The organism is Nocardioides sp. WJ219 (assembly GCF_058559815.1).
This window is the reverse complement of the sequence record NZ_JBZUJV010000012.1, coordinates 56,772-113,474: the sequence shown is the minus strand read 5'-3', so window position 1 is coordinate 113,474 and position 56,703 is coordinate 56,772. Positions and strand designations below refer to the sequence as shown.

The window sequence follows — 56,703 nt, the reverse complement described above, 5'->3', positions numbered from 1 at the left end:
CGACACGCTCGGCTCGCGCCTGGTTGTCGCCGCCGGCGGGGGTGGGGCCGGCTTCACGCAGGACGACGCGTTCGCCGGCGGCGACGCCGGAGCCGACGGCGCGGGCTTCGACGGCATCCGCGGCCCCGTGGCGGGCGGCGCGGCCGGCACGACGACGTCCGGCGGTGCCGGCGGAGCGGCCGGCGACGAGGGCGACCGGATCTCGGAGGGCGGCGACGGTACGGCGGGCGTCGGCGGCGTCGGGGGTGGGCGCACCGGCCCCGACTTCCAGCCCAGCCCGACCGGGCCGGCCGAGTACCGCGGCGCCGGCGGCGGGGGCGGCGGCCTCTACGGCGGTGGCGGTGGCGGCGACAACCGCTTCTACGGCGCCGCGGGGGGCGGCGGGTCGAGCCTGGTGCCCGACGGTGGCACGCTGACGCTCGCCGAGCGCAGCCTCCCGGCGCACGTGGTGATCACCTACGACGTCGGTCCGGTCACCACGGTCGAGGTCGTGCCCGCGGACGATGCCCTGCCTGCGAGCGGGATGGCCACGACCGTCGTCACCGCCACGCCCAGGACGGCCGGCGGGCAGACGCTGACCGGGCTCCGCGTGACGATGACCAGCACCGACCCCAACCAGACCTTCGGGGCGGTGACCGACGAGGGCGACGGCACCTACACGGCCGTGCTCCGCGGCTCGACGACCGTCGGGACCGCCTCCGTCCGCGCGACCGTCGCGGGCATCACCGTCAGCCCGGTCGGTGAGACATTCATCGACACCGTCGCCTACGAGGCACCCGGCATCACCGCAGCGGTCAGCAGCGCGCAGCCGAGCCGCGGCGGCTGGTTCCGGACGCCCGTCACCGTGACGTTCGCCTGCACCGGCTCGCGCCTCGCCGAGCCGTGCCCGGCGAGCACGCTCCGTTCCGCCAGCGGGCGCAACCAGGTCGTGACCGGCACCGTCGCTGACGACCAGGGGGGCACCGCCACGGCGACCGTCGCCGTCAGCATCGACCGGACGCGCCCCCGGGTGACCGTGGGCGGCGCCCGCAAGGGCGCGACGTACCCCACCAAGCGCAAGCTGACCTGCAAGGCCACCGACACCTTCTCCGGCGTCGCGTCGTGCCAGGTCACCACCAAGCAGCGCAAGGTCGGCAGGTCGACCGTCGTGACGTGGACCGGCACCGCGCTCGACCGGGCCGGCAACCGGTCGACCACGACCGGGCGCTACACGGTGCGTCCCCGGCGGTGACGTCGCGCACGCGAGGGGAGCCTGGCGAACCCAGCGGTGCTGAGCCGCCCGAGCTGCTCGTCGCTCAGCCGCACGCGGCCGGCGCCGAGGTTGTCCTCGAGGTGCTCAGGCCCACGAGGCACTGATACACCGGCTCGACGCCGAGCAGACCGCCGACCTGGTGACGCCGCTCGACCCGGCGCTCGCCGCCGACGGCGTGGCCGAGCTCCTCGAGGTGATGTACGGCGGCACGCCGCCGCCGTGGGCGACCTTCACGCCCGCCGGCCGCGCTGTGCGCGGCGCTCGACCCGCCGCTCGACTGAGGGTCCTCCCCGGCGCTGGTGAAACCGCGGTGAGGGCGGGGTGAAACCGCCGCGCCCCAGGCTCCGGGACATGAACTCACTCCCTGTCCCGGACGGCGACCTCGCCGTCCACGCCACCGGTCTGGTCAGGTCCTTCGGCGCCTTCCGCGCCGTCGACGGCATCGACCTCGCGGTGCGCCGCGGCGAGGTCTTCGGCGTGCTCGGCCCCAACGGGGCCGGCAAGACCACGATGCTGCGGATGCTCGCCACCCTGCTCCCGATCGACGGCGGCCGCGCCGAGCTGTTCGGCGTCGACGTCGCCACCCGTGCCCACGAGGTGCGCCAGCTCGTGGGCGTGACCGGGCAGTACGCCTCGGTCGACGAGAACCTCACCGCCCGCGAGAACCTCTGGCTCTTCGGCCGGCTCCAGGGCCTGGGCTCGCGGCGGTCGCGGGCGACCGCGGAGGAGCTGCTGGCGAGCTTCGACCTCGGAGACGCGGCCGACCGGCCGATCTCGCAGTTCTCCGGCGGCATGCGACGCCGCCTCGACCTGGCCGCGAGCCTGATCACCCGGCCACCGCTGATCTTCCTCGACGAGCCGACCACGGGCCTCGACCCACGCACCCGGGGCCAGATGTGGGACACCATCCGCGGCCTGGTCGCCGACGGCTGCACGGTCCTGCTGACCACCCAGTACCTCGACGAGGCCGACCAGCTGGCCGGGCGGGTCGCGGTCATCGACCACGGCCGCACGGTGGCCGAGGGCACCCCCGACGAGCTCAAGTCGTCGGTCGGCAGCTCGACCCTGCAGCTGCGACTGCACGACCGCGAGCGCACCGCCGACGCCGCCGACGTCGTCCGGCGCCTCCTCGGCGAGGAGCCGCTGCTCACCCCCGAGTCGGGCGGCCTGCACGTGCCGCTGCCCGACGCCGACCGGGCGGCCGACGTGCTCATCGCGCTGCGCGAGACCGGGCTCTCGATCGCCTCGGTCAACGTCGCCAAGCCGACCCTCGACGAGGTGTTCCTGGCCCTCACCGGCCACGGCACCGACGACGCAAACCCCGACACCCACGTGAAGGAGGCGTCATGACGACGCTGCTCGAGTCCCGTCCCGTCGTGCCCGCCGAGGCGCGCGACCTGGTCCCCCGGGTGTTGCTGCGCGACACCGTCAGCCAGACCCTGGCGATGGCCTGGCGGGCCACCAAGAAGATGCGCCGCAACCCCGAGCAGTTCTTCGACGTCACCATCCAGCCGCTGCTGTTCACGGCGATGTTCGCCTACATCTTCGGCGGGGCGGTCTCCGGCGACGTCGCCAGCTACCTGCCGATCATCATCCCCGGCGTGCTCGCCCAGACCGCGCTCACCGCCTGCATGGCGACCGGCGTGCAGCTGCGCGAGGACATGGACAAGGGGGTCTTCGACCGGTTCAAGTCGCTGCCGGTCGCCCGGATCGCCCCGCTCGCCGGACCGATGGTCGCCGACCTCCTGCGCTACACGACCGCGGCCGTGCTCACCGTCGCGACCGGCTTCGCGATGGGCTTCCGCCCCGGGGGCGGCTTCGTCGGCACCCTCGCCGGGATCCTGCTCACCGTCGTGGCCGGCTGGTCGCTGGCCTGGATCTTCACCTGGCTCGGCACGATCGCCCGGTCGGCGCAGAGCGTGCAGGGCATCTCGATGATGATCATGTTCCCGCTGACCTTCCTGTCCAACGCCTACGTGCCGGTCGACACGCTCCCCGGCTGGCTGGAGGCGTTCGTGGAGGTCAACCCGGTCAGCCACGTGGTCTCCGCGGTCCGCGACCTGATGAACGACGGCCAGGTCACCGCCGAGGTGGGCTGGGCCCTGCTGGGCTGCGCGGTCGTCGTCGCGGTCTTCGCGCCGCTGGCGGTGCGGAGCTACTCCCGGAAGATGTGAGCGATCAGGGCGCGGGCGTCGTCGGCGACGCCCGCGCCGTGGCGTCCGTCGTACGCCGCGATGGCGCGGTCGAGCGCCCCGGGAGCGGCCGCGTCGGCGGCCGCGGCGACCGGGTCCCACCCCATCGACGGCGCGTAGCGGTTGTAGGCGAGCCGGTCGGCGAGGGCGAGCAGGGCCACGGCGTCGTCGAGGGCCCGCTCGCGGAGCAGGGCCCAGGTGCCGAGCGCGAACACGACGCAGCCGACGACCGGGAGGTCGAGGCGGGCCCGGTCGGGGTCGAGCGCGTGGGTGACCTTGGCCGCGAGCTCCCGCTGCAGGTGCTCGCCGGACGGCGCCACGCCGTAGCGCGCGTGGGCGGCCGTGGCGGAGCTCTCGCAGAACAGGGTCCACGGCTCGTAGCCCTCGTCGAGCGCCATCCCCGGGAACCGCATCGAGCGGACCCGGATGACGGCCTCGTCGTAGATCGCCAGACCGCGGACGGCGTCGCCGCGGGCCAGGGCCAGCTCGGCCTGCGTCGAGGCCGTCACGATCGTGCCGCCCCACAGCCCGGTGCTGGGACGGGCCGTCATCTCCTCCAGGAGGCGCTCGGCCTCGTCGAGGCGTCCGTCGGCGATGGCGGCGAAGGCGAGCACCGCGCGCAGCTGGACGGCGTCGTCGTCGGCCTCGAGCGCGTCGAGCACGGCGATGCCGGCGTCGGCGTGCGGGAGGGCCTCGGCGATGCGCCCGAGCTGGGTGTAGAGCCCGGCGAGCTGGGTGTGCTGCAGCGCCTGGTACCAGACGCCGTCGTCCTCGCGCCACAGCCCGAGCCCACGCTGGGAGGCGGCCGCGGCGCCCTCGAGGTCGCCGGCGTTCTCGAGCGCGTGGCTGGCCCACTGCAGGGCCAGCATCGCGAGGTGGCGGTCGGGGTCGTCGGCCAGGGAGAGCGGGAACGAGGGGTCGCCGCTCTCCATCGCCACGACCATCCGGCTCAGCGCCCGTGTGCCCGCGTCGGACGACCGGGGGCCGTGCCGGTCGAGCAGGGCCTGGGCGTGCACCGGGGGGACCATCTCGACGACCGAGGTGTTCATCACCACGATGCCGGCGGCCTGGGTCGCCACCTCGACGACGCCGGCGGGCGGGTCCCACCCGTCGAGGACCTCCTCGACGGCCGCGATCAGTGCGATCACCCGGGCGTGCTCGCCGCGGATGGTCCAGCAGCCGCCGAGCGCGGCGAGCAGACGCACCGTGGTCTCGGGGTCGTCGCTGCCGAGCGCCTCGCGGAGCACGTCGCCGAGGTTGTTCTCCTCGACCGCCACGCCCCGCACCACCGCGACCTGGTCGCGGCTGTTGAGGGCGGCCGTCGCGCGGTCGGCGAGGTCGACGGCCCACGAGCGCAGCGCGGCACGGGCGGCGTCGTGCTCGCCGGCCGCCGTCAGCCGCTGCCGGCCGAGCTCGCGCACGGTCTCGAGCATCCGGTAGCGCAGCCGGTCGCCGTCGTCGCGGACCGTCAGCAGGCTCTGCCCGACGAGGGACTCGACCGCTGCGAGCGCCCTGGCGCCCACCAGCGCCTCGGCGCCCTCGAGCGCGAAGCCGTCGTGGAAGACCGACAGCCACCGCAGGACTCGTTGGTCGCCGTCGCCGAGCAGGTTCCACGACCAGTCGATCACCGCCTCCAGCGTGCGGTGCCGGTCGGGCACGCCGCGGTCCTGACCGCGCAGCAGCGCGAACCGGTCGTCGAGGCGCCGGTCGACGTCGGCCACCGACATCGCCCGCACCTTGGCCGCGGCCAGCTCGATGGCCAGCGGCAGCCCGTCGAGCCGGGTGACCACGCGGCGCACGACGTCGTCGTCGAGACGGACGCCGGGCCGGGCGGCCTCGGCGCGCTGGCGGAAGAGCTCGACCGCGGCGTCCTCGTCGAGCTGGCCCAGGGCGAGGACGCGCTCGGCGGCGATGGCCAGCGGTGCGCGAGTGGTGGTCACGACCCGCAGCGTGCGGGTGGTGGCGACCAGGGTGGCGACCAGGTCGGCGACGGCCTCGACCACGTGCTCGCAGTTGTCGAGGACGAGCAGGGTGGGGGCCTGGTCGAGGTGCTGGGCGATCCGGCCACGGACGTCGGCGCGCTGCTCGGGCGTCAGCACGCGTCGTCCGCTCACCGAGTCGCGCACCCCCAGCGCCGAGCCGATCTCGCCCACGACGTCGTCGGGCGAGGCGACGCCGGCGAGCTCGACGAAGTGGACGACGGGCTGCTCGGCCTCGCGGGCCAGCACGTGCGCCAGCCGGGTCTTGCCGAGCCCACCGGGCCCGAGGATCGAGGTGACCCGCGACTCGCGCACCAGCGCCTGGAGGCGGCGTACGTCGTCGGCGCGACCCACCAGCGACGACGCGTCGTAGCGCACCCCGGTGCGGACGGGGTTGTCGGCGGCCAGCAGGGCGGCGTGCAGCGACTGCAGCACCGGGCCGGGGTCGACGCCGAGCGTGTCGCGCAGGTGCTCGCGGTGCTGCTGGTAGCGCTGCAGCGCCGCGGGCGCGCCGTGCACGGTGGCCTCGGCGTGGAGCAGGGCGGCCACGGTGGGCTCGTCGGTGTGGTCGGCCGCGAGCAGGAGCGGCAGCGCCTCGGCGTGGTCGCCGAGCGCGACCAGCGCCCGCCCGAGGACGGCCGAGGCGGTCTCGAGCCCCGACCGCGCGGCACGGCGGAGGTGCTCCACGGCCGGGGCTGCGTCGCCGGCCGCGGCGACCGGGACGGCGAGGGCGGCGCGGGCGTGGTCGCGCGCGCCGTGCGTGTCGCCGCGTGCCTCGGCACGCACCGCCTCGCGGACCAGGCCGACCAGCGCGGAGGCGTCGACGTCGTCGCCCACGACCCCGAGCCGGTAGCCGCCGTACCCGTGCACCACCACCTCGGGCGCGGTCTGGCCGCGGGTCCGCGACACCACGACCTGCAGCGCCTTGGCCGGGTTGGCCGGCACGTCGTCGACGCCCCAGACGCCCTCGACCAGGACGGCCTCGGCCACGGGCCGGCCCGGGGCGGCTGCCAGGGTCGCGAGGAGGGCGTGGCTGCGCGCACCGGTCACGGCGCGGCCGAGGTAGGAGACCCCGTCGAGCAGCCGGAGCACCGCTCAGCGCCCGCGGAGCCGGCCGAGCTGGTCGTCGCTCAGCCGCACGCGGCCGGCGCCGAGGTTGTCCTCGAGGTGCTCGGGACTGCTGGTGCCCGGGATCGCCAGCACGTGCTCGCCCTGGTGCAGCGTGTAGGCGATGCGCACCTGCGCGGCGCTGGCGCCGACCTCGGCCGCCACCTCGGCGACGACGTCGTCCTGCCCGTTCGACGCGTCGTGCCCCGCCTCGCGGCCGGGCCCGGCGATGGCGAAGAACGGCACGAAGGCGATGCCGAGCGCCCCGCAGCGCTCCAGGACGTCGTGACCGTGGTCGGAGTCGAGGGAGTAGCGGTTCTGGACGCAGACGACCGGCCCCACCGCGAGCGCCTCGTCGAGCTGCGCGACGGTCACGTTGGACACACCGACGTGGCGGACCAGCCCCTCGGCGACCAGGTCGTGCAGGGCGCCGACGTGCTCGGCGACCGGGCCTGGACCGTAGGTGCGGTAGTTGACGACGTCGAGGTGGTCGCGGCCGAGCTGGCGCAGGTTCTCCTCCACCTGGGCGCGCAGGTCGCCCGGCCCGGGTGCGCCGGCCCACGAGCCGTCGATGCCGCGGTGGGGTCCGACCTTGGTGACGACCACCAGGTCGTCGGGGTAGGGCGCCAGCGCGCTGTTGATCAGCTCGTTGGCCGACCGGGTCCGGGAGAAGTAGAAGGCGGCGGTGTCGATGTGGTCGACGCCGGCCTCGACCGCTCGGCGCAGCATCGCGATCGAGGTGTCGCGGCCGCTCGGCGCACCCATGTCGAACGGGCGCGACCCGGTCAGCCGCATCGCACCGAACCCGAGCCGGTCGACGTCCAGGTCGCCGAGGGCGCAGCGGCCGGCGCCCGAGCCGGTCACCGCTGCACCGCGCCGTGGCGCTCGGCCGCGACCGCGACCGCGGCGTCCCGGGCGGCGGACGTCTCCTCCTCGGTGAGCGTGCGGTCGGGGGCGCGGAAGCGCAGGGCGAAGGCCAGCGACCGCTGCCCGGCACCGACCTGCTGGCCGGTGTAGACGTCGAAGAGCCGGATCGACTCGAGCAGGTCGCCGGCCCCGGCACGCAGGGCGGCCTCGACCTCGGCGACGCTGACCGAGGCGTCGACGAGTAGGGCGACGTCCTCCTTGGCCAGCGGGTAGGACGAGAAGGCCGGTCCCCCGACCACCTCGGGCACCGCGGCCAGCAGGGCGTCGAGGTCGATCTCGACCGCCGCGCTGCGGGCCGGGAGCCCGGTCGACCGGCACACCGTGGGGTGCAGCTCGCCGGCGTGGCCGATCGACGACCCGCCGACCAGGACCTCGGCGCAGCGGCCGGGGTGCCACGGGGCGTACGTCGCGGCCCGCACCTCGACGACGACGCCGAGCTCGGAGGCGAGCCGGCGGACCAGCGCGACGGCGTCGGACCAGGCGGTCTCGCGGCCGGCGCCCCACCAGCCGGCCCGCTCGCGCTCGCCCGCCAGGACGACGGCGAGGTGCAGCGGCTGCCGCGGCAGCGTGTCGAGCAGCTTGGTCAGCTCGTCGGGCGAAGGTCGCCAGTCGACGCCGTAGATCGGCGCGGGACCACGGTCGGCCGGGAAGGCGACCGTCCCGGTCTCGAACAGCGCGACGCCGGGGGCGCCGCGTCCGAGGTTGCGCGCCGCGGCCCTGACCAGCCCCGGGAGCAGGGTGGTGGTGTAGCCGGGCTCCTCGGACGACAGGGGGTTGGCCAGCCGCACCGTGTGGCGACGGGCGTCGTCGGCGGGCAGCCCGAGCTGGTCGAGCGCGGCGTCGCCGACGAACGGGAAGCTGATCACCTCCACGCAGCCGGCGCCGGCGAGGGTGCGCCCGACCCGGCGGCGCAGCCGCTGCGAGCGGGTCAGCCCGCGACCGGCGCCGGGGGCCGGGAGCACCGAGGGCACCTGGTCGTAGCCCACGACGCGCGCGACCTCCTCGACGAGGTCGTAGGGGTCGGTGAGGTCGGGCCGCCACGGCGGCGGGGTCGCGGTGAGCGCGTCGCCGTCGACGACCACCCGGCAACCGACGGCCTCGAGGTGGGCGACCGTGGTCTCCCCGGCGATCGGGATGCCGCTGATCCGGGCGGGCAGGTCGAGGGGCATCGCGATCGGGGCCGCCTCGGGCGGGGCGCCGGCGACGGTCACGCCGGGCGAGGCGCTGCCGCCGCCGTAGGTCGTGAGCAGCTCGACGACCCGGTCGGCGGCCGCCTCGGTGACGGTCGGGTCGACGCCGCGCTCGTTGCGCTTGCCGGCCTCGGAGCCGATCTTGTGGCGCTTGCCGGTGCGGAACATCGAGGTGGCGTCCCAGTGGGCCGCCTCGACCAGCACCCGCGTCGTGGACGCGGAGATCTCGGTGGGCTCGCCACCCATCACCCCGCCGAGGCCGATGATGCCGGACCCGTCGACGACGACGAGGTCCTCCTCGGACAGCGCGCGGTCGGTGCCGTCGAGGGTGGTCAGCCGCTCCCCCGCGCGCGCCCGTCGTACGCCGATCGGGCCGGTGAGCTTGTCGGCGTCGTAGCCGTGGATCGGGCGGCCGATCTCGAGCATCACGTAGTTGGTGACGTCGACGGCCAGCGAGATCGGGCGCATCCCGGCCTGGGTGAGCCGCCGCGCCATCCAGTCGGGCGTCGGCGCGGCGGGGTCGAAGCCCTCGACGAGCCGGGCGACGAACAGCGGGCAGCCGTCGGTGTCGTGCAGCTCGACCGGGTAGCCGTCGGCGCCGGCAGCCGGGACGTCGCGCTCGGCCGGGTCGGTGAACGTCGCCCCCTCGGCGGCGTAGGCCAGCGCAGCCTCGCGAGCCACGCCGCGCAGGCTGAGCGCGTAGGCGCGGTCGGGGTTGATCTCGAACTCGATGACGTCGTCGTCGAGCCCGAGCACGGCGAACGCGTCGTCGCCCGGGCGTCCGGCGTCGGCGGGCAGCACGATGATGCCCTCGCCGTCGGCGCTGAGACCGAGCTCGGCGGCCGAGCAGATCATGCCGGCCGAGACGTGGCCGTAGGTCTTGCGCGCGCTGATCGCGAAGCCGCCCGGCAGCACGCCGCCCGGCAGCACGACGACGACCAGGTCGCCGGCGTCGAAGTTGTGGGCCCCGCAGACGATGCCCTGGGGCTCGCCGGTGCCGTTGGCGTCGCCGACGTCGACCTGGCACCAGTTGATGGTCTTGCCGTTCTTCTGCGGCTCGGGCTCCCGGCTCAGCACCTTGCCGACGACGAGCGGGCCGGTGATCTGGTCGGCGGGCCGCTCGATCGCCTCGAGCTTGAGCCCGAGCGCGGTGAGCCGCGCCGCGAGCTGCTCGGTGGTGACGTCGTCGGGCAGGGCGACGTACTCCCGGATCCAGGAGACGGGGGCCTTCATCTAGAGCTCACTTCCGAACGCGGTGGTGAAGCGGACGTCGCCCTCGAAGAGGTCGCGCAGGTCCTCGATGCCGTGGCGGAACATCAGGGTGCGGTCGATGCCCATGCCGAAGGCGAAGCCGCTGTAGCGCTCGCTGTCGACACCGCAGGCGCGCAGCACCCGCGGGTTGACGACGCCGCAGCCGCCCCACTCGATCCAGCCCTCGCCACGGCAGGTGCGGCACTCCTGGCCGTCGACCTGACCGGCACCGCGGCACACGAAGCAGACCAGGTCGACCTCGGCGCTGGGCTCGGTGAAGGGGAAGTACGACGGCCGGAACCGGGTCGTGATGCCCTCGCCGAACATGGAGCCGGCGAAGTGGTCGAGGGTGCCCTTGAGGTGGGCCATGGTGATGCCCTCGTCGATGGCCAGGCCCTCGACCTGGTGGAAGACCGGGCTGTGGGTGGCGTCGTACTCGTCGGTCCGGAAGACGCGGCCCGGGCAGACGACGTAGATCGGGGGCGTGCGGGTGAGCATGGTGCGCGCCTGGACCGGGGAGGTGTGGGTGCGCAGCACCATCGCGTCGCTGCCGGGGTCGGTCCAGAAGGTGTCCTGCATGGTGCGGGCGGGGTGGTCGGGCCCGAGGTTGAGGGCGTCGAAGTTGAGCCACTCGGCCTCGATCACCGGCCCCTCGGCGACCTCCCAGCCCATCGCGACGAAGATGTCGGCGATCAGCTCGGAGCCGGTCGTCAGCGGGTGCCGGGCGCCGGCGGGCACCCGGTCGGTGGGGAGCGTGACGTCGACGGTCTCCTCGGCCAGCATCCGCTCCTCGTGCTCGGCCTCGAGCACGGTCTGGCGCTCGGCCAGCGCCTTGCCCACCGCGCCGCGCGCCTGCCCGACCCGCCGGCCGGCGTCCTTGCGGGCCTGGGGCGGCAGCGCACCGATCTCGCGGTTGGCCAGCGCGAGCGCCGACTTGTCGCCGGTGTGGTCGATGCGCACCTGCTTGAGCGCGTCGAGGTCGGCGGCGGCTGCGATGGCGGCGAGCGCGGCGTCGCGAGCGGCCTCGACCTCGTCGGGCTTCAAGGCGTCGACCTCCACGGGGTCGTAGTCGGTGTTGGGTCCGGACACGTCGAGGAGTCTAGGTACCGGCACCGGGACCGAGCTCGTGAGGTTCCGGATCCCCAGGGTCAGGTCGAGCCGCGACCGGGCCCACCGGCGATCAGCAGCGACGACCGGCGCGCACCGGTCGCCGGCGGTCTCAGGCGGTCTCAGGCGGTCTCAGGCGGGAAGGTCCTCGTCCTTGAACTGCCGGGCCACCAGCACGTCGGTCGAGGAGTGGGCAAGGATCGACAGGCTGATGGTGAGGGCGGTGAGGTGGAAGAGCTCGTCGGCCAGACCGATGCCGGACTCCAGGACGATCAGTCCGTAGACGACCGAGGCGAAGCCCTTGGGCCCGAACCACATCGCAGCCGCCTGTTCTCGCACCGACAGTCGTGAGCCGACGAACGACACCAGCAGCGCGATCGGCCGCGCCAGGACGAGGGCGAGCACGGCGAACAGCCAGCCCGTCCAGGAGATCTCGAGGAGGAACGAGGGGGTGATCAGTGCGGCGAAGACCAGGATCGCGACCAGCTTGAGCTGCTCGGCGACCAGCTCGCCCAGCTGCTCGAACTCGTGCCGGAACTCCTGGGACATGCTGGCCACGGTGATGCCGGCGGCGAACGCACCGAGGAACAGGTTGGCGTGCGTGGTCAGGCAGAGGCCGAGGACGAGCAGTCCGATCGCTGCCGGAAGCAACGGTTGCAGGTGCTCCACCGAGGCGAGGTAGGGCAGCCGCTCCAGCCGCAGCACGACCCAGGGAACGGCCACACCGATGGCCACGCCGAGCGCGAGCTCGGTGGCCAGGTGGCCGTAGTCGGTCTCGTCGCCACTGACGACGGCCAGCAGCACCAGCACCACGGGCAGCGCGAGCCCGTCGTTGACGCCGGACTCGACGTTGAGCAGCTGGCGCAGCCGGGGTGGGACCTCCTGGCGTCCGACGATCGCGGCGGCGAAGACCGGGTCGGTGGGCGCGAGCACGGCCCCCAGCAGGAACGACTCCAGCCACGGCAGGCCGGCGACCCAGTGCGCAAGCGCGGCGGTGACCAAGAGCGTGAGGGGCAGGCCGAGGACGAGAGCACGGCCCGGCAACCGCCACGCCTGGCGTAGGTCGGCGAGCCCGACACGCATGCCGTCGCTGTAGAGCACCGCGAAGAGGGCGAGCTCGGCGAGCACCGCCACCGCGGGGTCCCCCGACTCGACGTCGAGCACGCCGAGGACGCCGGGTCCCAGCAGGAACCCGCCGACGAGGAACAGCACAGCCGTGGACAGCACGGTCCGGTTGGCGAGCTCGCTGAGCAGGACGCCCACCACGAGCAGGCCGGCGAAGCAGACCACCAGCAACGGGATGTCCACCAAGTTCCTCCGGTTGCGGTCGTGACGGGGCGGTCGGGGTCGGGTGTCGGCGCGTGATCATCTCATCGGGTCGGCGGCCGGCACGTGCGGCCTACGGTGTCAGGGTGCGCCGCTTCCTCGTCCAGCTGGTCCGTTTCGCCTGGGCCGAGGCGCAGTCGTGCGCCTTCGCGGTCGCACTGTTCGCCGGGCTGCTGGTGGCCTACGTCGTGCCCCTGCCGGTCGCCCGCTACGACGCCCTCCTGGTCTGGTGCGTGGTCGTCACCCTGGGGTGCTGGGCCGTCGGCCTGGAGACCTGGCGGGAGGTGCTGGTCATCGTGGCCTTCCACCTGCTGGGGCTGGGGCTGGAGGTCTTCAAGGTGCAGGTCGGCTCGTGGTCCTACCCCGAGGACGCGGTCACGAAGGTGGCGGGCGTGCCGCTGTTCTCGGGCTTCATGTACGCCGCGGTCGGCTCCTACGTGTGCCAGGCATGGCGCCGCCTCGAGCTGCGGGTCAGCGGCTTCGACGCCCTGCCGATGACGTTGGTGGCGGTGGCGGTCTACGCGAACTTCTTCACCCACCACTACACCGTCGACCTGCGGGTCCCGATCGCCGCCGTCGGGCTGCTCGTACTGCGCCGCACCTGGGTGCACTTCACCGTCGGCGACGCGCGCTACCGGATGCCGCTCGCGCTGTCGTTCCTGCTGATCGGCCTGTTCCTGTGGGTCGCGGAGAACCTGGCGACGTACCTCGGTGCCTGGAAGTACCCCGGACAGCTCGACGTCTGGGAGGTCGTGCACACGTCCAAGATCGGGTCGTGGGCGCTGCTGGTGACGATGAGCTTCGTGCTGGTGGCTGCCGTGAAGCGGTGGGAGGGCGTGCTCTACCAGGGCTCAGCCGAGGGTCAGCTCGTCGGGGACGCCGGGCCAGGTGCAGCTGAGGACCGCTCCCCCGCCGGGCGCGTCGGCGATGCCGACCGTCCCGCCGTGGGCGCGCACCAGGCCGTTGACGATGTAGAGACCCAGCCCTGACCCGCCGCTGACGCCGCCGGTCCAGAACTTGGTGAACACGCGCCGCCGCAGCTCGGGCGGGATGCCCCCACCCTCGTCGGACACGGTGACGCGGACGCCGTCGGGGACGTCGGCGTGGGCCTCGCGCGCGACCACCACGGTGACGACGCCGTCGCCGTGCCGCACCGCGTTCTCGACCAGGTTGGTGGCGACCTGGGTGAACTTGTCCGGGTCGGCCATCACGTCGGGAAGGTCGTCGTCGAGCTCGAGCACGATCTCGCGGTGGGTGCCCGCGCCGACGGAGTCCACGATCCGGCGCACCAGCACGCCGGCGTCGCTCGGGCGGGGGTAGAGCTGGAGGCGGCCGGTGTCGATGCGGGCGACGTCGAGCAGCTCGGCGATCAGCCGGCTGAGCCGGTCGGAGTCGGCGGCGACCGTGGTGAGCATCAGCTTCTTCTGGTCGTCGTTGAGCTTGTCCCAACGGTTGAGCAGCGCCTGGACGAAGCCCTTCACCCCGGTCAGCGGCGAGCGCAGCTCGTGGGCGACGGTCGCGACGAGGTCGGAGCGCTCGCGGTCGAGCCGGGCGCGGCCGCGCCCGGAACGGATCGTGATCGCGACCCGGGTGACCGGGCCGAGCGGGGCCGCTCGGTGCAGCCGGGCGGCCACCAGCACCTCGGTGCCGTCGGGCAGCAGCCACGACTGCTCGGGCACGGCGGTGCGGGTGCGCAGGCCGTCGTACGGCGTGTTGGTCGAGGTCCAGTCCTGGGCGTCCTGGTCCTGCAGGCGGAGCACCTCGCCGAGCGGTCGGCCGACGTCGTCGGCACCTGCTCGGCCGAGCATCCGCGCCGCGAGCGAGGACACGAGCGTGACCCGGCCCTCGGCGTCGGCGATGACGACCCCGTCGGGCAGGACGTCGGCGAGGTCCTGCGCGGTGGGCTCGGGCACCGGGTCAGACTACGGCGGTGGACCTGCACACCGGCGACGGCGACCCCGACCTCGACCAACGCCTCAGCGACGAGCTCGACGCCTGGAACCGGGCGGCGACCCGGGATGTCCAGTGGCAGCGCGAGCTCACCGTGCGCGCCGAGGACGACGCCGGCCTCGCCGGCGGCGTCAGCGGCTGGACCTGGGGCGAGGCCGCCGGGATCGGCATGACGTGGGTGCGCGAGGGCGACCGCGGCACCGGCCTGGGCGCCCGCCTGCTCGCGGCGTTCGAGGACGAGGCACGCGCCCGCGGCTGCACCCACGTCTTCGTCACCTCGTTCACCTTCCAGGCCCCGGCGTTCTACGAGCGCGCCGGCTACCGGGAGATCTTCCGCTGGGAGGGCGTCCCCCGCGCCGGCCTGGACGACGTGCACCTGCGCAAGGACCTGGGGCCCGGGCGGTAGGCGCTGCGGCGTGGGTGTCGGACGCTGGTCGAGGAAGGCGCGCTAGCGCCTGTCTCGAGACCACCCGCACGGTCCGTGCGCACCGCGGGTGCGGCACCTCGCCGGGTCTCGAGACGGCCGCGGCCGGCCTCCTCGACCCTCGTCGTCAGGACTCAGGCGCGGTGGGCGCGGGCGGACTCGTAGAGGCAGAGCGCGGCGGCGGTGGCGAGATTGAGGCTCTCGGCGCGACCGTGGATGGGGATCCGGACCCGGTGGTCGGCGAGGTCGGCGAGGTCGGCGGGCAGGCCGTGGGCCTCGTTGCCGAACAGCCAGGCGGTGGGGCCGGCGAGCAGGTCGCCGGCGTCGTGCAGCGAGACCTCGCCGTCGCCGGCGGTGGCCAGGACCGTGAGCCCGGCGTCCCGCAGCGCGCGGACGGCGTCGGCCGGGTCGGGCTCGACGGCGACGGGCAGGTGGAAGGCGCTGCCGACACTGGCGCGCAGGGTCTTGGGGTTGTAGAGGTCGACCGACGTGCCGGCGAGGACGACGGCGTCAGCGCCCGCGGCGTCGGCGGTGCGCACCACCGTGCCGGCGTTGCCGGGGTCACGGACGTCGGCGCACATCGCGACCAGGCGCGGACGGGCGTCGAGCAGGTGGGCGAGCGGGCGGTCGACGAACCGGCACAGCGCGACGACGCCGGCCGGGGTGACCGCGTCGCTGAGCGAGGCCAGCGCCCGGTCGTCGACCAGCGTGACCTCGACCTCGGCCGGGACCAGCGACCGGCCGGACGGCGTGGCGAAGACCTCGACCACGCAGCCGGGGACGCCGAGCGCCCCCTCGACGGCCTTCGGGCCGTCGGCGAGGAAGAGCCGCCGCTCGGTCCGGACCGAGCGGCGGCTCACCTTGCGGATGTCCTTGAGCCGGGCGTTGCCGGCTGCGAGCGGGACGCTCAGGCGGAGACCTGGGTGGACTCGCGGGGCGCGTTGACGTCGTCGGGCAGCGCGGCCTTGGCGGTCTCGACGAGCGCGTTGAACGCGGCGACGTCGTTGACGGCGAGCTCGGCCAGGATCTTGCGGTCGACCTCGACGCCCGCCAGGTTCAGGCCCTGGATGAAGCGGTTGTAGGTCAGGCCCTGCGCACGCGCCGCGGCGTTGATGCGCTGGATCCACAGGCGACGGAAGTTGCCCTTGTTCTTCTTGCGGTCGTTGTAGCTGTAGACCAGCGAGTGGGTGACCTGCTCCTTGGCCTTGCGGTACAGGCGGGAGCGCTGGCCGCGGTAGCCCGCGGCGCGGTCGAGGGTGGTCTTGCGCTTCTTGTGCGCGTTCACTGCGCGCTTGACGCGTGCCATGGTGTTGCTCCTTGGTGCTCAGATGCTCGGGGACGTGGTGCTGGGAAGGGTCAGATGCCGAGCATCTTCTTGGCGCGCTTGACGTCGGCCTTGGCGATCTCGACCTGGCCGGCGTTGCGACGGTGCTTCTTCCGGCTGCCCGTGGTGGGGGCCGAGGCGAACGCGGCGCCGGACTTGCGGCCGGCCTTCAGCCGCATGATCTTGCCGGAGCCGGTGACCTTGAGGCGCTTGCTGGCGCCGGAGTGTGGCCTGTTCTTGGGCATGTCTACTTCTCCTCAGATGGTGCGGTACGACGGGGCGACGGACGTGCGCCGCCGGGATCAGGCCTCGATCTCGGGATCGAGGTTCTCGGAGCGGCCACGCTCCTTCTTCTGGGCGACCGGGCCGGCGGCGTGGGCGGCGTCGCGCTCAGCCTGCTCCTCGGCCACGTTGGCGGCCCGCTCGGCTTCCTTCTCGGCCTTCTGGACGAGGTGGTCGGCCTTGGCCTCGGCCTTCTTCTTGTGCGGGCCCAGGACCATGATCATGTTGCGACCGTCCTGCTTGGGCGAGGACTCCACGAAGCCGAGCTCGGTGACGTCCTCGGCCAAGCGCTGCAGCAGCCGGAAGCCCAGCTCGGGGCGGTGCTGCTCGCGACCGCGGAACATGATCGTGATCTTGACCTTGTCGCCGGCCTTGAGGAACCGGACGACGTGGCCCTTCTTGGTCTCGTAGTCGTGGGCGTCGATCTTGGGACGAAGCTTCATCTCCTTGATGATCACGTTCGTCTGGTTCCGACGCGCCTCACGGGCCTTCTGGGCGTTCTCGTACTTGAACTTCCCGTAGTCCATGAGCTTGCACACGGGCGGACGGGCCATCGGGGCGATCTCGACGAGGTCGAGGTCGGCCTCTTGGGCAAGGCGCAGCGCATCGGCCGTCGGCACGATGCCGACGGTCTCTCCGCTGGGCCCGACGAGCCGGACTTCCGCCACGCGGATCCGGTCGTTGATGCGAAGCTCGGTGCTGATGTGTCCTCCAGGGGTCAGACGATGGGTCGTGACGGTGTGGGCCCCGAAAAACAACGGAGGCTCCCGCCGGTGTCGCAAGCGGAAGCCAGTCAGGACCACCTCACCCTGCTCCCCGTCCATGGTGTGCACGGGGTGCCAGGCCGGAGCCATCGGACCGGACCCGACGACCTGTGCCCCGTGGTGCATGGTGCGGTGGAGCGGCGGTCGGTGCGGGTGGGAGACGATCGAACTGATCTCCGCTTGCGGATCTGGACGGGCACGGTTGCGTCCATCCAGATCGGTCAACACCACACCCTAGGCCACCATTCCCCCTCCCGCCCAAATCTCGGCGCGGCTGCGGTCCACGGACACCGATCGAGGAGGTCCTGCCCGGCCGTCGGTGACCGACCCTGGTCGAGGAGGTTCCGCTAGGAACCGTCTCGAGACCACTCCCGCCGCCGGCGACGCGCGCTGCCCACGCAGCGGGGCTCAGGTGTCCTGGGGCGCGACCCAGGCGAGGTCGGGGCCGACGCGGGCCAGGCGCCAGCCGGCGGCGAGGCCGCGCAGGTGGTCGCCGGCGACCACGAGGGAGGCCGGGCCGGCGAGGTCGACGAGGAGGGCCTCGGCGCCGTCCTGGAGGGCGGCGAGGGCGGCGGTGCGGGCCGGCACCGGCACCGGGCGGGCCTCGGGGTTCCAGGCGGCGAGGGTCTCGGTGCCCGAGAACGCGAGCAGGCCGCGGCGCCCCCCGGGCCCCTCCACGAGGACGGCGGCCATGTCGCTGGTCTTGTCGTGCGCCAGGCCGCGCTCGTCGAGCTCCACCTCGCCGGCGACCGCGACCACCGGCACCAGCAGGCGGGCGTCCTGCAGCGCCGCGAGCGCGCCCGGCAGCGCGCCCGGGTCGGCGGCGTACGCCGTCAGCGCGGCGGTCAGGGCCGGGTCGGCCTCGCCCGTGTCGTCGGGGTACGCCGGGGCGAGCAGCTCACGGTCGGGCACGGCACCAGTCTGCCCGGCTCCGTGCAGCGCCGACGACCGGCCGCGTGGGACCCTGGGCTCATGGACGACGTCAGCTACGGCGTACTGGCCCTGGCCCTCACGGTGGCCGCCGGCACCTGGACCTGGTACGCCTACCGGCGCCACGGGCTCGGCGCGGGCCTCAAGGGCGCCGGCATCACGGTGCTGCCGGTGGCGGCCTACCTCACCAAGACCCTGGAGATGTTCGGTCGCATCGGCGACGCGATCGGTGACTGGGCGGTGCGGCTGGTCTTCAGCCCGGTGGTCTGGGTCGGCATCGCGCTGGCCGGGATCGGCGTGGTGCTCTACGGCGCCGGCCGGGTCGTGGAGAGCCGCACCGGCGGCCGGGCGCCCGCGCAGGAACGGGAGCGCGGGACCGGACCCGAGCAGCTGCCGCCGTCGTCGCCGCGCCGCGGCCGGCCGGCGGTCGACGACGACCTGGCCGACATCGAGGCCCTGCTCAAGAACCGGGGCATCACCTGAGCCCGGTCGACCGGGTGCTCGCGCTCCTCGACGAGCGCGAGCCCACGCTCGGGGCCGGCCGGCTGGTCTGCGTCGACGGGCCCGCCGGCTCGGGCAAGACGACGTTCGCGGCCGCCCTCGCCGGGCGTACCGGCGCGGGCGTCGTGCAGCTCGACGACCTCTACGACGGCTGGGACGGCCTGGACCAGCTCGACGGCCAGCTCGAAGCGCTGCTGGTCCCGATGTCGCTCGGACGCCCGGGGCGGTACCGCCGCTACGACTGGCACACCCGGTCACTCGCCGAGACCGTGCAGGTGGAACCGGCTCCCCTGCTCCTGCTCGAGGGAGTGGGGTCGGGATCGGCGACCTACCGCGACCTGGTCACCGTACTGGTGTGGGTGGAGGCGCCGCGCGAGCTGCGACTCCACCGCGGCTTGGAGCGCGACGGCCAGGACCTGCGTGAGCCGTGGCTGACCTGGCAGGCGGCCGAGGACCGGTGGTTCACCCGCCACGGGACCCGCGCCCGGGCCGACGTGGTGGTGGACACCACCGTCGACCCGGGCGGGTGCCGCGCGGCTGCGGTCCAGCCTCCCGGCTAGGGAGTGAGGGCCGAGGTCGCCTTCTCCGTGCAGTCGGCGACCTCCTCGGCCTCGTCGGCGGAGATGCCGGTCAGGTCGGCGGCCTTCGCCGACAGCTCCTGGGCCTCGGAGGCCAGCTCGGCGGCCTTGGCGGGGTCGTCGCCCACGTCCTCGACCTTGGCGACGTAGGCGTCGACGGCGTCGCAGTAGGCCTGGACGTCGGCGTTGCCCGAGTCGCTGCTGCCTCCGCCCCCGCCTCCGCCCCCGTCGCCGTCGCTGTCGTCACCGCAGGCGACACCTCCGAAGAGGAGGGCGACGGCGAACACGGTCCCAAGTACACGATTCATGAGAATCCTTCCGATCACTCCGCGCCGGCCGGTGCCGGCGGCTCACCCGAAGGTAGGAGATGCCGCTCCTCCTGGTCGACCTCTCGGGGGCGGCCTGTCCGGCCATGGCATGGACCTGCCACTCCGCACGCCAGGTGGCAGGCTGAGCCCATGCTCCCTCCCAGCGGTGACCAGTTCCGCATCCGAGCCGGCGGCTACGAGGCCGTCGTCACCGAGAGCGGGGCGGCCCTGCGCTGCCTCACCTTCGCCGGGCGGGACCTCGTCGACGGGTTCGCCGAGGACGAGATGTCGGGGCGCGTGCACGGCCAGCTGCTCGCGCCGTGGCCCAACCGGATCCGCGACGGCCGCTACTCCTTCGGCGGGCGCGACCTGCAGCTGCCGCTCACCGAGCCGGAGCGCCACCACGCCTGCCACGGCCTGGTCCGCTGGGAGGCGTGGACGCTCGAGGAGCACACGACCGGCTCGGTGTCGCTGCAGTACCGGTTGATGGCGCAGACCGGCTACCCGTGGGTCGTCGACCTGCACGTCGTCTACGACCTGTCCGCCGACGGGCTGACGGTCACCCAGACCGCCACCAACCTCTCCCCCGAGCCGGCACCCTACGGGTGCGGCGCCCACCCCTACCTGACCGTCGGCCCCGGCCCGATCGACACCTGGGAGCTGACGCTGCCGGCCGCGACCCGCTCGCTGACCGACGACGTCCTGATCCCGGTGGGCAGCGAGGCCGTCGACGGCACGGCGTACGACTTCCGGGTGGCGCGGCCGATGCGCGACGTCGCGCTCGACACCGGGTTCACCGACCTCGTGCGCGACGACCGCGGCGTCGCCACGGTGACGCTGCGCGACCCGGCGTCGGGACGGGCCGTCGCGCTGTGGGTGGACGAGGGGATCCACTGGCTGCTGCTCTACACCGGCGACGACGCCCCGGAGATCGCGCGACGGTCGCTGGCCGTGGAGCCGATGACGGCCAACGCCGACGCGTTCCGCACCGGCGAGGACCTGCTCACGCTCGAGGCCGCGGGCGAGCCGGGCGACGAGGTGTCAGTCTCGTGGGGGATCCGCGCGGTCGACGAGGGCGCGTAGCTGCCGCACGGCGAGCCGCGCCCGCGCGCCGTCGGACCCCTGGACGGCCATCACCGAACCGGTGCTCCCGTCGGCGAGGTCGAGGGTCACCCAGGGCGCGCCCGGGGGCAGCTGGACGGCGACGACCTCGGCCCAGGCGTAGGTGCGCCGGCGGTAGCCGTTGACGACGACGAGCCGGTCCTCGTGGGCCTCGACGCGGGAGCGGCCGAGGGCGTAGAGGCAGCCGAAGCCGAGCAGGAACATCGCGACGACGGTGCCGCGCTGGAACGGCGTCACCGCGTCGCGGACGTCGGACTCGAGGCCGAACCAGAGCACGGCCGTGATCACGAGCAACGCGCCGCCGGCGATGGTGCCGGCGATCCGGGGACCGAGCGGGCGCCACGTGTGCGGCAGCGACGGCACCTCGGGCGGCAGGTCAGAGCCGGCAGGCATGGATGTCGGTGAGCAGGATGCCGCGGGCGCCGAGGTCGTAGAGCACGTCCATCAGCCGCTGCGACCCGGCGCGCGGCACCATCGCGCGGACGGCGACCCAGCCCTCGCGACCCAGCGGCGCGATGGTCGGGCCCTCGATGCCGGGGGTCAGCGCGACCGCGCGGTCGAGGTCGGTCTCGGCGATGTCGTAGTCCATCATCACGTAGCTGCGCGCGACCAGGACGCCCTCGACCCGGCGCCGGAAGATCTCGAAGCCGGGCGGGAGGTCGGCGCCGGCCCGGGTGATCAGCACCGCCTCGCTCTGCAGGATCGGCTCGCCGAACGTCGCCAGGCCGGCCTGCTTGAGCGTCGCGCCGGTCTCGACCACGTCGGCGATGGCGTCGGCCACGCCGAGCTGGATGCTGGTCTCCACGGCGCCGTCGAGGCGGGTGACGGTGGCGTCGACGCCGCGCTCCTCGAGGTAGGACCGCACGATGCCGACGTACGACGTGGCGATGCGCAGGCCGGCGAGGTCGCCGACGTCGGTGAACCGGCCCGCCGGACCGGCGAAGCGGAACGTGCTGCGGCCGAAGCCGAGGGTCAGCGCCTCGTCGGCCTTGGCGCCGGAGTCGCGCAGCAGGTCGCGGCCGGTCACGCCGACGTCGAGCGTGCCCTCCCCGACGTAGAGCGCGATGTCGCGGGGGCGGAGGTAGAAGAACTCGACGTCGTTGTCGGCGTCGGTCAGGGTGAGCTGCTTGGAGTCGTCGCGCTGGCGGTAGCCGGACTCGCGCAGGATCTCGCTGGCCGCCTGGGCCAGGGACCCCTTGTTGGGGATCGCGATCTTCAGCGTCATGGCGGGTGGGTGCTCCCGGGTCAGAGGCGGGTCAGAGGTGGGCGTAGACGTCGTCGAGCTCGAGGCCGCTGGCGAGCATCAGCACCTGGGCGTGGTAGAGCAGCTGGCTGATCTCCTCGGCCGTGCGCTCCTTGCCCTCGTGCTCGGCCGCCATCCAGGACTCGGCGGCCTCCTCGAGCAGCTTCTTGCCGATCGCATGGACGCCGGCGTCGAGGGCCGCGACGGTGCCCGAGCCCTCGGGCCGGGTGCGCGCCTTCTCGGACAGCTCGGCCCACAGACCGTCGAACGTCTTCACGGTGGTCAGCCTAGGGTGCGCGCGACCCGGTCCGGCCAGGGGTGGCGTCAGACCTCGCCGCCGAGGCCCCGGAGCACCCGCGCCGTCTCCAGCGCCGCGGAGGTGGCCTCCCAGCCCTTGTCCTCGCTCGAGCCGTCGAGGCCCGCGCGGTCGAGGGCCTGCTGCTCGGTGTCGCAGGTGAGCACGCCGAAGCCGACCGGTACCCGGTGGTCGAGCGCGACCCGGCCGAGGCCGTCGGTGGCGGCGGTGCAGACGTAGTCGAAGTGCGGGGTGCCGCCGCGGATGACGACGCCGAGGGCGACGACGGCGTCGTAGCCCTGGGCGGCGAGGGCGTCGGCGACGACGGGCAGCTCGAACGTGCCGGGCACCCGGACGATGGTGGGGTCCTGGACCTGGTAGGCCTCCAGCGCGCGCTGCGCGCCGGCGACCAGGCCGTCCATCACGACGGTGTGCCAGCTGGCGGCGACGACCGCGACGCGCAGGTCGCTGCTGTCGACGGGCTCGGTGGTGGGGGCTCCGTGGCCGGCCATCAGACGGTCTCCTCGGGGGTGTGCTCGGGGGTGTGCTCGGGGGTGTGCTCGGGGGTCAGGACGGGCGTCGGGACGACGGCGAGGTCGGGCAGGTCGTGGCCCATCCGGTCGCGCTTGGTCAGCAGGTAGGCGAGGTTGTGGTCGTTGGGGTGCGGCGTCAGCGGCACCCGCTCGGCCACCGGGACGCCGTACAGCTCGAGGTTGTGGACCTTGTCGGGGTTGTTGGTCAGCAGCCGGACGCTCTCGACCTTGAGGTCCTTGAGCACCTGGGTGGCGGTGCCGTAGTGGCGGGCGTCGGCCGGGAGGCCGAGGTCGAGGTTGGCGTCGACGGTGTCGCGCCCGCCGTCCTGCAGCTGGTAGGCCTGCAGCTTGGCGACCAGCCCGATCCCCCGGCCCTCGTGGCCGCGCAGGTAGACGACCACGCCGCGGCCCTCGGCGACGATGCGCTCGAGCGCCTCGTCGAGCTGGGGGCCGCAGTCGCAGCGGGCACTGCCGAACACGTCGCCGGTCAGGCACTCGGAGTGCACACGGGTGAGCACCGGCTCGGTGCCGGTCACGTCGCCGTAGACCAGCGCGATGTGCTCGGAGCCGTCGACGGTGATCCGGTATCCGTACGCCGTGAAGTCGCCGTGGCGGGTGGGCAGCCGGGTCTCGGCGACCCGCTCGACGAGGTTCTCGTTGCGGCGGCGGTAGCGCACGAGGTCCTCGATCGAGATCATCGCCAGGTCGTGCTCGTCGGCGAACGCGCGCAGCTCGGGGGCGCGCTTCATGGTGCCGTCGTCGTTGACGACCTCGACCAGCACGCCGGCCGGGGTGAGGCCGGCGAGGGTCGCGAGGTCGACGGCCGCCTCGGTGTGGCCGCGCCGCACCAGCACGCCGCCGTCGGTGTAGCGCAGCGGGAAGACGTGGCCGGGCCGGGTGATCTCCCACGGCTCGGTGGCGCTGTCGGCCAGCACGCGCGCCGTGTGGGCGCGGTCGGCGGCGCTGATGCCGGTGCTGACGCCGTCGCGGGCGTCGACCGAGATCGTGTACGCCGTGCGCAGCTTGTCCTTGTTGTGCGGCGTCATCAGCGGGATCTCGAGCCGGTCGAGCATGTAACCCGGCATCGGCACGCAGATCACGCCGCTGCTGTAGCGGATCGTGAACGCCATCAGCTCCGGCGTGGCCTTGCTGGCCGCGAAGATGAGGTCGCCCTCGTTCTCGCGCCCCTCGTCGTCGACGACGACGACGGCCTTGCCGGCCGCGATGTCGGCGATGGCGCGCTCGACGCTGTCGAGCCGGACGCCGCCGTGCTGCTCCTCGACCTCCACGGGTGGCAGGGGGGTGGTCATCGGAGGGTTCCTTCCTGGAAGCGGGCCTCGAGGAGCTTCTCGACGTGCTTGGCGAGCACGTCGACCTCGAGGTTGACCCGGTCGCCGGGCTGACGGCGGCCGAGGGTGGTGCGGGCGAGGGTCTCGGGGATCAGGCTGACGGTGAACGACTCGGCGCCGGCCTCGACGACGGTCAGGCTCACGCCGTCGACGGTGATCGACCCCTTGTCGACGAGGTACTTGGCCATCGTGGCGGGCATCGAGACCTCGACGACCTCCCAGTGCTCGCTCGGCTGCCGGCGTAGGACGTGCCCGACGCCGTCGACGTGGCCCTGGACGATGTGGCCGCCCAGCCGGGTGGCGGCGGTGACGGCGCGCTCGAGGTTGACGACGTCGCCGGGCTGCACGCCCTGCAGGCTCGTCTTGTCGAGCGTCTCCTGCATCACGTCGGCGGTCCACAGGTCACCGTCGAGGGAGGCGACGGTGAGGCAGCAGCCGTTGACGGAGATGGAGTCGCCCAGCGAGGCGTCCTCGACGACCGTGGTCGCGCGGACGGTGAGGCGGATGGCGTCGGACTGGTGCTCGACGGCCTCCACGGCGCCGAGCTCCTCGACGATTCCGGTGAACATGTCACTCCTTCTTCCGTGGCGTGAGGGTGAGGCGGACGTTGGGCTCCTCGCCGTCGACGCCGGGTAGCACGGTCACGTCGGTGACCGTGGGACGGAACGCATCGGCGATGGTGGTGATTCCGAGGTCGGCGACCGAGGCCAGCCCGGCACCGAGGAACACGGGCGCGACGTAGGCGACGACCTCGTCGACCAGGCCGGCGGTGAGGAACGCCGCAGCGAGGGTGGGACCGCCTTCGAGGAAGACGTGCTGGCGGTCGCGGGCGCGCAGCCGGGCGAGCGCCGCGTGCGGGTCGCGGGTGCGCAGGTGCACGGTCTCGGCGTCGGTGTTGAGGACCCGGCGGTCGGCGGGGAGGTCGCGCTCCCCCATCACCGCGCGCAGCGGCTGGACGGCCAGCGGAGCGCCGTCGTCGTCGCGGACGGTGAGCAGCGGGTCGTCGACCAGGACGGTGCTGGTGCCCACCAGCATGGTGTCGGCCAGGGCGCGCAGCCGGTGGGTGTCGCGGCGCGCGGCGGTGCTCGAGACCCAGCGGGAGGTGCCGTCGGCGGCAGCGCTGCGGCCGTCGAGGGTGGTGGCGAGCTTCCAGGTGACGAACGGCCGGCCGTGCTCGACGGCGAAGGTCCACACGCGGTTCAGCGTCCGAGCCTCGTCGGCGAGCAGCCCGTGCTCGACGTCGACGCCCGCTGCCCGCAGCGTCTCGGTGCCGCCGGCCGCGACCGGGTTGGGGTCGCGCTGGGCGACGACCACCCGTCGTACGCCGGCGGCGACCAGGGCCCGCGAGCACGGGCCGGTGCGGCCGGTGTGGTCGCACGGCTCGAGGGTGACCACGGCGGTGGTGCCCCGGGCGGCGGCACCGGCGCGGGCGAGGGCATCGGCCTCGGCGTGGGCGGTGCCGGCACCGCGGTGGTGGCCCTCGGCCACCGTGGTCCCGTCGTCGGCGAGCAGCACGCACCCGACCCGCGGGTTGGGGCCCAGCGGCACGCCGGGGGTCGCGGCGAGCGCGAGGGCGCGGCGCATCGCGCCGTGCTCGGTTGCGCTGAAGGCCATCGTCTCCCCTCCGGTCCGGTCGCACTCACGGACTCCGGGGACGACGGTCGCAGACGGCTCCCGGGCACCGGGGACGTCGGCGAACCACCTGCGTGCGCTTCCCATCCGGACTTTCACCGTCGGTCCAGGATTTCCACCTGGTCAACCGCTCACTGGCTGTGAGCGGGTCGCGGACTGTCACCGCCGGCTCGGAATTGCACCGACCCCAGAGCACGCGAGCACTAGTTCACTCGTCGGTCCGAGTTTGCCACAGCAGCCGCCGGGAGCGGCTGTGGATCGTGTCACGTGCCGGGACAACTTCGTGGCGTCCCCGACGTCCCACCCTCGTGAAGCCCACCTGCCTGGCCCTGGTGTCGTTCCTGCTCGTCGCGGGCTGCTCGGGACCGGCGCACCCTCCCGCTCCACCTCCGCCTCCGCCGACGACGACGGCGACCGCTGACCCTGACGGCTCGGTCGGCTCGGTCGGCTCGGCGGGACCGGCCGAGCTGGCGGCGCGCGACGACGCGCGCCTGCACGGCGCCGCCGTGGCGCGGCGCGGCCGCACCCTGGAGGTCGCCGCGGTGTGGGAGGTGCGCGACCACGGACGGCGGTACGTCGTCGCCCGGAGCGACGACGGCTTCGCGACCGCGACCCACGAGGTGGCTCGGGTCCGTGACGTCCACCGGGTGCTGTGGCCCGCACCGCCCCGGGGCGCCCCGAGCCCGGCGTCGTGCTCGGGCGTCCACGGCGGCGTCACGCTCTGCGCCGGGCACCAGCCGCACCGCGCCCTGTGGACCGCGGACGACGGGGTCGGCTGGGAGGAGCGCCGGGTCCCGCTCGAGCCGCTGCTGGTCGAGCCCGTCCCGTCGCTGCGCGAGGGCACGTTCGCCCTCGTCGGAGGTGGCGACGGCGCGACCCTGTTCCCGTTCCAGCGGGTGGCCCGGTCGACCGACGGGGGTGCCACGTGGGCGACGTACGAGCTGCCGCGGTTCGACGGCGCGATCGCCTTCTCCTCCGGCCACGTGGTGCTCGCCGACGGTCGGCTCGTCGCCGCCCTGACCGAGTTCAGCGACGACCGCGGCCACCGGCCGGCGCCGCGGTGGCACGGGTTGTGGGTCAGCGAGGGCGACGACTGGACGTCGTTCCGCCCGTTCGAGCCGCGGTTCGTCCCGCCACTGCCCGCGAGCGCGTCGTACGGCCCCGTCGAGTCGCTGGACGCCAGCACCGAGCCCGACGCCGTCGTCGTGGTGCACGCGGACGACGGCCGGAGGGAGCGGGTCTACGCGTCCTCCGACGGTGCCCGGGTCTTCCGCGAGGTGCGGCTGCGCTGACCGTCGTCCAGGACCTGCCACGCCGAGAGACCGGCGACGTAGGCCCAGCCCCACCACAGCAGCCAGGGCAGGTCGACGATCGCTCCGACGGCCAGCATCGCGGCGCCGGCGAGCGCGCACCCGCGCAGCCAGGGGTCCGCCACCAGGCGGGCCGTGATCGACATGGGAGCAGTGTCGTGCTCGGAGTCGCTCAGATCAAGTATCTAGAGTGGATTAGTGATTATTGGCTCTCGAGACGGCGGGTCGTCACAGGCGCGGGTCGACCGGCTCGGACTCGAGCGCGAGCACCGCGAACACGAGCTGGTGCACGCGCCACAGCGGCTCGCGGCGCACGAACGCGTCGAGGGCGTCGACGCCGAGACCGTGCTCGCGGTGGGCCAGGGCCTGCTTCCTGCCGAGGTGCCGCTGGCGCAGGACGTCGAGGGCGTCGGTGTAGTCGGGGCCGTAGATGATCCGCAGGTACTCCCGGCCGCGGACCTTCAGACCCGGCTGCACACGGCTGCCGTCGGCGGGCACGGCGGCCGGCTTGACGACCATGCCCTCTCCCCCGCTGCCGGTCAGGTCGAGCCACCACCGGGTGGCGGCCTCGCGGTCCGCCGGTGAGGACAGGTCGACGGCGACGTGGCGGGTGGGCACCAGGAACGGGTCGTCGAGGCGGCCCAGCACCTCCAGGTGCCACGGGTGCGGCCGGGTGAGCGCCAGGCTCTCGCCCTCGGCCGCCAGCACCTGGAACGGTGCGAGGCGCACGCCGTCGAGGCCGGTGTCGGGAGCGCAGTAGGCGGCGTAGGCGTCGCGGAAGGCCCGCGCCTGATCGAGCCGGCGGTCGGTGCGAGCGGCGAGGTCGCCCACCTCGATGCCGCGGGCGGACGCCGCCGCGAGCACGTCGGCGGCGGCCGGGAGCGCGGTCCGGGCGGCGGCGCCGACGGCGGCGTACTGGTCGCGGATCAGCCCGAGCGCCTTGGCCGACCACGGCAGCAGCTCGGCGTCGACCGCGACCCAGTCGGAGTCGAGCTCGTCGAGCAGCGGCGCGACGGCCCCGCGCACCCGGGCCACGAGGTCGTCGTGGACCGCCCGGTCGGCGAAGAAGGGCCGGCCGGTGCGGGTGTAGACCGCGCCGGAGGTGCCGTCGGCGATCCCGAAGCGGGCGGCCGCGACCTCGGCGTCGCGGCAGACGACGGCGATGGCGCGCGAGCCCATGTGCTTCTCCTCGCACACGACGTGGGTCACCCCCGCGTCGGCGTAGGCCGCGAACGCCTGCTCCGGGTGCTCGAGGTAGCCGTCGAGCGAGGAGGTGGGCGCCGGCGACATGGTCGGCGGCAGGTAGACCAGCCACCGGGGGTCGACGGCGAACCGGCTCATCACCTCCAGCGCGGCGGCGGCGTTCTCCTCGGCCACCTTGACCTTGCCGGCGCGCGGGCTCTCGAGCCAGCGGGTGCCGGTGACGTCGTCGACGTGCAGCGCGGTCGGCTCGCGCTCACCGGGGTCGGGTGCGCCGAGGGGGCGGACCGGCTCGTACCACTGCTGCTCGGCCGGGACGTCGACCAGCTCCCGCTCCGGGTAGCGCAGCGCGGTGAGCCGCCCACCGAAGACGACGCCGGTGTCGAGGCAGATGGTGCCGTTGACCCACTCGGCGGTCGGGACGGGCGTGTGGCCGTAGACGACCGCCGCGCTGCCGCGGTACTCCCGCGCCCACGGGTAGCGCACCGGCAGGCCGAACTCGTCGGTCTCGCCGGTGGTGTCGCCGTACAGCGCGAACGAGCGGACCCGGCCGGACGCGCGGCCGTGGTAGGCCTCCTTGAGCCCGGCGTGGGCGACGACCAGGCGTCCGTCGTCGAGGACGTAGTGGCTGACCAGACCGTCCATGAAGGCGAGCGCACGGGCGCGGAAGTCGTCGGTCTCGGCCTCGAGCTGTGCCAGCGACTCCCCCAGCCCGTGGGTGACCTGCACGGCGGCGCCCTTGAGGGCGCGGACCAGCTTGGCCTCGTGGTTGCCGCTGACGCAGAGCGCGTCGCCGGCCTCGACCATCCCCATCACCAGGCGCAGGACGCCGGGGGTGTCGGGTCCGCGGTCGACGAGGTCGCCGACGAAGACGGCGGTGCGGCCGTCGGGGTGGTGGGCGCCGGCGCCGTCGGGCGCGACGACGTAGCCGAGGTCGGTCAGGAGCGTGCGCAGCTCGGAGGCGCAGCCGTGGACGTCGCCGACGACGTCGAACGGGCCGGTGAGGTCGCGACGGTCGTTCCAGGACCGCTCGCGGCCGACGGCGACCGACTCGACCTCCTCGACGCCGCGGAGCACGTGCACGCGGCGGAACCGCTCCTTGCGCAGGCTCTTGAGCGAGCGCTGCAGGTCGCGGCGCTGCCGGGTGACCACGTGGGAGCCGAAGGTGCGGTCGGGCCGCGACGCGTTGCGCTCGACCGCGACGCGCTCGGGCACGTCGAGCACGATCGCGTCGACGAGCACGTCGTGGTCGCGGGCGAGGGCGACCAGCGAGGCCCGGGCATCGCGCTGGACGTTGGTGGCGTCGACGACGGTGAGCAGCCCGCGCCGCAGCCGGGTCCCGACGATGTAGTGCAGCACGTCGAACGCGTCGGGCGTCGCCGCCTGGTCGTTCTCGTCGTCGGCGACCAGCCCGCGGCAGGCGTCGCTGGAGATCACCTGGGTCGGCAGGAAGTGCCGGGCCGCGAAGGTGGACTTGCCGCTGCCGGAGACGCCGACGAGCAGCACGAGCCCCATCTCGGGCACGGCGATGCGGCGAGTGGCCTCGTGGGAGGACTCGCGGGAGGTCTCAGCCACGGCGGAACACCGCCAGCTGGGTCGGCGTACCGCGCTCGGTGTCGGCGTCGCCGACCCCGCGGTGCTCGACGGTGTAGCCGTGCGCCGCGCAGACGCGGTCGCACCACGCGGCGAACTCGGCGCGGGTCCACTCGAACCGGTGGTCGGTGTGGCGGTGGCCGGTGAGTCCCTCGTAGAGCGCGTTGTACTCGACGTTGGGTGTGGTCACCACGACGGTCGCGGGCGCGGCGGCGCCGAACACCACCCGCTCCAGCGCCGGCAGCCGCGGCGGGTCGACGTGCTCGACGACCTCCATCAGCACCGCGGCGTCGTAGCCGGCGAAGCGGGGGTCCTCGTAGGTCAGGGCGCCCTGGAACAGGCTGATCCGCTCGGCCTGGCGCTCGCTCATCTTGGCCAGCCGCACCGCGCGGGCGGCCTGCTGCAGCGCGCGGGCGGACACGTCGGTGCCGGCGATGCGGACGAACCGGTGGTCGGCGACCAGTGCCTTGAGCAGCGCGCCGCCGCCGCAGCCGAGGTCGATGACGGTCTCGGCGCCGACGTCGGCCAGCGCCTGCAGCACCGCCGCGTGCCGCTGGGCGTGCAGCGGCACCCGGGCCGGCTCGGGGGGCTCGGTGGCCGACTGCGGGGCCTCGGGGGCCGACTCCGGCTCGAGCACCTCGTCGGCGACGTCGTCGAGCTCGGCCAGGCGCGACAGCGCGGCGCGCGTGAGCGCCGTACGACGCCCGAGGTAGCGACGGACGACGAGCTCGCGGTCGGGGTGGGCCTGCAGCCACTCGCCGCCGGAGCGCAGCAGCTTGTCGACCTCGTCGGGGCCCTGCCAGTAGTGCTTGGACTCGTCGAGCACCGGCAGCAGGACGTGCAGCTGGCTGAGCGCGTCGGCGAGCCGGACCTGGCCGGTGAGCGTGAGGGAGACGTAGCGCGACTCGCCCCACTCGGGGAAGCCCGGGTCGAGCGCGATCGGGGTCGCCTCGACGGCCCACCCGAGCGGGCCGAAGAAGCGCTCGGCGACCGCCGGCCCGCCGCGGCACGGCAGCACCGGCAGGTGGACGGTGAGGGGCATCGGCGCGTCGGCGAGCTCCTGGCGCGCGGCGCAGCGCCCCGAGCGGGCGGTGGAGAAGACGTCGGCGAGGGCGACGGCGAGCAGCGACGAGGCGGCGTAGGGCCGGTCGTTGACGTACTGCGCCAGGCTGAAGTCGGGACTGTCCCGGCCGCGCGTGCGCGCCAGCCGGACGGCGTCGACCTCGAGCAGGAGCGCGGCGGTGCAGCGCTCCGGCGTCGCCTCGGGGTAGACGACGGTGACCGTGCCGAACGACTGCGGGAACGTCTGCGCACGGCCGGGGTGCTTGTGCAGCAGGTAGCCGAGGTCGGTGGCGTCGGGGCCGTCGGGTCCCGGGGGCGCGGTCGTCGAGATGGTCAGGAGCACCGGCACAGTGTGCCCGCGCGGGCGCGTCGGGTCGCCCGGTTAACGGCCGTCGCGGCCGTAGAGCGCGAGGATCCGCTGCTGCCGGTCGGCGTCGGGGGCGACCAGGAACAGGCTGAACTCGCCGTCGACGTAGAGCTGCTCGCCGGCGTCCTGGGCGACGGCGGCGAGGAAGTCGAGGGTCACGTCGTCGAGGTCGGCGCGCATGCCGCGGGCGCGGGCGACGTCCCAGGCGTGCAGCGTGAGCTCGACCGCGTCGAGGATCGCGCGGGGGTGCTTGAGCAGGTGCTCCTCGTAGACCGCGAGCAGGTCGGCGGCGTCGGACTCGACGCCGTGCGCGGTCAGCACGGCGGCGTGGTTGTCGGCGACGTGGGTGAGGACGTCGGAGACCGTCCACCCGGGGCACGACGGCACCGGCAGGCCGAGGTCGCCCGGCGTCAGGTCGGCCGTCGCGGCGCGGAACAGCTCGGCGCCCCGGGTGTACGCCGTCACCGGGCCGCCTCGGCGGCGGCGCGCAGCTCGGCCACCATCCGGTCGGGGTCCTCGGCGGAGTAGACCGCGCTCCCGGCGACGAACACGTCGGCCCCGGCCTCCGCACAGCGCCCGATGGTCTCGAGGGAGACCCCGCCGTCGACCTGGATCCAGGTCTCGACGCCGTGCCGCTCCACCAGCTCGCGGGCGCGGCGGATCTTGGGCAGCACCAGGTCGAGGAACTTCTGCCCGCCGAAGCCGGGCTCGACGGTCATCAGCAGCAGCATGTCGAGCTCGGGCAGCAGGTCGGCGTACGGCTCGATCGGCGTGGCCGGCTTGAGCGCCATGCTGGCGCGGGCACCGCCGGCGCGGATCTCCCGGGCCAGCCGCACCGGTGCCTGCGCGGCCTCGACGTGGAAGGTCACCGAGCCGCAGCCGGCCTCGACGTACGCCGGCGCGTGCCGGTCGACGTCGGCGATCATCAGGTGGGCGTCGAGCGGGATCGAGGTGCTCCGTGCGAGCGCCTCGACCATCGTCGGCCCGAACGTCAGGTTGGGCACGAAGTGGTTGTCCATCACGTCGACGTGCACCCAGTCGGCACTGCCGATCCGAGCGACCTCGGCGCCGAGCGCTGCGAAGTCGGCGTTGAGGATGCTGGGGGTGATCTGCACGTGCGCCACGTCGCGCAGCCTAGTGAGGGTCTCGACGACGGCCGGCCGCGGCCGGGACACGACGGGCCGTCTACGCCGGCAGGTCGGGGTCGAGCAGGTCGGCCAGGGCGCGGTAGGCCGACTCGACGTCGCCGTGGCGGGTGGCGAGGCGGTGGGTGCCGGGGCGGCGGGCGACGACGTCGGCGAGGCCGTGGGCGTACTCGACGAGGTGGTCGACGGCCGCGTCGGGGACGCGGGAGTCGACGGTGCCGCCGTGCAGGACCACCTCGACCAGCTCGGCCCCGCACTCGGCGACGGCCCGCTCGAGCTCGACGACCCGGTCGAGGCTGACGACCAGCTGGGGCAGGACGACGTCGTGGCCGGACTCGAGGTGGGCGCGCACCAGCGCGTGGGCGAGCAGCTCGGCGCTCTCGCCGTGGTCGGCCGGGTTGCCGCCGATCCAGGTGCGCAGCACGTCGACCTCGACGACCAGCACGCCGGGGTGGTCGGCGCGGTAGCGCTCGGCCAGCGTCGACTTGCCTGCCCCCGGCATCCCGTTGAGCAGCACCAGCCGGGCTCCGGACGTCGGCACCCCGACCTCGCGCAGCGCGGCGCCGGCGGCGGCCTCGGCCGTCGCGCGCGCCGAGGACAGCTCGTCGGCGTCGACGGCGGACTGCTCCTCCAGCCAGTCGAGCGCCCGCACCTTGGACCGCGCTCGCTGGTAGGCCGTCCACGCCCGTCCGGTGGTCTCGTCGGCCTCGTGGTACAGCACGTCGCGGAACCGCCGGAACGGGCCGCTGCCCTCGAGGGCGCGCTCGAGCCGGTCGGCGAGCCGTCGGTCGGCCAGCGAGCGGGCGAAGTGCTCCATGTCGACGTAGGCGTCGTTGCTGGAGCCGCCGCCGACCGGGAGCCAGTGGGCCTCCGGGTCGGTCGAGTCGCCGTTCTCGTCGTAGATCTCGCCGTCGGAGCACTGGATGAGCTCGCCGGAGGTCGGGTCGAGGTAGCCGGCCTCCCAGTCGCGCGAGTCGACGAGCTCTCCGAGCGTCTCCAGGTCGACCTGGTCGACCGACAACCTGGCCATCAGTCCTCCGCCTCCTCGTGCACCAGCTCGACCTCCAGGTCCTCCATCTCGCACCCCAGCACCCGCAGCGCGCGCACGGTCGCGAGCGCGACCAGGTTGGCACCGGTCAGCGGCGCCTCGCGGGTGAAGGTGCGGTAGTCGGGTGACCACGGCCTCTCCCAGCCCTGCGCCAGCAGCGCCGCCTCGGTCTCGGGCGTCATCTCCCACTGCCCGCCGAACGACGTCGACCCGACGCACTCGGCGATCAGCACGCGCGGCGCGGCGGTGACCTGCACGTAGCGCCGCGGGGCGGCCGCGGTCCTGCGCGACCCGAACCAGCCGCGGCCGGCGGACGCGGGTGCCTTCTCCCGGATGACCAGCCCGTCGTCGAGGTCGAGGGCCAGGATGGCGCCGGTCAACCGGCGGTCGAGGTCGTCCCAGGTGCCCTTCACCCGTCGTCGCCCCCCTCCGGCCCTTCGGGCTCCTCGGGCGTCTCGGCGCCCTCGGCCTCGTCGCGGTCGGCCCACTCGAGCAGCGGCGCGATGTCGAACGTCGTGGCGGGGTCGTCGATGTCGGCGTGCAGGTCGCCGATCTCGGCGAACCGCGCGGGCATCGTGGCGATGGTGAAGTCGCGCGGGTCGGCGTCGTCGATCTCCTCCCACCGCACCGGGGCGCTGACCCGGGCGTCGGGCACCCCGCGCACCGAGTACGCCGCGGCGATCGTGTGGTCGCGGGCGTTCTGGTTGTAGTCGACGAAGAGGTGGTGGGGGTCGCGGTCCTTGCGCCACCAGGTGGTGGTGACGTCGTCGGGAGCGCGACGCTCGACCTCGCGGGCGAAGGCGAGGGCCGCCCGGCGCACGACCTTGTGCCCGTGGTCGGGCCGGATGCGCACGTAGACGTGGAGTCCCTTGCCGCCGCTGGTCTTGGGGAAGCCGACGGCGCCGAGCTCGTCGAGCACCTCGTGGGCGACGGCGGCCACCCGGCGTACCTGGGCGTAGTCGGAGAGCGGACCCGGGTCGAGGTCGATGCGCCACTCGTCGGGCTGCTCGGGGTCGGCGCGGCGGCTGTTCCAGGGGTGGAACTCGACCGTCGACATCTGCACGGCCCAGATCACCGCGCCGAGCTCGGTGACGCAGAGCTCGTCGGCGGTGCGGTTCCAGCGCGGGAAGTGCAGCCGCACCGTCTCGACCCAGCCGGGGGCGCCGGGCGGCAGCCGCTTCTGGTGCACCTTCTCGCCGGCCAGGCCCTTGGGGTAGCGGTGCAGCATGCACGGCCGCTCGAAGAGCGCGTTGACGATGCCGGGGCCGACGGCGAGGTAGTAGTCGACGAGGTCGCGCTTGGTCGCCCCGGACTCCGGGAAGTAGACGCGGTCGGGGTTGCTCACCCGGACCACGCGGTCGTCGACCTCGACCTCGATCGACGGGGACTTCGACGCCACGACCCCCAACCTAGTCTCATCCCCGTGGACTTCGACCAGCCTCCCGTCGTGCGCGTCGAGGTCGGGACGTCGGAGGACGTCGACCCGCGCGCCTGGCCGATGACCATCCCGGCGGTGGCCCAGCTGGCGCGCGAGGGGCTCGACCTGCCCGCCGGGGTGACGTTCCTGGTGGGCGAGAACGGCTCCGGCAAGTCGACGCTGGTGGAGGCGGTCGCGATGGCCTACGGCCTCGCCCCGGAGGGCGGCACGACCAACACCCGGCACGCGACCCGGCCGACGGAGTCGCCGCTGGCGTCGGCGGTGCGGCTGCGCCGCGGTCTCGGCGCGTCGCGCTGGGGGTTCTTCCTGCGCGCCGAGACGATGCACGGCTGGTACACCTACATGGACGACCACGGCGGCCCGCGCGACCCGGCGTACCACGCGATGAGCCACGGCGAGTCGTTCCTCGCGGTGCTGACCGCCAAGTTCGACGGCCCGGCGTTCTACTGCCTCGACGAGCCGGAGGCGGCGCTGTCGTTCTCCTCGACCCTCGCGCTGATGGGCGCGCTGCACGACCTGGCGACCGCGGGCGCGCAGGTGCTGTGCGCCACCCACTCCCCCGTGCTGGCCTCGCTGCCGGGCGCGACCGTCCTCGAGGTCGGCGACTGGGGCTACCGGCCGGCGTCGTGGGAGGACCTCGACCTGGTCCAGAACTGGAAGGCGTTCCTCGACGCACCGGGCCGATACCTGCGGCACGTGCTCGACTGAGGCCCGGGTGCGTCAGGTGCGTCAGGTGCGGCGCAGCAGCGCGACGAACATCGCGTCGGTGCCGTGCCGGTGCGGCCACAGCTGCACGGTGCCGGGCAGGCGCCCGGCGCGGTCGGGCACCTCGGGCAGCAGCGCCGCGGCGTCGTCGAGGACGACGTCGTCCCGGCCCTGCAGCACGCTGCCGACCACGCCGGAGGTCTCGGCCAGCACCGGCGAGCAGGTCGCGTAGACCACGACGCCCCCGGGCCGCACCAGGTCGAGGGCGCTGCCCAGCAGGGCGCGCTGCAGGAGCACGAGGTCGAGCAGGTCTGCGGGACGGCGGCGCCAGCGCGCCTCGGGCCGGCGGCGCAGGGCGCCGAGCCCGGTGCACGGGGCGTCGACCAGCACCCGGTCGTAGGAGGCCGGGCGCAGCGGCGCCCGGGTGCCGTCGGCGACGAGCACGCCGGCCACCCCGGGTGACCCGGCCAGGGCCCGGGTGACGAGCCCGGCGCGGTGCGGGGCCCGCTCGACCGCGAGCAGGGTCGCGTCGCGCTCCGCGGCCAGCGCGGCCAGCAGCGCCGCCTTGCCGCCCGGGCCCGCGCACAGGTCGAGCCAACGCCGGTCGTCGCCGGAGACCTCGGCGCGTGCGAGCGCGAGGGCGACCAGCTGCGACCCCTCGTCCTGCACGCCCGCGCGGCCCTCGACCACGGCGGGGACAGCGCCGGGGCGACCGCCCTCGAGCACCGTGCCGTAGGGCGAGTACGGCGTGGGCTCGCCCGGCAGCTCGTCGCGGGTGGCCCGTCCGGGGCGGGCGACCAGGGTGACCCGCGGGGGTTCGTTGTCGGCGCGCAGCAGGTCGAGCACCTCGTCGTCGCCGACGGCGCGGCGCAGCTCGTCGACGATCCAGGCGGGGTGGCTGAACGCCACCTCGGCGTGGCGGGGCGAGCCGACCGGCGCGACCTCGGCGACCCAGCCGTCGAGGTCGCGGGCGGCCACCTTGCGCAGCACCGCGTTGGCGAACCCGCCGGCGCCCTGGTTGCTCGTGACGGCGCGCACCAGGTCGACGGTGGTGCTGATCGCGGCGTGGGTGGGCACCCGCATCGCGAGCAGCTGGTGGACGCCGAGCCGCAGCGCGTCGAGGACCTTGGCCTCGACCTTGCCGAGCGGGCGGTCGATGCAGGCGGCCAGCACCGCGTCGTACAGGCCCCGCCAGCGCAGGGTGCCCGAGGCCAGCTCGGTGGTGAACGCCGCGTCGCGGGTGTCGAGGTCGAAGTGCGCCGTGACGGCGGGCAGCACCAGGTTGGCGTAGGCGTCGTCGACGCGGACCGCCTTGAGCACCTCCCAGGCCGCCCGGCGCGGCACGTCGACGGGGCCGCCCCGGCGCCGGTCAGCCACTCGACCGCTCGCCGTCCCCGAGGTAGGCGCGGACGAGCTTCTTGGGGGCGCGGGTGGCCCAGGCGTCGGTGATGACCTCGGCGAGCTCGTCGCGGGTGATCTCGCCCAGGCGCGACTGCTGCACCAGCACGGCGGCGTAGCCCTTGAAGTGGTCGATGGTGAAGAACGGCGTGGCCTCGTCGGCCACGAGCGCCTCCTTCTCGACCGCGGTGGGGGTCACGACCACCACGAGGTCGTCGTACATCTCGCCCGTGGCGGGGTCGACGGCCGACTTGTGCGGGGCGCGGTAGAGCACGAAGCCGCGGCCCTTCTCGCCGGTGGGCACCTTCCACGTGGGGACGTCGCCCCAGGAGGTGCCGAGCTCGGTCTCGGGCAGCGCGGCGCAGATCTCGTCGATGTCGGCGGGCCGGGCCCGGCGGGCGCGAGGACTCACGCGCCGCCGCCCAGCACGGTGCCGGACTCCAGGCGTGCGCCGCGGGCCCAGTCGGCCGCGGCCATCTGCTTCTTCCCGAACGGCTTGACGTCGCCGAGCCGGACCGCGGTGGTGCCGGTGCCGACCAGGACCTCCTGCTTGCGGACCTCGAGCACGCCCGCGGCCGGGCCGGTCTCGTCGGTGGGCGTCACGGGGCCGAGCTTGAGCCGCTCGCCGTCGTGGGTCGTCCAGGCGCCGGGAGCGGGGGTGCAGGCACGGACCCGCCGGTCGACGGCCACGGCGGGCTCGGACCAGTCGACCTCGGCGTCCTCGACGGTGATCTTGGGTGCCAGGCTGACGCCGTCGTCGGGCTGCTCGCGGGCCTCGATCGTGCCGGTCGCGAGGTGGTCGAGGGTGCTGACCAGCAGCCCGGCGCCGCCCTCGGCGAGGCGGGCGAGCAGGTCGCCGGCGGTGTCGGTGGGCCGGACGCGCTCGGTCATCACGCCGAACGTCGGCCCGGCGTCCATCGCCTTGACGATCCGGAACGTCGTGGCGCCGGTGACCTCGTCGCCGGCCCACACGGCGTGCTGCACCGGAGCCGCGCCACGCCACGCCGGCAGGCAGGAGAAGTGCAGGTTGACCCAGCCGAGCGGCGGGATGTCGAGGGCCGACTGCGGCAGCAGGGCGCCGTAGGCCACCACCGGGCAGCAGTCGGGGGCGAGGGCGCGGAGCGCCTCCTGGAAGTCGGGGTCGCGCGGGTGGTCGGGCTTGAGCACCGGCACACCGAGCTCCTCGGCACGCTGGGCGACCGGGCTCGCGACGAGCCGGCGGCCACGACCGGCGGGGGCGTCGGGACGGGTCACCACGCCGACCAGCTCGTGGGCGGACGCGGCGATCGCGTCGAGGGACGGGACGGCGACCTCGGGGGTGCCGGCGAAGACGACTCGCACCAGGAGCTCCTAGACCCCGAGCCCGCGGGTGGGGTGCGGGCTGATCTTGACGGTCGGCGGCGCGGTGCCGAGACCGAACCACTCGGACTCTCGGATCTCGCGCATCGCCGCCTTGCGGGCGTCGGTGTCGAGCCGGTCGAGGAAGAGCACGCCGTCGAGGTGGTCGGTCTCGTGCTGGATCGCGCGCGCCAGCAGCTCGGTGCCCTCGACGACGACGGGCTCGCCGTACATGTTCCAACCGCGCGCCACGACCGAGAGCGCCCGCTTGCAGTCGTAGCTGAGGCCGGGGAGCGACAGGCACCCCTCGGGGCCTTCCTGCAGCTCCTCGGACAGGCTGAGGTCGGGGTTGACGAGGTGTCCGAGCTCGCCGTCGACGTGCCAGGTGAACACCCGCAGCCCGACCCCGACCTGCGGCGCCGCGAGCCCGGCACCGGGCGCCTCGAGCATCGTGTCGGTCAGGTCGGCGACCAGTGTGCGGAGCTCCTTGTCGAAGTCGACCACCTCGATCGCGGGTCGCCGGAGCACCGGGTCTCCGAAGAGGCGGATCGGCTGGATCGCCACGGGACTCCTCTGCTGGGGGCGGTCCGCCGGGCGGCGGACGCGTGCGTCGTAGGACGGGGTCCCACTCTATCGGCCGGTGTGCGGCGTGACCGTGGGCTCCCCGGGTGGCGGTGCGGGAGGCGACGTGGGGTTGCCGTTGCCGCGCGATCGAACGGGAACGGCAGATCTGGACCCTCTCGGCCTGTCGTTGCCGTGCGATCGCGCGGAAACGACACATCCGGCGGCACCCGCACGACCAGACGACCAGACGATCGGACCGGGGGGTCAGAGCACGACGGGGTCGACCCGGACCCGGACGGGGTCGAGCTTGCGGCTGGACCGGATGCGCTGCAGGTCGCGGAGGGCGTGGGAGAGGTCGGCGCCCTGGGCCCGGGGGGTGCGCAGCACGAGCCGCTCCTCGTCGGGGCCGGCCGGGACGGGGCCGAGGACCTCGACGTGGGGCGGCGGCGCCAGCAGCGTGAGGGCGTCGTCGACCGCGCCGGGGTCGCCGGTCACCGTGGCGAGCCGGGTCGTGGGCGGCAGTCGGGCCTCGCGGCGCTCGACCGCCTCGCGGCGGGCGAACCCGGGCTGGTCCCACCGCACCAGTGCCTGCAGCGCCGGGTGGGCGGGGTCGCCGACGGCGAGCGCCCGGCCGCCGTGGCGCACCAGCCCGACAGCGTTGCTCCAGCGCCGCAGCGCCTCCTCGGCGGCGCGGAGGTCGTCGCGGGCGAGCAGCAACCAGGTGTCGAGCAGGACGACGGCCGCGTAGCCGCCGGCCGCGACCGGTTCGGCACCCGGGGTGGCCACCACGATCGCCGACGAGGAGGGCACCTCGGCCAGCACGTGCTCGGCGGCGGAGGTGCGGACGACGGTGCTGGGGAAGGCGCGGCCGAGCTCCTCGGCGGTGCGCGCCTCGCCGAGCACCGGCGCCCGCAGGCCCGCGGCACCGCACTCGCGGCACGTCCAGCCGACCGCGGGGGTCGCGCACCAGCGGCACACCGGGGGCGTCGTGGGCGAGGTCAGCGTCAGCGGCCCGGCGCAGGCGCCGCACCGGGCCGGTGTGCGGCAGCGCTCGCAGGCCAGGGCCAGGGCGTAGCCGGCCCGGGGCGTCTGCACCAGGACGGGTCCCTCGGCCAGGGCGCGCTTGACGAGGTCGTGGACCTGGCGCGGGATGCGCGCGGCGGTGCCGTGGGGGTCGCGGCTCCGGTCGACGTCGGACGCGCCGGCCACCCCCACCGAGACCGCGGCACGCAGCCGCTCGCGCGGCGCGGCGAGCTCGTGCGCCCAGCCGGCACGGGTCAGGTAGGCCCCCTCGACGCTGCGGGCGAACCCGCCGACCAGGGCGGCCGCGCCCTCGCGCTCCGAGCGCAGCAGGAGCACCTCCCGCACGTGCGGGTAGGGCGCGCGGGGCTCGGCGTGCAGGTCGTCGCCGTCGTCCCAGCACACGACCAGCCCGAGGTCGCGCACCGGCGCGAAGGCGGCGGCGCGGGTGCCGACCACGACCCGCCGGGCACCCCGGCGCACGGCGAGGAAGTTGCGGTAGCGCACGGCCGGTCCGGCGTCGGCGGCGAGCACGACGTGGTGCCCCTCGCCGAGCGCCGCGGTGAGCGCGGCGTCGACGCGGGCGGCGTCCTTGCCGTCGGGCACGCACACGAGGGTGCCGCGGCCGCCGGCCAGCGTGGTCGCCGCCGCCTCGGCCACCAGCGCCGGCCAGTCGTCACCGGGGGTGACCGCCCAGACCGCGCGGGGCCGACCGCCGTCGGCGAGGTGGGTCAGGAACGCCTCACCCAGCTCGTAGTCCGACCACCCGGCCGGCGGGGGCGTGCCGGGCTCGCCCGCCAGCTCGGGTGACGGCTGCTTCTCGGTGGTCGCGTGCCGGGGCGGGACCGCGAGCCGCAGCACGTCGGAGCGGACGCCGGCGTAGCGCTCGGCGACGTCGGCGGCCAGGCCGGCCACCTCCGGCGTCAGCACCGGCTCGGGGCTGACGACCCGCCGCAGCGGCGTGAGCCGGCCGGGGTGGTCGGAGGCGTCGGTGCGCTCGAGCACGAACCCGTCGACGTCGTGGCCGGCGAACCGCACCTTGACCCGCGCCCCCGGCACCGCGGCCTCGGCCATCGTGGCCGGGACGGCGTAGTCGAAGGTGCGGTCGAGGTGGGCCAGCGCGACGTCGACCAGCACCCGCGCCACCGGCGCGGTCTCGGCGATCTCGGCCTCCGCGGCCTTGCGGGCCCGGGTCTCCCGCGCCTTGGCCTGGGCCTGCTTGACCGTCGCGCGCACCAGCCCGGGCAGCAGCTCGGGCTGCTCCTCCACGGGTCGGTCGCTCATGGCCGTCTGTCTACCAGCGGGGTCGGACGGTGGGGCTGGGGTGTGGGGGTGGGTGCCCGCGCTGCGGCGAGATCTCACCGGTGAACCGGTGAAGTCCCGCCCGGACGCCCGAGACCCCGACCCAGCCGCAGCACGGCCGGACCGGGGTCCACAGGAAGAGGTGCCGGTCAGACGCCGGCGGCGGCCTTGAGGGCGTCGGCGCGGTCGGTGGTCTCCCAGGTGAACTCGGGCAGCTCGCGGCCGAAGTGACCGTACGCCGAGGTCTTGGCGTAGATCGGGCGGAGCAGGTCGAGGTCGCGCAGGATGGCGGCGGGGCGGAGGTCGAAGACCGAGAGCACGGCCTCCTGGATCTTCTCGTCGGGGACGACGCCGGTGCCGAAGGTCTGGACGAAGACGCCGACCGGGTGGGCCTTGCCGATCGCGTAGGCGACCTGGACCTCGCAGCGGCGGGCGAGGCCGGCGGCGACGACGGTCTTGGCGACCCAGCGCATCGCGTAGGCGGCGGAGCGGTCGACCTTCGACGGGTCCTTGCCGGAGAAGGCGCCGCCGCCGTGACGGGCCATGCCGCCGTAGGTGTCGACGATGATCTTGCGGCCGGTGAGGCCGGCGTCGCCCATCGGGCCGCCGGTGACGAAGCGGCCGGTGGGGTTGACCAGCAGGCGGTAGCCCTCGGACGGCAGGTCGAACGTCGCCAGGACCGGGTCGATGACGTTCTGCTGGATCTCGGCCTCGAGCTTGGTGAGGTCGGTGTCCTCGGAGTGCTGGGTCGACAGCACGACGGTGTCGATGCGCACCGGGCGGTCGTCCTCGTCGTACTCGATGGTGACCTGGGTCTTGCCGTCGGGGCGCAGGTTGGGCATGGTGCCGCTCTTGCGCACCTCGGTGAGCTTCTCGGCCAGCCGCTGGGCGATCACGATCGGCAGCGGCATCAGCACGTCGGTGTCGTCGCAGGCGTAGCCGAACATCAGGCCCTGGTCGCCGGCGCCGCGCGCGTCGAGCTCGTCCTCGGACGAGCCGACCCGGGCCTCGATGCCCTGGTCGACGCCCTGGGCGATGTCGCTGGACTGCGCACCGATGGCGACCTGGACGCCGCACGAGGCACCGTCGAAGCCCTTCTCGGAGGAGTCGTAGCCGATGTCGAGCACGGCGGCGCGCACCAGGTCGGCGACCGGGGCGTAGGCGTTGGTGCGCACCTCGCCCGCGACGACGACCAGACCGGTGGTCAGGAGCGTCTCGACGGCGACGCGGAGGTTCTCCTTGTCGGTGTCGTGCTCCATGAGGTAGTCGAGCACGGTGTCGCTGATCCGGTCAGCGATCTTGTCGGGGTGACCCTCGGTCACGGACTCCGAGGTGAAAAGACGTCCGGCCACGGCAGTGCTCGCTCTCGTTCGTGGAAACAGCAGGAGAAGACTAGAGAAGGACCAGGATGCAAGACGGGCGTCTCACGGTGCGAATCGACGCGCGACCTCGTCCCAGATGACGTGCGCCAACGCCGACTTGGTGCCGTGCGGCACCTCGCGCGCAGCACCGTCGGCGCCCAGGACGACGGCCTCGTTGTCGGTGCTCCCGAAGACCGCTCCCCCGCTGACGTCGTTGACGACGAGCAGGTCGCAGCCCTTGCGGGCGAGCTTGGCACGGGCCAGCTCGAGGACCGACCCGGTCTCGTCGCCGGTCTCGGCGGCGAAACCCACGATCACCGCGTCGGGCCGGGACCGGTGGGTGGAGATCTCGTGCAGGACGTCGGCGTTCTGCACCAGCGAGATCGTCGGCGCCGACCCGTCGGAGGCCTTCTTGATCTTGGCGCCGCTGACGTCGGTGGGGCGGAAGTCTGCTGGCGCGGCGGCCATCACGACGGCGTCGGCCCCCGCAGCGGCGGCGACCACCGCCTCGCGCAGCTCGGCGGTGCTGCCGACGCGCACGACCTTCACACCGGCCGGGTCGGGCAGCTCGACGTTGGCGGCGACGAGCGTCACCGAGGCGCCCCGGACGGCGGCCGCGCGGGCCAGCGCGTAGCCCTGGCGGCCCGAGGAGCGGTTGCCGAGGTAGCGCACCGGGTCGAGCGGCTCGCGGGTGCCGCCGGCGGAGACGACGACGTGCCGGCCGGCCAGGTCGTGGGACGCCGCCGGGGTGCCGCGAGCCAGCACCTCGGCGCAGACCTCGAACAGCTCGGCCGGGTCGGGCAGCCGGCCCTTGCCGGTGTCGGCGCCGGTGAGGCGACCCTCGGCGGGCTCGACGACGAGCACCCCCCGCTCGCGCAGCGTGGCGACGTTGGCGCGGGTGGCGGCGTTCTCCCACATCTCGGTGTGCATCGCCGGGGCGAGCACGACGGGACAGCGGGCGGTGAGCAACGTGTTGGTCAGCAGGTCGTCGGCCAACCCGTGCGCGGCCTTGGCCACCAGGTTGGCGGTGGCGGGGGCGACGACCACGAGGTCGGCGCCCTGGCCGATGCGTACGTGGGGCACCTGGTGCACGTCGGTCCACACGTCGGTGGCCACCGGCTTGCCCGAAAGCGCCGCCCAGGTGGGCGCGCCGACGAACTCCAGCGCCGCGTCGGTGGGGACGACGGTGACGTCGTGACCGGACTCGGTCAGCCGGCGGAGCAGCTCGCAGGCCTTGTACGCCGCGATGCCACCGCCGACGCCGAGGACGACGCGTGGTTTTTCGGGGCCCCCACCGCCTTGTTCGTCGGAGGAGCGAAGCGGGGGAGACGGAGAAGGTGGTGGGGTGACTGGCCGCGACCCCGTGGGGGTCGCGGCCTCGCGGTCGGGCGTGCTGGTCAGGGAGTGGCTACTCGGACGAGCCGGCGTCGGCGGCGGCCGCAGCGGCGGCGGCCTCCTCGGCGGCGAGCTCGGCGGGGTCGATGTCCTCGCAGGTCAGCTTGTCCTCGTTGATCTCGCGGAGCGCGATCGAGAGGGGCTTCTCCTGCACGTGGGTGTCGACGAGGGGGCCGACGTACTCGAGCAGGCCCTCACCGAGCTGGGAGTAGTAGGCGTTGATCTGACGGGCACGCTTGGCGCTGTAGAGCACCAGCTTGTACTTGCTGTCGGTCTTGGTCAGCAGGTCGTCGATGGACGGGTTGGTGACGCCGACGGCTTGGATGTTGGGCGCAGACACGCGTGAGCCTCACTGAGATGTTCGGGGACTCGGAAGGATGGATCAACCGAGCTTCATCAAGGCTACCAACTCGTCGGCTGCCTGATGAACTTCCCGGTTGACCACGGTGACGTCGAACTCCGCCTCGGCGGCCAGCTCCACCTCCGCGGTGGCCAGTCGGCGCTCGCGCTGCTCCTGCGTCTCGGTCCCCCGGCCGACCAGCCGCCGCACCAGCTCGTCCCACGACGGGGGCTTGAGGAAGACGAACAACGCCTCCGGCATCGTCTCGCGCACCTGGCGCGCGCCCTGCAGGTCGATCTCCAGCAGCGAGGGCCGCCCGGCCGCCAGGGACTCCACCACGGGGCCCCGCGGCGTGCCGTAGCGGGCCGACCGGTGCACCACGGCCCACTCGAGCAGCTCACCCTGGTCGACGAGCCGGTCGAACTGGGCGTCGTCGACGAAGTGGTAGTGCACGCCGTCGACCTCGCCGGGCCGCGGACGGCGGGTCGTCGCCGAGACCGAGATCCACACGTCGGGGTGCCGCTCGCGGACCGTCGCGGCCACCGTGCCCTTGCCGACCGCCGTGGGTCCGGCCAGCACGACCAGCCTCGTCACTGGGGCGTCACTCGGGTGCGAACTCCCGCTCGATCGCCGCGATCTGCTTGGTGCCGAGACCCCGCACGCGCCGCGACTCGGCGATGCCGAGGCGCTCCATCACCTGACGGGCGCGGACCTTGCCGAGGCCGGGCATCGACTGGAGCAGGTCGACGACCCGCATCTTGCCGATGACCTCGTTGGTCTGACCCTCCGCGACCACGTCGACGATGGACGCCCCGGAGTTCTTGAGCCGGTTCTTGACCTCGGCGCGTTCGCGGCGCGAGGCCGCGGCCTTGTCGAGCGCGGCCTGGCGCTGTTCGGGGGTCAGCGGGGGCAGTGCCACGTGCGACGGTCCTTCTGACGGGGGTTTCGACGGCGGAGGGAGGCCGCTCGCGGGTCACAGTAGCGAGGACCCTCCGGGGGCGGCAACGTGGCCGGACGTGCGGTGGTGGTCACCCGGGCGTCACGGTGCGTTCAGCTGCGCCAGGTCGGTCTTGCACACGTCGCGGGCCTGCTGCTGGACGTTGCCCAGCGCCTCGCTGACGTGCTCGGTGGCGACCCCGCCGGCCGCGAGGGAGATCGATTCCTGCTCCTCGGGCGTCACGCCGTCGGGCGGGTCGGAGGCGTCGTACGACGTCGGGTCGACGCCGGCCTCCTCGAGCGCGTCGGCGAGGCCCGAGAGGCGCCCGACGACCACCGACCAGTCGTCGGCGATGTCGTCGGGCGACGCCTCCTCCAGCCTCTCGAAGATCGGCAGGCCGGGCAGCAGGCCCGAGGAGCCGGAGGCCTCGTCGAGGATGCGGGCCAGCTCGTCCTGCTCCTCCTCGACCACGGCGCAGTAGGACGCGAACGGGTCGTCGTCGTCACCGCAGGCCGTGAGGACGGGCGCGAGGACGAGCAGGCCCAGCAGCGCCGGGGCGAGCCCCCGCCTCACGCGGGGGTCCGCAGCTCGTCGTTGGCGCGTCGTACGGCGTCGCGCATCGCGGCGTGGTCGGGCCCGGCGCCGAGCACCTCGCGCGACGAGCTGGGTGCGACGTGGGCCGCGGCGGCGCCGAAGATCCGGGCGACATCGGCGGCGGTGCCGCCCTGGGCGCCGTAGCCGGGCGCGAGGACCGGGCCGTTGAAGGAGAAGTCGGCACCGGTCTCGCCGATCGTCGCCCCCACGACGGCACCGAAGGAGCCGAGCGGCTCGGCGTCGGTGTTGAGGTGGCGCAGGTGGTCGAGCACCCGGTCGGCCACCCGCTCGCCGGTCTCGGTGCGGGCGTGCTGCACCTCGGGACCCTCCTTGTTGGACGTCAGCGCGAGCACGAACAGCCCGGCGTCGTGCCTGCGGGCGGTGTCGACGAAGGGGTCGAGCGAGCCGAGCCCGAGGTAGGGGCTCACGGTGATCGCGTCGGCGCCGAACGGGCCGGCGGGGTCGAGGTAGGCGTCGGCGTAGGCCTGGGAGGTGGAGCCGATGTCACCGCGCTTGACGTCGAGCAGCACCAGCGCGCCGGCGGCCCGGGACTCGGCGACGACGCGCTCGAGGACCGCGACACCGCGGGAGCCGAAGCGCTCGTAGAACGCCGACTGCGGCTTGACCATCGAGCACAGCGGCGCCACCGCCTCGACCACCGACAGCGCGAACCGCTCGAGCCCGGCGACGTCGTCGTCGAGGCCCCAGGCGTGGAGCAGGGCGGCGTGCGGGTCGATGCCCACGCAGAACGGGCCGCGCTCGGCCAGCGCGGCGTGGAACCGGGCACCGAACGTCATCGCGTCACCCCCGAGCCCGCGAGGGGGCGGGTCACGCGGGGAGGTCGAGGAGTCGCCCGAGCGACGGAGGAGCTCGCGACCGGCGTCTGGAGACCCATCATCGGCGGCGTCCCGGCACGCGGACGACGGCCTCGGGCGTGAGGTCGGCGATCGTCGGGTAGCCGTCGACGGCCATCAGCAGGTCGGCCTCGGCGAGGATCGAGCGCAGCACGTGCACCGCGCCGGGCACGCCGCCGTGGGCGAGGCCGTAGACGTAGGGACGGCCGACCGCGACCGCGGTAGCGCCCAGCGCGAGCGCCTTGACGACGTCGGCGCCGGTGCGCACGCCGGAGTCGAAGACCACCGGTGCGCGGTCGCCGACCGCCTCGACGACGCCGGGCAGCCAGTCGAGCGCCGCTCCCCCGCCGTTGGCCTGCCGGCCGCCGTGGTTGGAGCAGTAGATGCCGTCGGCGCCCTCGTCGAGGGCCCGGCGGGCGTCGTCGGGGTGGCAGATCCCCTTGAGCACCAGCGGCAGGTCGGTCAGCGACCGCAGCCACGACAGGTCGTCCCAGGTGACGGGGTGCCCGAACAGGCCCACCCAGGTCATCACGATGGTGCCGACGTCGGGGTCGGGTCCGACGAGCTCGCGGAAGACCGGGTCGGAGGTGTAGTTGGCCAGCGCCTTGCCGCGCAGCTGCGGGAAGTTGCCGCTGGCCAGGTCGCGCGGCCGCCAGCCGGGCACCCAGGTGTCGAGGGTGACGACCAGCGCCTCGGCGCCGGCCGCCTCGGCCCGCGAGACGAGGCTGGCGGCGAGGTCGCGGTTCTTGGGGGTGTAGAGCTGGAACCACGCCGGCGTGTCGCCGGTGGCGGCCAGCACGTCCTCGAGCGGGTCGCTCATCAGGGTCGAGCCGATGAACGGGACACCGGTCGCCGCGGCGGCCTCGGCGCCGTGGACGTCGCCGTGCTGGTCGGGCGAGCAGATGCCGAGCACCCCGACCGGCGCCATCAGCAGCGGGCTGGGCAGCGTGGTGCCGAACAGCTCGACCGACAGGTCGCGCGACTCCGAGGCGCGCAGCATCCGTGGCACCACCGCCCAGTCGTCGAACGCCGCGACGTTGCCGCGCTGGGTGGCCTCGTTGCCGCTGCCTCCGGCGACGTAGCTGCGCAGCTCGGGGGTGAGGGTGGCCAGGGCGTGCTGCTCGAGCTCGTCCCAGCCGAACGGGTGCTGCGGCAGGGTGCCGCCGAGCGACCCGAGGTAGAGCTCGATCTGGTAGTCACCATGACTCATCGAGCCAGCTCCCTCACGATCTGGCGGGGCCACAACGGCCCCTCGTAGATGAACGCCGTGTAGGCCTGCAGCAGGTCGGCGCCGGCGGCCAGTCTCTCGCGGGCGTCGTCGGGGGTGGCGATGCCCCCGACACCGACGAGCGTCAGGTCGGGTCCGACCCGCTCGCGCAGCAGCCGCAGCACCTCCAGGGCGCGCGGACGCAGCGGGCGGCCCGACAAGCCGCCGGCGCCGACCTCGGCGACCTCGCCGGGGTGGCTGCGGAGCCCCTCGCGGCTGATGGTGGTGTTGGTGGCGACGATGCCGTCGAGCCCGATCTCGACGGCGAGGTCGGCGACGGCGAGCACGTCGTCGTCGACCAGGTCGGGGGCGATCTTGACCAGCAGCGGCACCCGCATCGTGGTGACGCCGTCGGCCACCCGGCGGACGTGGGCGAGGAGCGGGCCGAGGCGCTCGACGGCCTGCAGGCTGCGCAGGCCGGGGGTGTTGGGCGAGCTGACGTTGACGACGAGGTAGTCGGCGTGGGGGGCGAGGAGCCGGGTCGAGTGCCCGTGGTCGGCGAGCACGGCGGCCTCGTCGTCCTCGGGGACGACCTTGGTCTTGCCGATGTTGACGCCGAGGACGGGGCCGCCGGGACGTCGTCCGCGGGCGGCGAGCCGCTCGGAGACGGCGAGGGCGCCGTCGTTGTTGAAGCCCATCCGGTTGACCACCGCGCGGTCGCCGACCAGGCGGAACAGCCGCGGCTGCGGGTTGCCCGGCTGGGGCTGGCCGGTGACGGTGCCGATCTCGACGTGCCCGAACCCGAGGGCCCCGAGCGCGTCGATGCCGACGGCGTTCTTGTCGAAGCCGGCGGCCAGGCCGAGCGCGTGGGGGAACTGCAGCCCCATCGCGACGACCGGGGTGCCGGTGACCGGGCGGCGGGCCAGCACCGGTCCGGCGGCGCGGATGGCGCGGAACCCGACGTGGTGGGCACGCTCGGGGTCGAGCCGGCGGAAGCCGTGCTCGAACAGCCGCTGGTAGGCGCTCATCGGTGCCCGCCCCGGGACCCGCGGTGCGTCATCCGCCCTGGCTCCCCGGGCGACCGTCGCGGACGACGTCCCGCTCGGCGGCACCGCGCCCCATGTCCCGCGCCCAGTCCTGCAGGCTCCGGACGCCGATGTCGCCACGTCGGATGGCCTCGATGCCCTGGACGGCGGCGCCGAGCCCCTGCACGGTGGTGATGCAGGGGACGTTGGCCATCACCGCGGCGGTGCGGATCTCGTAGCCGTCGAGGCGGACGTTGCCGCCGGTGCCGGTGCCGTAGGGCGTGTTGACGATGAGCTGGATCTCGCCGTCGTGGATGAGCTGGACGGTGGTCTTCTCGCCGTGCGGGCCGGGGCCCTCGTGCTGCTTGCGCACCACCCGGCACGTGACGCCGTTGCGGCGCAGCACCTCGGCGGTGCCCTGGGTCGCGAGGATCTCGAAGCCGAGGTCGGCGAGCACCTTGACCGGGAAGATCATCGAGCGCTTGTCGCGGTTGGCCATGCTCACGAACACGCCGCCCCCGGTGGGCAGCGGCCCGAAGGCGGCGGCCTGGCTCTTGCTGAACGCCGCGCCGAAGTCGCGGTCGAGGCCCATCACCTCACCGGTCGACTTCATCTCGGGGCCGAGCACCGTGTCGACCTGCTGGCCGTCGGGGGTGCGGAACCGGTTGAACGGCATCACCGCCTCCTTGACCGCGATCGGCTGGTCGGGCGGCAGCGCTCCCCCGTCGCCGGTGGCCGGCAGGAGGCCGGCCGTGCGGAGCTCGGCGATCGACTCGCCGAGCATCAGCCGGGCCGCGGCCTTGGCCAGCGGGGTCGCGGTCGCCTTGGAGACGAACGGCACGGTGCGCGACGCGCGCGGGTTGGCCTCCAGCACGTAGAGGATGTCCGAGCCGAGCGCGAACTGGATGTTGAGCAGCCCGCGGACGCCGACGCCCCGGGCGATCGCCTCGGTGGCCTCGCGGATCCGGCCGATCTCGCGGGCGCCCAGGGTGATGGGCGGCAGCGCGCAGCTGGAGTCGCCGGAGTGGATGCCGGCCTCCTCGATGTGCTCCATCACGCCGCCGAGGAACAGCTCATCGCCGTCGTAGAGCGCGTCGACGTCGACCTCGACCGCGTCGTCGACGAACCGGTCGACGAGCACCGGTGCATCGCGGCTGATCAGCCCGGCGGCGACGTACTTCTCCAGGTAGAGGCGCAGGGTGTCGTCGTCGTAGACGATCACCATGCCCCGCCCGCCGAGCACGTACGACGGCCGCACCAGCACCGGGTAGCCGATCTCGGCCGCGATCCGCGACGCGTCGGTCACCGAGGTGGCGCTGCCGTGCTGCGGGGCGACCAGGCCGGCCTCGGCCAGCACCCGACCGAACAGGCCTCGGTCCTCGGCGAGGTCGATGGCGTCGGGCGAGGTGCCCACGATCGGGACGCCGTTGGCGGCCAGGCCCTGCGCGAGCCCGAGCGGCGTCTGGCCGCCGAGCTGGCAGATCACGCCGGCGACGGGGCCGGCCTGCTGCTCGGCGTGCACGATCTCGAGGACGTCCTCGAGGGTGAGCGGCTCGAAGTAGAGCCGGTCGGAGGTGTCGTAGTCGGTGGAGACGGTCTCGGGGTTGCAGTTGACCATCACGGTCTCGAAGCCGCCGCCCGGGATCGAGCCGCCGTCCTTGCTGGCTGACAGCGCGAGCGAGGCGTGCACGCACGAGTAGTCGAACTCGATGCCCTGCCCGATCCGGTTGGGCCCGGACCCGAGGATGATCACCGCCGGCCGCTCGCGCGGGGCGACCTCGGTCTCCTCGTCGTAGGAGCTGTAGTGGTACGGCGTGCGCGCGGCGAACTCCGCGGCGCAGGTGTCGACGGTCTTGTAGACCGGCCGGATGCCCAGGGCGTGACGGACGCCGCGGACGACGTCGGGCGTCATGCCGCGGATCTTGCCGATCTGGGCGTCGGAGAAGCCGTGCCGCTTGGCGCGGCGCAGGACCTCGGGCGTCAGCTCGGGCGCGGCGGTCACCTCGGCGGCCACCTCGTTGATGAGCGCGAGCTGGTCGACGAACCACGGGTCGATGCGGGTGGCGTCGAAGACCTCCTCGGGGGTCGCGCCGGCGCGGATCGCGTCCATCACCTTCTTGAGCCGGCCGTCGTGGGGCACGGCGATCTCGGCGAGCAGGGCGTCCTTGTCGAGGTCGACCCAGTCCTTCTCCCAGTCGAAGGGTGCGTCGCCGGACTCCAGCGAGCGCAGCGCCTTCTGCAGGGCCTCGGTGAAGCTGCGACCGATGGCCATCGCCTCGCCGACCGACTTCATGTGGGTCGTGAGCACCGGGTCGGCGCCGGGGAACTTCTCGAACGCGAACCGCGGGACCTTGACCACGACGTAGTCGAGCGTCGGCTCGAACGCCGCGGGCGTGCTCTGCCCGTCGGGGCGGACAGTGATGTCGTTGGCGATCTCGTCGAGGGTGTAGCCCACCGCGACCTTGGCGGCGATCTTGGCGATCGGGAACCCGGTGGCCTTCGACGCCAGCGCGCTGGAGCGCGAGACGCGGGGGTTCATCTCGATGACGATGACGCGGCCGTCGGCGGGGTTGACGGCGTACTGGATGTTGCAGCCGCCGGTCTCGACGCCGACCTCACGGATGATCCCGATCGCGAGGTCGCGCAGGTGCTGGTACTCGCGGTCGGTGAGCGTCATCGCGGGCGCGACGGTGATGGAGTCGCCGGTGTGCACGCCCATCGGGTCGACGTTCTCGATCGAGCAGACGATGACGACGTTGTCCGCCTTGTCCCGCATCACCTCCAGCTCGTACTCCTTCCACCCGATGATCGACTCCTCGATCAGCACCTCGGTGGTGGGGCTGGCGGCCAGGCCGGCGCCGGCGATGCGGGCCAGGTCGTCCTTGCTGTAGGCGATGCCGGAGCCGGTGCCGCCCATGGTGAACGACGGCCGCACGACGGCCGGGTAGCCGAGGTCGGCGACGGCCGCCTCGCAGTCCTCGAGCGTGTGGCACACGACGCTGCGGGCGGTCTCGCCGCCGACGTCGGCGACGATGGCGTTGAACATCTCGCGGTTCTCGCCGCGGTGGATCGCCTCGAAGCTGGCGCCGATCATCTCGACGCCGTACTTCTCGAGCACGCCGTTCTCGTGCAGCGCGATCGCCGCGTTGAGGGCGGTCTGCCCGCCGAGGGTGGGCAGCAGGGCGTCGGGACGCTCCTGGGCGATCACCATCTCGACGTACTCCGGCGTGATCGGCTCGACGTAGGTGGCGTCGGCGAACTCCGGGTCGGTCATGATCGTCGCCGGGTTGGAGTTGACCAGGACGACCCGGATGCCCTCTTCCTTGAGCACCCGGCAGGCCTGGGTGCCGGAGTAGTCGAACTCGCAGGCCTGGCCGATCACGATCGGGCCGGACCCGATGACCAGGACGGACTTGATGTCGGTGCGCTTGGGCATCAGGCGGTGCCTTCCATGAGACCGACGAACCGGTCGAACAGGTACGCCGCGTCGTGCGGGCCGGCCGCCGCCTCCGGGTGGTACTGCACCGAGAAGGCCCGCAGCGCGCCGGCGTCGTCGCGCAGCTCGAGGCCCTCGACGACGTCGTCGTTGAGGCAGACGTGGCTGACCGTCGCCTCGCCGTACGGCGTGGTCGTGGTGTCGTCGAGCGGTGCGTCGACCGCGAACCCGTGGTTGTGGGCGGTGACCTCGACCTTGCCCGTGGTGCGGTCGAGCACCGGCTGGTTGATGCCGCGGTGGCCGTAGGTGAGCTTGTAGGTGCCGAACCCGAGGGCGCGGCCGAAGAGCTGGTTGCCGAAGCAGATGCCGAAGTAGGGCAGGCCCCGGCCGAGCGCCTCCTGCAGCACCGCGACCTGGTGGGTCGTGGCGGCGGGGTCGCCCGGGCCGTTGGAGTAGAAGAGCCCGTCGGGGGCGACCGCCTCGACCTCGCCGATGGTGGCGGTGGCCGGCAGGACGTGCACCTCGCAGCCGCGCTCGGCCATCCGCTGCGGGGTCATCGACTTGATGCCGAGGTCGAGCGCGGCGACGGTGAACCGCTTCTCCCCCACGGCCGGGACGACGTAGGCGGACGGGGTGGAGACCTCGCTGGCCAGCTCGGTGCCGGCCATCTCGCCGGAGGCGCGGACCCGGTCGAGCAGCGCGGCGGGGTCGGTCTCGGTGCTGGAGATGCCGACCCGCATGGCGCCGCGCTCGCGCAGGTGGCGCGTCAGGGCGCGGGTGTCGATGCCGGAGATGCCGACCACCCCCTGCGCGCGGAGCTCGTCGTCGAGGGTGCGGCGGCTGCGCCAGCTCGACGGCACCCGGGCGGGGTCGCGGACGACGTAGCCGGCCACCCAGATGCGGGCGGACTCATGGTCCTCGTCGTTGATGCCGGTGTTGCCGATGTGCGGGGCCGTCATCACCACCACCTGGCGGTGGTAGGACGGGTCGGTGAGCGTCTCCTGGTAGCCGGTCATGCCGGTGTTGAAGACCGCCTCGCCGAACGTCTCGCCCTCGGCGCCGTAGCTGTCGCCACGGAAGGTGCGACCGTCCTCGAGGACCAGGATCGCGGGGGCATGCGGTGCGTGCAGTGGCACGCCGTACCTCCTTCTCCGCCTCACAGGACGGATCGTTAAAGGATGTAGAAAGCCGAGGCCGACCTTATCAGCGGCGCGGCCGACCGGTGCCGCGTGTCGGGGGTGCGGACAGCGGGTCGTCGGGCCAGGCGTGCTTGGGGTAGCGGCCCCGGAGCTCGGCACGCACCGCCGGGTAGCCGGAGGTCCAGAACGACGCCAGGTCGGCGGTCACCGCGGCCGGGCGACGGGCGGGCGAGAGGAGGTGGAGCAGCAGCGGGACCCGGCCGCCGGCGAGCCTCGGGGTCTCGGTCCAGCCGAACACCTCCTGCAGCCGGACCGCGAGCACGGGCTGACCATCCGACGCCGCGTCGTAGTCGACGCGCACCGCGGAACCGCTGGGCACGGTGACGCGCTCGGGTGCGAGCTCGTCGAGGCGGGACGCCTCGGGCCACGGCAGGAGCCGCCGCAGCGCCTGCACCAGGTCGAGGCGGCGCGGGTCGGTGCCGTCGAGCCAGTCCGTCGCGCGGTCGAGCAGGGCCGCGTCGGAGACGTCGGGCCACGGGTCGCCGATCGCGCGGTGCAGGAACTGCAGCCGCCGGCGCAGGGCGGTGGCGGCCTCGGTCCAGCGCAGCGCGCCGAGACCGTCGCGGCGCAGCGCGTCGGCGACCGCCGCGGCGACCGCGGCGGGGTCGGGGTGACCGACCGGGGTCGAGGCGAGCTCGATGGCGCCGAGGCGGGTGACCCGCCGCGCGGTGACCCGGCCGGACCGCCAGGTGACGACGTCCTCCTCGTGCCACAGCGCGGCGGCGGCCTCGAGGGCGGTGGTCTCGTCGACCGGTGCCGCCCCGCGGATCGTGGCATCGCGCTGGCCGGGGCGCCGGTCGGCGTCGGCGACGGCGAGCCACGGCGTACCGATCAGCGGCGAGCCGGGCGGGAGGACGGCACCGGTCCCGCCGACGGTGGCGTACGACGACCCGCCGGGCCGGAGCCGGGCGAGCCGGGTCGGGTGGGCCAGGGCGACGACCAGCCCGACGGCCTGGTCGTCGGTCAGTCCTGGCTCCCCCGCGGCCGTGCTCAGGTGGCCCTCGAGGCGGCGGGCCGCCTGGCGCCAGGCGTGGTCGCTGCGCCGGGCCGCACGCAGCGCGGCGACCAGGTCGGCGCCGGGTGCCCGCACGTCCTCGGCGAGCAGGGCGACGACCTCGGCGGCCCGGCGGCTGCCGACCGCTGCGGCGCCGTCGAGCAGCGCGCGCGCCAGGCGCGGGTCGGCCGGCACCCGGGCGATGGCGCGTCCGCGGTCGGTGACGGCGCCGGCGTCGTCGACGGCCCCGAGGGCGAGCAGGGTCTCGCGGGCGGCCTGCGCCCCGGCGGCCGGTGGCCGGTCGAGCAGGGCCAGACCCTCGCCGTCGGGGCTCCCCCACACCGCCAGCTCCAGGAGGAACGACGTCAGGTCGGCGGTGGCCACCTCGGGCGCGGGGTGGTCGGCGAGGTGGGCGTGGTCGGCCTCCGACCAGCACCGGTACGCCGCGCCCGGCGCCTCGCGGCCGGCGCGCCCGGCCCGCTGGTCGGCGGCCGCCTTGCTGACGCGCACGGTGACCAGCCCGGCGAGCCCGCGCCGGTGGTCGGTCTCGGGACGACGGGCGAGGCCGGCGTCGACGACCGTGCGGACGCCGGGCACGGTCAGGCTGGACTCGGCGACCGCGGTCGAGACGACCACGCGCCGCCGGGGCCCGGGGGTCAGGGCGCGGTCCTGGTCGCGGGCATCGAGGCGGCCGTGCAGCTCGAGGACGTCGGCGTCGGGGCTGCTGGCGCCCCTCAGGCGGCGGACGACACCGGCGATCTCGCCGACCCCGGGCAGGAACACGAGGACGTCGCCGGGGTGCTCGGCCAGGGCCCGACGGGTGGTGGCGGCGACGTGGTCGAGGAACGCCGGCGTGACCCCGCGGTCGTCGCGGGCCAGCACCCCGGGAGGCGGCGGGCTCCAGCGACGCCCGACCGGGTGGAGCGACCCGGGCACGTCGACGACGGGTGCGTCACCCAGGAGGAGCGCCGTGCGTCCCGCCTCGACGGTGGCCGACATCGCGACGACGACGAGGTCGTCGCGCAGGTGGCGGCGTACGTCGACGAGGAGGGCGAACGCGAGGTCGGCGTCGACCTGCCGCTCGTGGACCTCGTCGAGCACGACCGCCGCGACCCCGGGCAGCTCGGCGTCGCGCTGGAGGCGGCGCAGCAGGATCCCGGTGGTCACCATCTCGACCCTGGTCGCGTCGCTGGTGCGGCTCTCGCCGCGGACGCTGAAGCCGACCGTCCGCCCCACCGGCTCCCCGAGCAGGTGCGCCAACCGCGCGGCCGCGGCCCGGGCGGCGATCCGCCGCGGCTGGGTGACCACGACCCGCCCGCCGGACGCGAGCGCCACCACCGGTGGCACCAGCGTCGTCTTGCCCGACCCCGGCGGCGCCTGGACCACCGCGACCCCCCGCCCGCGCACGGCGTCGGTGACCTGCGCCAGTCCCGCGACGACGGGGAGGTCGGGTGGTGCGGCGAGGAGGCGCTCGAGCGGGGTCACGGGGTGGTGGGGGCGGGGGTGGGGCTCGGCGAGATGTCACCGGTGGACCGGGGAAGTCTGAACTTCCCAGGCAATGCACTGCCCGGGAAGTTCAGGGATCCCCGGTCCACCGGTGAATTCCGCACCGCCCCCCGCCCGACCCCCACCAGACCGACCCTCAGACCAGCGCGCCGTCGAGCACGGTGGGCACGCCGCGCAGGAACGTCGCCCGCACGGAGGCGCCCAGCGTCCGGCCGTGCCAGGGGTTGTTGCGCGACAGCGACACCGACCGGTCGCGGTCGACGACGAGCGGGGTGGCCGGGTCGACGAGGACCAGGTTGGCGGGCTGGCCGACCTCGAGCGTGCGGCCCTGGCCGTCCAGCCCGGCGATCCGGGCCGGCGTCGACGACATCACCCGGGCCACCTCGGCCCACGACATCAGGCCGCTCTCGACCATCACCGACGCCACGACCGGCAGCGCGGTCTCCAGGCCGAGCATCCCGAACGCCGCGTCGACGAACGCGTGCTCCTTGTCGTGGCGGGCGTGCGGGGCGTGGTCGGTGGCGACGGCGTCGATGGTGCCGTCGGCCAGCGCGGCGCGCAGCGCGTCGACGTCCTCCTGGGGCCGCAGCGGCGGGTTGACCTTGTACGTCGGGTCGTAGCCGGCGAGCAGGTCGGTGGTGAGGAGCAGGTGGTGGGGCGTCACCTCGGCGGTGACGGAGATGCCCTGGGCCTTGGCCCAGCGCAGCACCTCGACGGTGCCGGCGGTCGAGGCGTGGGCGATGTGGACCCGCGAGCCGGTGTGCCGGGCGAGCATCACGTCGCGCGCGACGACGACCTC

54 protein-coding genes, 1 pseudogene and 1 riboswitch (2 of these 56 running past the window's edge) are annotated in these 56,703 nt (G+C 74.3%); of the genes and pseudogenes, 10 read left to right on the top strand and 45 right to left on the bottom strand.

Going from position 1 to position 56,703, the window contains the following annotated elements:
- From AC4MBH_RS22305 to AC4MBH_RS22295, 3 genes are all read left to right on the top strand, one after another.
- Window positions 1-1,231, top strand: partial view of an Ig-like domain-containing protein gene (locus tag AC4MBH_RS22305; RefSeq protein ID WP_491797604.1) — the 3' portion only. The gene continues 503 nt to the left of window position 1, outside the view; 1,231 of the gene's 1,734 nt are visible here — the last part of the coding sequence; its start codon lies beyond the left edge, outside the window; it ends in the stop codon at window positions 1,229-1,231.
- A 372-nt stretch (window positions 1,232-1,603) separates the two neighbouring features.
- Entirely contained in the window at window positions 1,604-2,602 is a 999-nt protein-coding gene (locus AC4MBH_RS22300; protein ID WP_491797603.1) for an ATP-binding cassette domain-containing protein, read from the top strand.
- Window positions 2,599-3,426 (top strand): ABC transporter permease, encoded by an 828-nt coding sequence (locus AC4MBH_RS22295; RefSeq protein ID WP_491797602.1) that lies wholly within the window; start codon window positions 2,599-2,601, stop codon window positions 3,424-3,426. The genes AC4MBH_RS22300 and AC4MBH_RS22295 overlap by 4 nt, the downstream gene beginning before the upstream one ends.
- Here AC4MBH_RS22295 and AC4MBH_RS22290 read toward each other — a convergent pair.
- The 5 genes from AC4MBH_RS22290 to AC4MBH_RS22270 all read right to left on the bottom strand — a co-directional run bounded on the left by AC4MBH_RS22290 (window position 3,408) and on the right by AC4MBH_RS22270 (window position 12,313).
- On the bottom strand, window positions 3,408-6,515 hold the full coding sequence (locus AC4MBH_RS22290; RefSeq protein ID WP_491797601.1) for an ATP-binding protein: 3,108 nt from the start codon (window positions 6,513-6,515) through the stop codon (window positions 3,408-3,410). The genes AC4MBH_RS22295 and AC4MBH_RS22290 overlap by 19 nt on opposite strands.
- A gap of 3 nt (window positions 6,516-6,518) precedes the next feature.
- The gene (locus AC4MBH_RS22285; protein WP_491797600.1) at window positions 6,519-7,394 is read right to left on the bottom strand and encodes an aldo/keto reductase; all 876 of its coding nucleotides are present in this window, start codon (window positions 7,392-7,394) and stop codon (window positions 6,519-6,521) included.
- Window positions 7,391-9,880, bottom strand: coding sequence for a phenylalanine--tRNA ligase subunit beta (gene pheT / locus AC4MBH_RS22280; RefSeq protein WP_491797599.1), 2,490 nt, complete (start codon window positions 9,878-9,880; stop codon window positions 7,391-7,393). The genes AC4MBH_RS22285 and pheT overlap by 4 nt, the downstream gene beginning before the upstream one ends.
- Window positions 9,881-10,987 carry a phenylalanine--tRNA ligase subunit alpha gene (gene pheS / locus AC4MBH_RS22275; protein ID WP_491797598.1) on the bottom strand — a complete coding sequence of 369 codons (1,107 nt, stop codon included), beginning with the start codon at window positions 10,985-10,987 and terminating at the stop codon, window positions 9,881-9,883.
- 150 nt (window positions 10,988-11,137) lie between these two features.
- Window positions 11,138-12,313: a cation:proton antiporter gene (locus AC4MBH_RS22270; RefSeq protein ID WP_491797597.1), complete on the bottom strand. Its 1,176-nt coding sequence runs from the start codon at window positions 12,311-12,313 to the stop codon at window positions 11,138-11,140.
- 53 nt (window positions 12,314-12,366) lie between these two features.
- Here AC4MBH_RS22270 and AC4MBH_RS22265 point away from each other — a divergent pair.
- Window positions 12,367-13,122 (top strand): annotated as a pseudogene (locus AC4MBH_RS22265) (DUF817 domain-containing protein); the annotation flags it as partial.
- A gap of 60 nt (window positions 13,123-13,182) precedes the next feature.
- Here the strand turns inward: AC4MBH_RS22265 and AC4MBH_RS22260 are convergent.
- Window positions 13,183-14,244 (bottom strand): sensor histidine kinase, encoded by a 1,062-nt coding sequence (locus tag AC4MBH_RS22260; protein WP_491797596.1) that lies wholly within the window; start codon window positions 14,242-14,244, stop codon window positions 13,183-13,185.
- Between the two features lie 17 nt (window positions 14,245-14,261).
- Here AC4MBH_RS22260 and AC4MBH_RS22255 point away from each other — a divergent pair, with 17 nt between their 5' ends.
- A complete protein-coding gene (locus tag AC4MBH_RS22255) occupies window positions 14,262-14,687 on the top strand; it encodes a GNAT family N-acetyltransferase (protein WP_491797595.1) in 426 nt (141 codons plus the stop codon).
- A 152-nt stretch (window positions 14,688-14,839) separates the two neighbouring features.
- Here AC4MBH_RS22255 and AC4MBH_RS22250 read toward each other — a convergent pair whose 3' ends face one another.
- The 5 genes from AC4MBH_RS22250 to AC4MBH_RS22230 form a co-directional block, all read right to left on the bottom strand.
- Window positions 14,840-15,616: a TrmH family RNA methyltransferase gene (locus AC4MBH_RS22250; RefSeq protein ID WP_491797619.1), complete on the bottom strand. Its 777-nt coding sequence runs from the start codon at window positions 15,614-15,616 to the stop codon at window positions 14,840-14,842.
- Window positions 15,613-16,011, bottom strand: a complete 399-nt coding sequence (gene rplT / locus AC4MBH_RS22245) for a 50S ribosomal protein L20 (RefSeq protein WP_491797594.1) — start codon at window positions 16,009-16,011, stop codon at window positions 15,613-15,615. Before rplT ends, AC4MBH_RS22250 begins: the two co-directional genes overlap by 4 nt.
- 50 nt (window positions 16,012-16,061) lie before the next feature.
- Window positions 16,062-16,274, bottom strand: a complete 213-nt coding sequence (locus AC4MBH_RS22240; protein ID WP_491797593.1) for a large ribosomal subunit protein bL35 — start codon at window positions 16,272-16,274, stop codon at window positions 16,062-16,064.
- A 57-nt stretch (window positions 16,275-16,331) separates the two neighbouring features.
- A complete protein-coding gene (infC, locus tag AC4MBH_RS22235; RefSeq protein WP_491797618.1) occupies window positions 16,332-17,033 on the bottom strand; it encodes a translation initiation factor IF-3 in 702 nt (233 codons plus the stop codon).
- Between the two features lie 450 nt (window positions 17,034-17,483).
- Entirely contained in the window at window positions 17,484-17,987 is a 504-nt protein-coding gene (locus AC4MBH_RS22230) for an SseB family protein (protein WP_491797592.1), read from the bottom strand.
- A 60-nt stretch (window positions 17,988-18,047) separates the two neighbouring features.
- Here AC4MBH_RS22230 and AC4MBH_RS22225 point away from each other — a divergent pair, with 60 nt between their 5' ends.
- The gene (locus tag AC4MBH_RS22225; RefSeq protein WP_491797591.1) at window positions 18,048-18,488 is read left to right on the top strand and encodes a hypothetical protein; all 441 of its coding nucleotides are present in this window, start codon (window positions 18,048-18,050) and stop codon (window positions 18,486-18,488) included.
- Between the two features lie 14 nt (window positions 18,489-18,502).
- Window positions 18,503-19,066, top strand: coding sequence for a uridine kinase family protein (locus tag AC4MBH_RS22220; protein WP_491797590.1), 564 nt, complete (start codon window positions 18,503-18,505; stop codon window positions 19,064-19,066).
- Here AC4MBH_RS22220 and AC4MBH_RS22215 read toward each other — a convergent pair.
- Window positions 19,063-19,392, bottom strand: coding sequence for a hypothetical protein (locus tag AC4MBH_RS22215; protein WP_491797589.1), 330 nt, complete (start codon window positions 19,390-19,392; stop codon window positions 19,063-19,065). The two genes, AC4MBH_RS22220 and AC4MBH_RS22215, sit on opposite strands and share 4 nt — an antisense overlap.
- Window positions 19,393-19,542: 150 nt before the next feature.
- Between AC4MBH_RS22215 and AC4MBH_RS22210 the strand changes: the two genes are divergently transcribed.
- Window positions 19,543-20,475 carry an aldose 1-epimerase family protein gene (locus tag AC4MBH_RS22210; protein WP_491797588.1) on the top strand — a complete coding sequence of 311 codons (933 nt, stop codon included), beginning with the start codon at window positions 19,543-19,545 and terminating at the stop codon, window positions 20,473-20,475.
- Here AC4MBH_RS22210 and AC4MBH_RS22205 read toward each other — a convergent pair.
- Genes AC4MBH_RS22205 through ribD form a run of 7 tightly spaced genes read right to left on the bottom strand, consistent with a single transcriptional unit; the run spans window position 20,434 to window position 25,548 of the window.
- A complete protein-coding gene (locus AC4MBH_RS22205; protein ID WP_491797587.1) occupies window positions 20,434-20,907 on the bottom strand; it encodes a PH domain-containing protein in 474 nt (157 codons plus the stop codon). The two genes, AC4MBH_RS22210 and AC4MBH_RS22205, sit on opposite strands and share 42 nt — an antisense overlap.
- Window positions 20,891-21,739, bottom strand: a complete 849-nt coding sequence (gene hisG / locus AC4MBH_RS22200) for an ATP phosphoribosyltransferase (protein ID WP_491797586.1) — start codon at window positions 21,737-21,739, stop codon at window positions 20,891-20,893. Before hisG ends, AC4MBH_RS22205 begins: the two co-directional genes overlap by 17 nt.
- A 31-nt stretch (window positions 21,740-21,770) precedes the next feature.
- Window positions 21,771-22,034, bottom strand: coding sequence for a phosphoribosyl-ATP diphosphatase (locus tag AC4MBH_RS22195; protein ID WP_491797585.1), 264 nt, complete (start codon window positions 22,032-22,034; stop codon window positions 21,771-21,773).
- Between the two features lie 47 nt (window positions 22,035-22,081).
- Window positions 22,082-22,564, bottom strand: a complete 483-nt coding sequence (gene ribH / locus AC4MBH_RS22190; protein WP_491797584.1) for a 6,7-dimethyl-8-ribityllumazine synthase — start codon at window positions 22,562-22,564, stop codon at window positions 22,082-22,084.
- Window positions 22,564-23,895, bottom strand: a complete 1,332-nt coding sequence (locus AC4MBH_RS22185) for a bifunctional 3,4-dihydroxy-2-butanone-4-phosphate synthase/GTP cyclohydrolase II (protein WP_491797583.1) — start codon at window positions 23,893-23,895, stop codon at window positions 22,564-22,566. Before AC4MBH_RS22185 ends, ribH begins: the two co-directional genes overlap by 1 nt.
- Window positions 23,892-24,503, bottom strand: a complete 612-nt coding sequence (locus tag AC4MBH_RS22180) for a riboflavin synthase (RefSeq protein WP_491797582.1) — start codon at window positions 24,501-24,503, stop codon at window positions 23,892-23,894. The genes AC4MBH_RS22185 and AC4MBH_RS22180 overlap by 4 nt, the downstream gene beginning before the upstream one ends.
- A 1-nt stretch (window position 24,504) precedes the next feature.
- Window positions 24,505-25,548, bottom strand: coding sequence for a bifunctional diaminohydroxyphosphoribosylaminopyrimidine deaminase/5-amino-6-(5-phosphoribosylamino)uracil reductase RibD (gene ribD, locus AC4MBH_RS22175; RefSeq protein WP_491797581.1), 1,044 nt, complete (start codon window positions 25,546-25,548; stop codon window positions 24,505-24,507).
- 88 nt (window positions 25,549-25,636) lie between these two features.
- Window positions 25,637-25,766, bottom strand: a riboswitch (FMN riboswitch).
- A 108-nt stretch (window positions 25,767-25,874) separates the two neighbouring features.
- On the opposite strand from ribD, the gene AC4MBH_RS22170 reads away from it, so the two are divergent.
- Window positions 25,875-26,858 carry a sialidase family protein gene (locus AC4MBH_RS22170; protein WP_491797580.1) on the top strand — a complete coding sequence of 328 codons (984 nt, stop codon included), beginning with the start codon at window positions 25,875-25,877 and terminating at the stop codon, window positions 26,856-26,858.
- Here the strand turns inward: AC4MBH_RS22170 and AC4MBH_RS22165 are convergent.
- The 8 genes from AC4MBH_RS22165 to ligD form a co-directional block, all read right to left on the bottom strand.
- The gene (locus tag AC4MBH_RS22165) at window positions 26,807-27,022 is read right to left on the bottom strand and encodes a hypothetical protein (RefSeq protein ID WP_491797579.1); all 216 of its coding nucleotides are present in this window, start codon (window positions 27,020-27,022) and stop codon (window positions 26,807-26,809) included. The two genes, AC4MBH_RS22170 and AC4MBH_RS22165, sit on opposite strands and share 52 nt — an antisense overlap.
- Before the next feature lie 82 nt (window positions 27,023-27,104).
- Complete coding sequence (locus AC4MBH_RS22160) at window positions 27,105-29,651, bottom strand: polynucleotide kinase-phosphatase (protein ID WP_491797578.1); 2,547 nt, start codon at window positions 29,649-29,651, stop codon at window positions 27,105-27,107.
- Window positions 29,644-31,074: a 3' terminal RNA ribose 2'-O-methyltransferase Hen1 gene (locus AC4MBH_RS22155; RefSeq protein ID WP_491797577.1), complete on the bottom strand. Its 1,431-nt coding sequence runs from the start codon at window positions 31,072-31,074 to the stop codon at window positions 29,644-29,646. The genes AC4MBH_RS22160 and AC4MBH_RS22155 overlap by 8 nt, the downstream gene beginning before the upstream one ends.
- Before the next feature lie 39 nt (window positions 31,075-31,113).
- Entirely contained in the window at window positions 31,114-31,563 is a 450-nt protein-coding gene (locus tag AC4MBH_RS22150) for a maleylpyruvate isomerase N-terminal domain-containing protein (protein WP_491797576.1), read from the bottom strand.
- Window positions 31,560-32,213 carry a ribulose-phosphate 3-epimerase gene (rpe, locus tag AC4MBH_RS22145; RefSeq protein ID WP_491797617.1) on the bottom strand — a complete coding sequence of 218 codons (654 nt, stop codon included), beginning with the start codon at window positions 32,211-32,213 and terminating at the stop codon, window positions 31,560-31,562. Before rpe ends, AC4MBH_RS22150 begins: the two co-directional genes overlap by 4 nt.
- Window positions 32,214-32,283: 70 nt before the next feature.
- Window positions 32,284-33,273 carry a UPF0158 family protein gene (locus AC4MBH_RS22140; protein ID WP_491797575.1) on the bottom strand — a complete coding sequence of 330 codons (990 nt, stop codon included), beginning with the start codon at window positions 33,271-33,273 and terminating at the stop codon, window positions 32,284-32,286.
- Window positions 33,273-33,704, bottom strand: coding sequence for a TY-Chap domain-containing protein (locus AC4MBH_RS22135; protein ID WP_491797574.1), 432 nt, complete (start codon window positions 33,702-33,704; stop codon window positions 33,273-33,275). Before AC4MBH_RS22135 ends, AC4MBH_RS22140 begins: the two co-directional genes overlap by 1 nt.
- Window positions 33,701-34,690, bottom strand: coding sequence for a non-homologous end-joining DNA ligase (gene ligD, locus AC4MBH_RS22130; protein ID WP_491797573.1), 990 nt, complete (start codon window positions 34,688-34,690; stop codon window positions 33,701-33,703). The genes AC4MBH_RS22135 and ligD overlap by 4 nt, the downstream gene beginning before the upstream one ends.
- 24 nt (window positions 34,691-34,714) lie before the next feature.
- On the opposite strand from ligD, the gene AC4MBH_RS22125 reads away from it, so the two are divergent.
- Window positions 34,715-35,437 carry an AAA family ATPase gene (locus AC4MBH_RS22125; RefSeq protein WP_491797572.1) on the top strand — a complete coding sequence of 241 codons (723 nt, stop codon included), beginning with the start codon at window positions 34,715-34,717 and terminating at the stop codon, window positions 35,435-35,437.
- Between the two features lie 21 nt (window positions 35,438-35,458).
- On the opposite strand, the gene AC4MBH_RS22120 is transcribed toward AC4MBH_RS22125, so the two are convergent.
- The 18 genes from AC4MBH_RS22120 to AC4MBH_RS22035 all read right to left on the bottom strand — a co-directional run.
- The gene (locus AC4MBH_RS22120) at window positions 35,459-36,811 is read right to left on the bottom strand and encodes an RsmB/NOP family class I SAM-dependent RNA methyltransferase (RefSeq protein WP_491797571.1); all 1,353 of its coding nucleotides are present in this window, start codon (window positions 36,809-36,811) and stop codon (window positions 35,459-35,461) included.
- Window positions 36,804-37,244, bottom strand: coding sequence for an MmcQ/YjbR family DNA-binding protein (locus AC4MBH_RS22115; RefSeq protein ID WP_491797570.1), 441 nt, complete (start codon window positions 37,242-37,244; stop codon window positions 36,804-36,806). The genes AC4MBH_RS22120 and AC4MBH_RS22115 overlap by 8 nt, the downstream gene beginning before the upstream one ends.
- Window positions 37,241-38,173 carry a methionyl-tRNA formyltransferase gene (gene fmt / locus AC4MBH_RS22110; protein WP_491797569.1) on the bottom strand — a complete coding sequence of 311 codons (933 nt, stop codon included), beginning with the start codon at window positions 38,171-38,173 and terminating at the stop codon, window positions 37,241-37,243. Before fmt ends, AC4MBH_RS22115 begins: the two co-directional genes overlap by 4 nt.
- A gap of 9 nt (window positions 38,174-38,182) precedes the next feature.
- Window positions 38,183-38,734, bottom strand: a complete 552-nt coding sequence (gene def / locus AC4MBH_RS22105; protein WP_491797568.1) for a peptide deformylase — start codon at window positions 38,732-38,734, stop codon at window positions 38,183-38,185.
- Window positions 38,735-38,998: 264 nt separating this feature from the next.
- Entirely contained in the window at window positions 38,999-41,038 is a 2,040-nt protein-coding gene (locus AC4MBH_RS22100) for a primosomal protein N' (RefSeq protein WP_491797567.1), read from the bottom strand.
- Between the two features lie 167 nt (window positions 41,039-41,205).
- Complete coding sequence (gene metK / locus AC4MBH_RS22095) at window positions 41,206-42,408, bottom strand: methionine adenosyltransferase (RefSeq protein WP_491797566.1); 1,203 nt, start codon at window positions 42,406-42,408, stop codon at window positions 41,206-41,208.
- A 72-nt stretch (window positions 42,409-42,480) separates the two neighbouring features.
- Window positions 42,481-43,860: a bifunctional phosphopantothenoylcysteine decarboxylase/phosphopantothenate--cysteine ligase CoaBC gene (gene coaBC / locus AC4MBH_RS22090; protein ID WP_491797616.1), complete on the bottom strand. Its 1,380-nt coding sequence runs from the start codon at window positions 43,858-43,860 to the stop codon at window positions 42,481-42,483.
- A complete protein-coding gene (gene rpoZ, locus AC4MBH_RS22085; protein WP_491797565.1) occupies window positions 43,826-44,152 on the bottom strand; it encodes a DNA-directed RNA polymerase subunit omega in 327 nt (108 codons plus the stop codon). The genes coaBC and rpoZ overlap by 35 nt, the downstream gene beginning before the upstream one ends.
- A gap of 42 nt (window positions 44,153-44,194) precedes the next feature.
- Window positions 44,195-44,737 (bottom strand): guanylate kinase, encoded by a 543-nt coding sequence (gmk, locus tag AC4MBH_RS22080; RefSeq protein WP_491797615.1) that lies wholly within the window; start codon window positions 44,735-44,737, stop codon window positions 44,195-44,197.
- 16 nt (window positions 44,738-44,753) lie between these two features.
- Complete coding sequence (gene mihF / locus AC4MBH_RS22075) at window positions 44,754-45,071, bottom strand: integration host factor, actinobacterial type (protein WP_491797564.1); 318 nt, start codon at window positions 45,069-45,071, stop codon at window positions 44,754-44,756.
- A 120-nt stretch (window positions 45,072-45,191) separates the two neighbouring features.
- On the bottom strand, window positions 45,192-45,662 hold the full coding sequence (locus AC4MBH_RS22070) for a hypothetical protein (RefSeq protein WP_491797563.1): 471 nt from the start codon (window positions 45,660-45,662) through the stop codon (window positions 45,192-45,194).
- Window positions 45,659-46,480, bottom strand: coding sequence for an orotidine-5'-phosphate decarboxylase (gene pyrF, locus AC4MBH_RS22065; protein ID WP_491797562.1), 822 nt, complete (start codon window positions 46,478-46,480; stop codon window positions 45,659-45,661). Before pyrF ends, AC4MBH_RS22070 begins: the two co-directional genes overlap by 4 nt.
- Before the next feature lie 97 nt (window positions 46,481-46,577).
- Window positions 46,578-47,747 carry an alpha-hydroxy-acid oxidizing protein gene (locus AC4MBH_RS22060; protein ID WP_491797561.1) on the bottom strand — a complete coding sequence of 390 codons (1,170 nt, stop codon included), beginning with the start codon at window positions 47,745-47,747 and terminating at the stop codon, window positions 46,578-46,580.
- Complete coding sequence (locus tag AC4MBH_RS22055; protein WP_491797560.1) at window positions 47,744-48,772, bottom strand: quinone-dependent dihydroorotate dehydrogenase; 1,029 nt, start codon at window positions 48,770-48,772, stop codon at window positions 47,744-47,746. Before AC4MBH_RS22055 ends, AC4MBH_RS22060 begins: the two co-directional genes overlap by 4 nt.
- A 28-nt stretch (window positions 48,773-48,800) precedes the next feature.
- Window positions 48,801-52,205 carry a carbamoyl-phosphate synthase large subunit gene (gene carB, locus AC4MBH_RS22050; RefSeq protein ID WP_491797559.1) on the bottom strand — a complete coding sequence of 1,135 codons (3,405 nt, stop codon included), beginning with the start codon at window positions 52,203-52,205 and terminating at the stop codon, window positions 48,801-48,803.
- The gene (gene carA / locus AC4MBH_RS22045; protein WP_491797558.1) at window positions 52,205-53,341 is read right to left on the bottom strand and encodes a glutamine-hydrolyzing carbamoyl-phosphate synthase small subunit; all 1,137 of its coding nucleotides are present in this window, start codon (window positions 53,339-53,341) and stop codon (window positions 52,205-52,207) included. The genes carB and carA overlap by 1 nt, the downstream gene beginning before the upstream one ends.
- A gap of 67 nt (window positions 53,342-53,408) precedes the next feature.
- Window positions 53,409-55,883: an ATP-dependent helicase HrpB gene (hrpB, locus tag AC4MBH_RS22040; RefSeq protein WP_491797557.1), complete on the bottom strand. Its 2,475-nt coding sequence runs from the start codon at window positions 55,881-55,883 to the stop codon at window positions 53,409-53,411.
- A gap of 157 nt (window positions 55,884-56,040) precedes the next feature.
- Window positions 56,041-56,703, bottom strand: partial view of a dihydroorotase gene (locus AC4MBH_RS22035; RefSeq protein WP_491797556.1) — the 3' portion only. Its footprint extends 627 nt past the window's final position; the window shows 663 of its 1,290 coding nt (coding positions 628-1,290); its start codon lies beyond the right edge, outside the window; its stop codon occupies window positions 56,041-56,043.

Bases quoted from the DNA above. Each gene is read 5' to 3' on its own strand.
- AC4MBH_RS22140 (WP_491797575.1), bottom strand. From the start codon at position 33,273: ATGGCCAGGTTGTCGGTCGACCAGGTCGACCTGGAGACGCTCGGAGAG.
- AC4MBH_RS22100 (WP_491797567.1), bottom strand. From the start codon at position 41,038: ATGAGCGACCGACCCGTGGAGGAGCAGCCCGAGCTGCTGCCCGGGCTG.
- pheT (WP_491797599.1), bottom strand. From the start codon at position 9,880: ATGAAGGCCCCCGTCTCCTGGATCCGGGAGTACGTCGCCCTGCCCGAC.
- pyrF (WP_491797562.1), bottom strand. From the start codon at position 46,480: ATGACGTTCGGTGCCCGGTTCCACGCCGCGCTGGCCGAGCGCGGCCCG.
- AC4MBH_RS22300 (WP_491797603.1), top strand. From the start codon at position 1,604: ATGAACTCACTCCCTGTCCCGGACGGCGACCTCGCCGTCCACGCCACC.
- AC4MBH_RS22055 (WP_491797560.1), bottom strand. From the start codon at position 48,772: ATGAGCGCCTACCAGCGGCTGTTCGAGCACGGCTTCCGCCGGCTCGAC.
- AC4MBH_RS22185 (WP_491797583.1), bottom strand. From the start codon at position 23,895: ATGACCACCCCCCTGCCACCCGTGGAGGTCGAGGAGCAGCACGGCGGC.
- AC4MBH_RS22210 (WP_491797588.1), top strand. From the start codon at position 19,543: ATGCTCCCTCCCAGCGGTGACCAGTTCCGCATCCGAGCCGGCGGCTAC.
- carB (WP_491797559.1), bottom strand. From the start codon at position 52,205: ATGCCCAAGCGCACCGACATCAAGTCCGTCCTGGTCATCGGGTCCGGC.
- AC4MBH_RS22205 (WP_491797587.1), bottom strand. From the start codon at position 20,907: ATGCCTGCCGGCTCTGACCTGCCGCCCGAGGTGCCGTCGCTGCCGCAC.
- AC4MBH_RS22225 (WP_491797591.1), top strand. From the start codon at position 18,048: ATGGACGACGTCAGCTACGGCGTACTGGCCCTGGCCCTCACGGTGGCC.
- AC4MBH_RS22165 (WP_491797579.1), bottom strand. From the start codon at position 27,022: ATGTCGATCACGGCCCGCCTGGTGGCGGACCCCTGGCTGCGCGGGTGC.
- AC4MBH_RS22240 (WP_491797593.1), bottom strand. From the start codon at position 16,274: ATGCCCAAGAACAGGCCACACTCCGGCGCCAGCAAGCGCCTCAAGGTC.
- AC4MBH_RS22060 (WP_491797561.1), bottom strand. From the start codon at position 47,747: ATGAGTCATGGTGACTACCAGATCGAGCTCTACCTCGGGTCGCTCGGC.
- AC4MBH_RS22180 (WP_491797582.1), bottom strand. From the start codon at position 24,503: ATGTTCACCGGAATCGTCGAGGAGCTCGGCGCCGTGGAGGCCGTCGAG.
- rplT (WP_491797594.1), bottom strand. From the start codon at position 16,011: ATGGCACGCGTCAAGCGCGCAGTGAACGCGCACAAGAAGCGCAAGACC.
- hisG (WP_491797586.1), bottom strand. From the start codon at position 21,739: ATGACGCTGAAGATCGCGATCCCCAACAAGGGGTCCCTGGCCCAGGCG.
- AC4MBH_RS22215 (WP_491797589.1), bottom strand. From the start codon at position 19,392: ATGAATCGTGTACTTGGGACCGTGTTCGCCGTCGCCCTCCTCTTCGGA.
- ribH (WP_491797584.1), bottom strand. From the start codon at position 22,564: ATGGCCGGCCACGGAGCCCCCACCACCGAGCCCGTCGACAGCAGCGAC.
- ribD (WP_491797581.1), bottom strand. From the start codon at position 25,548: ATGGCCTTCAGCGCAACCGAGCACGGCGCGATGCGCCGCGCCCTCGCG.
- AC4MBH_RS22295 (WP_491797602.1), top strand. From the start codon at position 2,599: ATGACGACGCTGCTCGAGTCCCGTCCCGTCGTGCCCGCCGAGGCGCGC.